Origin of the sequence: Mesorhizobium sp. M7A.F.Ca.CA.001.04.2.1 (assembly GCF_003998485.1) — a bacterium.
In the GTDB taxonomy this organism is placed as follows: Bacteria; Pseudomonadota; Alphaproteobacteria; order Rhizobiales; family Rhizobiaceae; genus Mesorhizobium; species Mesorhizobium ciceri.
In genome coordinates, this window is the sequence record NZ_RZQT01000043.1 from 1 (window position 1) to 44923 (window position 44923).

Sequence of the window (44923 nt, forward strand, 5' to 3'; positions counted from 1 at the left end):
TGCCGACGAATTCATGGCCCGTCACCATCGGCACCGGCACCGTCTTCTGCGCCCACTGGTCCCAATTGTAGATGTGCACGTCGGTGCCGCAGATCGCCGTCTTCTTGATCTTGATCAGCACGTCGTTGGGGCCGATTTCCAGCACCGGCACCTCTTCCATCCAGATGCCCGGTTCGGCCTTGGCCTTCACAAGCGCCTTCATCATGTTCGACATCAGGATTTCCCTATTCCGTGATTGCGCTTCTGGCGAGATAGCCTGCACAACGGGAAGGTAGGCCACTAACTCGTTTGAACGTCCGGAATGGTCAGCCCCGCCTGCTCAGCCTCGCGGCGCAAATTCTGCCGGGGCCGGGGGCCGATCTGCTGGATCACCAATCCGGCGGCCAGTGAGCCAAGGTCGCCGCAGGTCTGCAGGTCGCGGCCTTGCGTGTAGCCATGCAGGAAGCCGGCGGCATAGAGATCGCCGGCGCCTGTCGTGTCGACCAGTTCCTTGATGGCGGTCGCCTTGATGACCACGGTTTCGTCACCGCGCACGATGACCGAGCCTTTTTCAGAGCGGGTTACGGCGGCGATCCGGCAATCCTTGCGGATCTGCGCCAGCGCCTCGTCGAATGACGATGTCTGGTAGAGCGATTTGATCTCGTGGCTGTTGGCAAAGACGATGTCGACCGTGCCCGAGCGCATCAGGTCGAGGAACTCGTCGCGGTAGCGGTCGACGCAGAACGAATCCGACAATGTCATCGACACTTCGCGGCCTGCCGCATGCGCCAGCTTCGCCGTCTGGCGGATTGCCTCCTTGGCGCGCGGCGGGTCCCACAGATAGCCTTCGAAATAGGTGACCTTGGCGCCAGACGCCTTGTCGGCTTCGACATCCTCAGGGCCAAGCTCGACGCAGGCGCCGAGATAGGTGTTCATCGAGCGCTCGCCGTCGGGCGTGACGAAGATCATCGAGCGCGCCGTCGGCGGCTCACCCTTGAGCGGCGTGGTGCCGAAGGCGACGCCCTGCGCATGGATGTCGTGGGCGTAGATTTCGCCCAGCGCATCGTTGGAGACCTTGCCGAAGAAGGCGGCGCGGCCGCCAAAGCTGGCGACGCCGGCCGCCGTGTTGCCGGCACTGCCGCCGGAGGCTTCGATCGCCGGACCCATGCGGCTGTAGAGCAGTTCGGCGCGTTGTGTGTCGATGAGGTTCATCGCGCCCTTGATGATGCCGTTGGTCTCGAGGAATTCCTCGTCGCACTGGGCGATGATGTCGACAATGGCATTGCCGATGCAAAGCACGTCATAATCCGGCATCAAAATCTCCGCCAAAACCCGAGCCGGCTTCTTGCCACGCCGGCCGGGCGTGGTCTCGCGAGTTGAAATGGGTTGCCGCATGCGCTTGATCCAGCCGCCCTCACGCAGCTGCCTGTCCGGCTTCACGCAGCAAATCGTCAGCTTTGTCCGTCTTCTCCCAAGTGAACTCAGGCTCTTCACGCCCGAAGTGTCCGTATGTCGCCGTCTTGCGGTATATCGGCCGTAAGAGATCAAGCATCTTGATGATGCCTTTCGGTCGGAGATTGAAAACCTCGAGAACAAGGCGCTCGATCCTTTTTTCCTCGATCCTTGCGGTTCCGAAGGTATTGACCATGACAGAAACCGGACTAGCCACGCCGATCGCGTAGGCAAGCTGAACCTCGCAGACCTCCGCAAGGCCGCTGGCAACGATGTTCTTCGCGACATAGCGGGCGGCATAGGCCGCCGAGCGGTCAACCTTGGATGGGTCCTTGCCCGAAAAGGCACCGCCGCCGTGACGCCCGGTCCCACCGTAGGAATCGACGATGATCTTCCGTCCTGTGAGGCCGCAGTCGCCGGCAGGCCCACCGACCACGAACCGCCCTGTTGGGTTGACCAGAAATCTGATCCCCGAAGTATCCAGGTGGGCCGGCAGGACCGGTTTTATGATCTCCTCAATGACGCCTTCGCGGACCGTGGCTTGTGAGACCGCTTCGTCATGCTGCGTTGACAGGACTATGGTATCCAGCGCCACCGGGCGGAGCCCTTCGTAGCGTACCGACACTTGAGATTTCACGTCCGGACGCAGCCAGCCAAGCTGTCCCGCTTTCCGGACCTCGGCCTGTCTTTTCGTCAAATGGTGAGCGAGTTGGATCGGCAGGGGCATCAATGTATCCGTCTCGTTGCATGCGAATCCAAACATGATGCCCTGATCCCCTGCCCCTTGCCCGAGATCCTGCCCTCGTCCTTCATCAACGCCCTGGCTTATGTCGGGCGACTGCTCGGTGAGGGCCAGAACGACGGCGCAACGTCGACCATCAAAGCCAATCGCATCATCGTCGTAGCCAATATCGAGTATCGTATCGCGGGCGACTTGGCTGTAATCGATGTGGGCATGGCTGGTGATCTCGCCAGCCACAACGACCATCCCCGTCTTCACCAACACTTCACAGGCGACGCGCGCCTTCGGATCGGTGCGCAGGACCGCATCGAGAATGGCATCGGAGATGTTGTCTGCCATCTTGTCGGGGTGTCCCGCGCCGACGGATTCGGAAGAGAACACGAACTGCCTGGTCATAAAAATGCCCTCGCTTCAAGTGCTGGAGTTAGTGAGGAGTTTCTGGATTGGGGTGGCTTATCGGTCGCGGATGCCGGGAACATCGAACGCAGTGCAGAAGTCGGCAACGTCTCTTCGTACGCTCGCATGAACTTCCTGGTCATCGGGCTGGCGGCAGACCGAGTCGATGAAAGCGGCGATCTGCACCATCTCCGTTTCGCGCATGCCCATGGACGTCACCGCTGGTGTCCCTAAGCGGATGCCGCTTGTCAGCGCCGGATGCCGCCGGTCGCCCGGGACCATATTGAAATTCGCAATGATGCCTGCACGCGATAAGCGCTCCGCATAGGCTTTGCCTGACAGCGGCCGGTCCCGAAGATCAAGGATCAGCATGTGATTGTCAGTGCCCCCGGTGACGAGTTCATAACCTCGCTCCAGAAGCGCCTGGGCCAGAGCCTTGGCGTTGTGGACGATCTGCTGACCGTAGACACGAAAGGACGAGTTCGCTGCTTCCTGCAAAGCGACGGCAAGCGCGGCGATAGTATTCATATGCGGTCCGCCTTGCAGAAGAGGGAACACGGCGCGGTCTATACGTTTGGCCAGATTGTGTTTGCTCTTCGGATGATGGAGGGGCTGATAACGGTCTTCATTCCTTGATAAAATGAAGCCACCCCGGGGACCGCGGATCGACTTGTGAGAGGTGCTGGTGACCACATCGCAATGGGACACGGGGTTCGGATGCACTCCTGCGACAACCAGGCCGCAGATGTGGGCGATGTCAGCCACCAGATACGAGTTCACCTCCGAAGCAATTTCGGCCATTGCCGCGTAGTCAAAAATACGCGGATAAGCAGTTCCGCCGACCCAAATTAGCTTCGGGCGTTCCCGCTTGGCGGTCTCGCGCAAGTGGTCATAGTCAATTTGCTGTGTCTTTTCGTGCAGCCTGTACGGGACGCGCTGATAATCGCTGCCGGAAAAATTGACGGACCAACCGTGAGTCAGATGGCCGCCTTCGGGTAAAGGCAAGCCCATGACTTTGTCACGGGGGCTCAAAAGCGCGCGATAGACAGCCTGGTTGGCTGGCGAGCCTGAATAAGGCTGGACGTTGGCGTGTTCACTGCCAAATAGCGCTTTCAGGCGCTCGATCGCGAGGGTCTCAAGCTCATCGACGATCTCGTTTCCGGCGTAGTAGCGCGCACCGGGGTATCCCTCGGCATACTTGTTGGTGAAAATCGACCCGGTCGCTTCCAACACCGCCGAGGAGGCAAAGTTCTCGGAGGCGATCAGTTTGAGAGTTGTCCGCTCCTGACGCTCCTGTCTTAGAAGCAGTTCGTGAACGCGGGAGTCGACGGCGGCTAAGTGAGGCCGCCCGTAAGTGTCGGGCTGCGCGATGGCGCCGCCGGCGGAGTTATCCATGGTAGTCGCGCTCCATTTGGACTGATCTATTTCACGATCAAGCAGGCGGTCCCTTCAACCGCGCGTCTTGTATTGCTTCCAGGCGTTGTAGGTCTCTTTTATGATGGCCATCATCGTGGGGCAGGAGATCGACCACCAATTGAGCCAGCCCGCCATCCTTGCCTCCTGCTTGCATATGGTACGAAGACTGCGGACGTTGTTCGTTGCAGCAAAGAAAGTTGGCTCTGCCCAGCCGCCGAACGTGGCGTCGAACCTGCTCGCGAGGCAGACTGGTAATATCGGCCAGCTCGCCGACGGTTAGATCCGCATGCGCGCAAAGGCCCAGGATTCGAAGGCGATCAAGATGCGCTGCCGTCCTTAGGCGATTTACCAGTGTCAACATTGGTTGGCATCAACCCGGACGGGATGCAGCAAGCCGCTAGCCCTTCTATCCCCATCAATCCGCATGAGACCTCTCTCGTCATTTGCTGTAAATCCGCTGGTATGGATGCTAATGGAAGATGGATCACAGTCCTTTCTACGACTAAGACGCCAGATATTGGGGCTAATGTACCACCTGACAGGAGACTACACTCACGAACATTATGTGAATTTTTTTTAACGTTGCTGAGAATCAAGGGTGAGGTTTGGCGAATGTCTCGCCGTCGACTGTCGAATCCTGCCCGACGGGATTATGGGGTGCGTAGCCTGCTTGTCCTTTCCACATGACCAGCGACGATGGGGCGGAGGCGGCAGACATAGCTCTGGAGCATGCTGCGGTATCTTTGGCCTGAAGCCGAGGAAGGCGGACCGTGGCTTCCGCGCCGCTGCCGGGAGCCCGCGAACAGGCCAAGTGGATCAGCCGGGTGTTGCCGTCATAGAGCGTGAGACCCAAAGCTGGCCAGCCGCGCCCTGAGGCTGACGCACCGCTCAGCGTCCACCTTGCTCTCGAAGCCCATCGGCATAGCGCCGATAACGACTTGACCGCGTGCGTGTCGACGAGCGATCGGTGAGCGCAAGGATCGAGGGTGCAGTGCAGGATAATGCTGTTTTAAATCAGCGCTGTTTTCAGCCGACTGCCTTGAGCGTGGGCACAAGGATATAGGCCCAAGGCAGGAGATCATCGTCTGCTGTTCGGGAGGCCGCCCTGGGCGCGCGACAGCCGTTCCTTCGGCTGCGCCGCTCCGCCACCATCCGCGCCGTGCCTTCCGGAGACCATTCCCGCTGCCGGCCGGCGCCCGTGAAAACCTCGACCCGGCGCACCGGCTCGAGATGGCTGGGCTCAGCGTAACTCTGAAGTCGTCATATACCGAAGCCTTCACAGACTTCGGACATCCCCCTCACAGTCCGATCCAGATGGCGTCAGGAACACCGCTGCGTTGATGCGGATGAACCCCTGCTTGTGCCACAATGACCCTTATGTCAGCGCGCGAGCCAAAGCTTCCGCGCAAGGCGACGGCTAGGATAAGGCAATGCCGACGAAGGGCACATTGCTTGCCACACTCTGGAATGATGGCATGCTCGGAAGGCCTAGGCTTTGCTCAGGGCCGCCTGCAAGGCGCGCTTTGAGGTTATTCACATAGCCTTCTGCGTAGTCCTGCGCCGTCGAGACCGAAAGATCAATGCCTGCCGCCAAGGCCTCTTCCATCAGGTGCTTTACGAGCCCATTTCGAATGGCCAGCTTGACCTCGGGGCCTGCGATAAGGCCGATCGCCTGCGCGGCCATATTGAGGCCAGCTTCCTCCAGCGCTCGCTTCATATCGCCTCCGTTAATGGCCGTACGCAGGAGATTGGCTGCTTGCGACTCAGCCTCGAGAACCATCGAGGCAAGATCGGCTACTTGTCCGAGGCCCGGAATGAAGCTGAGCAGTCCCACCGCCGTTGCCGCCAAGTCGAGCACTTTCGTCTCGATTTTGAGCACGGAGTCGACGACGTGCATGACGGCCCCGCCGTTCTTTTTGGCTGACTTAATGTCAGGCTGGTCCATCAGGCCCATCTTCATGTCCGCGACGGCATTCTGCTCTTCTGCGGTTTGGGCGCCGTGGGTGATTGGCTGCTGAACGTTGCGGTTCGCAGACGACATGTTTGTGCAAAAATGGGCAAAGTCTTTTTTGCTGATATTGCCGGAATCAACCGTATGCCCGCCGCCAAAGTCGAAGAATTTATGATGGGTCTTATAGCCCGTGATCGAATTGTTCAGGAGGCCAAACAGAAGAGGATCTGAAAGGAGCTGAGAGGCTGCTTCCCGCACTTTCGGATCAAGGCTCTTGTCGTCTTTCATTTTCGCCAGTTTGTCGCGAGTCAGAACACCGCTTCCAAAGAACGTGTCCTGATGGTCCTTGATCATCTCGACCGTATTCAGCTCAGTTTGCGTGAGGCTCATCGACGATGAGGCGACTTGCAGGAAATCCTCTTTGTGCATCTTCCCTTTCGAGCCACCGCACAACTGGTTCCAAGCATCGGGGTGATCGAGGAAATATTGCGCCGCCGCAATGACCTGGGGCGGAAATTTGCCGTTTTTCGATTCGCCGCCGACCATTTTCTTGAACTCATCCAGACTCAGGTCCTTGGACAGATTTTCGGAGTACCGGTAAAACTCTCGCAAGGCATCGCTCAAGGTCATGACCGAAGGCTGCAAACCTCCGCTGCCGTCGGATGGTATGTAGTTCTGCTCGTAGCTTCGCGCTTGGGCTTCCTGAAATGCAGCAACTTGTGGGTGGTGGTTTGAAAATCCGGCCAAGTCCTTGGCGTTGATCTTGCCTCCACAGCGGCCGTCGCCCTGCGAGCCAATCGCATAAAAAAGTCCCGAATCCTGCTGCAGTCCCTGGATCGCCGCTTTCAGATCCGGTGGCGTAGAGGGATCATTGGCTTTGTCGGTCAACGACTTCCAAGTAAGCGGGCATTGGTCCTTGTGACGGTTGAGTACCGCAACAATCTGCAACTCAGCCGTGGTCAGCGACCCACCGTTCCACGTGATTCCGGGGCTCGGCCTGGGAGCCGGCTCGATCTTCGGAGTGACGCCGAGCAGATGTTGGGCTTCAGTCGCCTTGGAGCGTTGCGATTGGTCCTCCTTGAGAGCCGCCCTCATATTTGGCGGCAGCAGATCCAGTGGGTGTTGCTCCAAGCCATTCAATGTCAAGACATCCGGTGCCAGATGGCCCAAAGGGTCCTGCCGCAATTTATCCATTGTCGAATCAAGATTCGACGCTGGCAGATCCCCTTGCGCGAAAGAGCCGGGCTTGTCTGCCAGCACACAAGTGGACAGCATCGCTTCGAAGCACGATGCACTTTGCTGATGCTGGGTCGCAAAATGGGAAACTTTCAGGCCCGGCCAACCCCTTGCGGACTGTAGCGAATTTGAGCGGTAGAAAGTTGAAAGATTACTGGCCGACATTATGCATCCTCAGACGTGACGTTGAAATCCCCACAAGAGACCCCGACAGAAGATCCCTTGCGTTTCACAAAATTCGACAATTCCAAGCGTCGGCAGGTCACGAATGCGCCTGCCCTGCCTTCAATTGCTGTGTTCCGGGCCGGCTCCAAGGTTCGGTCCAACACAATGGCCGGAGTCACCGCGAGAGCTGCCGGGACTCATCATGAGCGGATTAGCTTTCGAGAAACTGACGAGTTTGCGAAGAGTTCACAAAGGGGTAGCCGCAGTCATGTTCTTCAGAGCTGCGGGAAATCCTCAATGTTCATTTCTTGCCCAGCTCAGGCTTCCCGCCAACGCTATCCTGTTGTGGGATGTCAGAAGAATAAGAAGCATCCGGTCGTCCGTCGCGAACGACCGTAGTGGAGGAGCCGCGAAACAAGATCAGCACTGATTCCTTTGGCGTTGCCGCTATGTGAGTCTGCGCCTGCGCCTGCGCCACCAAGCCGTTAAAGGTCTGCTCCACGAGTGCGACGAAGCGCGGTGGACCGGAAACGAAGACGAGGCCATTGCCTGGCACGGGTTTGACCACATAGCGCTCGTCGGAGATATCAAGCTTGTCGAGAGCCCCCTTGAACGCATCGAAGCGAATCGACGTCATCAAAAGCATTCGAGTTTGCGATTCTTGTGCAGCAGACACATAGAGCACAAGGCCGTCATAGTACCATTGTAGACCGTAAAGGTTCGTCAAGCGGTCGAGGAACGCGCGCGGTGGCAAATCAGGCATACGTCCGCGAATTCGCCCCTTCACCGCAGGACTGATGTTGACCCTGATATTCAGGTTGTTGCCGAATTCCTGCAACGCTGCAGCGAGCTCCTGATCCAGAACCGTGTATCTATAGGGTGTCGCCGGAAGGGACAGCGGGACTGCATGCGCCGGGTGAATCCCGGTGGACAGAAAAAACCCGGCACAAAGAAGTCTCAAAACATGCAGGGTGACGGGTTGGATAAGCGTTCTCGGCATGTCGCACTGATAAACCAAACGCTGAAATCATCACAAGTGACTAAATTGCCGAAGAGATTTTAGATTGTCGAAATGACGCCGCCGTTAGTCAGCTTGTTGTCAGCTTGCCCCCCTAGGAGTGTTGCGCCGACACCGGGTGATGAATGGGCGGGGCTCGCCCGGTCAGAGAGAGCAACCGAGTCCTTACATGATGATGCCTGTCACGTCGATCTCTGCCACTCTAACGGCTGGCCTCCCCAGGGTCGGATCACCGTCGATTGTCGAGCAGGCCCAGTTTGAGCGCGCCTTAGGGCATGCAGCCGACTCGCTGAAAAACGATGCCGCCGCGGGGCCAGCGAGTGCGGCGCCAGTTGCTGCGGCGATGGATGTTCAGCGCGCGGCTGCGCCGACGAGCGGCATGGGCGATCGCGTGTTGCAGACGATTTCCTCCCTATATCCACACAACACTGTTTCCTTCCCCGCGCTCGACCATGACATAGCCCTTTCGAAGGGCGCTCTACCGGGACCGGCGCAGAAGCTTCCCGTTCCAGGTGAGGCGGGAACCGGAATCTCGGGCATTCCCCAACAAGGGCAAGACTTCGAAACGATGATGGCTGGTCTTCGGGATGTTTACAACGGCGTCACCCAGGTGGCGCTTATCTCCAAAGGCGTCAGCGGCGTCACATCATCCGTGAATAAACTTTTGAAGGAAGGCTGAACCGCGCGCATGATTGGCTTGGCCGAGGGCGAAATCATGCGTGGCCTGTCAGGGTGGCGGTCGGTTAGACTTGTCATGCTGCCAGTTCTCGTCGCCCTCACTGCTTGCAAAGCCGACCTCTACACGCAATTGCAAGAGCGTGAGGCAAATGAAATGCTCGCACTTCTTGAAGACAACGGGGTCGCCGCGATCCGGGTGGTCGCCAAGGATGGAACCAGCACGATCCAGGTTGACGAAAAGCTGCTCGCCTTCTCAATCAACCTTCTGAACGCCAAGGGGCTGCCGCGCCAATCCTTCAAGAACCTCGGTGAGATATTCCAAGGATCAGGCCTGATTGCCTCGCCGACCGAAGAGCGTGCCCGTTACGTGTATGCCCTGAGCGAAGAGTTGTCGCGGACGATCAGCGATATCGATGGCGTTTTTTCTGTACGTGTTCACGTCGTGCTGCCGCATAACGACCTTGTGCGAGCCGGTGCCACGCCATCCTCGGCCTCGGTGTTTATCAGGCACGACGCAAAAACAAATGTCGCGGCTCTGCTGCCAAAGATAAAGATGCTTGTAGCCGACAGCATCGAAGGCCTGTCCTACGATAAGGTGGAAGTGGTTTTGGTGCCGGTAGAACGGTCCGCACACGAGCAACGGCCCGATCCGACTGCTGTTTTGCCACAAGCATCACTACCTCTTCCTGCGCCACTTCTGGCGACCGTAACAGGTTTTGCCGCAGCCGTATTCGCCGTGGCCTGTTATCTCTTGATCGGCGTTGTTACGCGTCGGCGCAAGCAATCAACCGGCGTTTCCAAGGTCGAGGGGCGCCGGGATGCTTCTGCTGTCGAGGCCATTCGCAAAAGAATGCCTGCAATTGGACGTGGGTGACATCTCATTGCCAATGCCTATACAGACCGCCCGACCTGATGGTCCGCACTTTCCGGGCGCGAGCGAGCTTGCGGCTTCGGCCCATCCAACCCGTCTTGCGGCGCGTCTTGATCCAGCGTTATCGGCCGAAACGTTAGTGAAGTTGCAGAAGTGTTCCAGACTGCATCCAAGGCTGGCAGAATTGCTGGGCAACGATGACGTGGATCTGAACCACATCGGCTGCAGGCCGGACCTTCTACGCGGGCATGATCCATATCGAGCGGCCCTTCTTGCTGGTAGTATCTGGCATGCCCGTTCGCTGGTCGCGTTTGTCTCTCAGCCTGAGCTTGCCATCCTTGTTAAACGCATCGGCGTGGATGCACACGCATTCGGAATCCGACACCTGCTGCATGCTGTTGACAAAAGACTGATCTCGGACCCAGAAAAACTCGCTCAGCAAATCGAATACGATGGACACGCATGTCTTGGAGCTTGGCTCCAGGACAGTTCAGCGACCGAGCGTAACCGCGTGCTTCTTCGATTGCCCGAGGGGACTGCCGCGGAGACTCCAGCACATGAGCATTGGACCGCCGCCGGCCAATTGCTTTCACTTGTAGTAGCTCATTTTGAGACAGAGACCCCGGTGAAATGACAGTCGAACTTTCCGAGGGGCCAATAGCGCCGCAGATGCGTCCAGTCGGACCACTGATACCCGCGAGCGAGCTCGAAACCTGGCACAGCGCCGCGCAAGCCCTTGCCGCGGCAGAACGGCATCGGCAGCGCGTTCGAAACTGGGCACGCGCGGTTTACCAGCGGGCGTGGGCGCGCGGCCACATGGAGGGCTCGAATGCAGGCACCGAGGAGATGGCAGGGTTGATTGCGGAGACAATCTCCGAAATCGCGCGACGAAAGGCGGCTCTGGAGCAGGAATTGCCGCAGCTCGTGATGGAAATATTGAGCGATCTTATCGGCGCTTTCGATCCGGGCGAGCTATTGGTGAGGGCTGTTCGTCACGCCATAGAGTGTCAATACAGCGGCGCCGACGTTTGCCTTCATGTTTCTCCCATGCAAGTCGACATGCTTGCACGAGAGTTTGCTCGATGCGACGGCCAGGATGGTCGACCAAGGGTGCGGATCGAGCCCGACCCGACATTGTCGCCGCAACGCTGCGTGCTGTGGAGCGAGTACGGCAATGTTGACCTTGGACTTGACGCCCAGATGCGCGCGCTGCGCCTTGGTTTCGGGACGCTCTGTGAGAAAGGCGAGCTATGAGAAAGCCCGTCCCAGAACATAACGCTGACGCCGACACTCGAGCTCTCGTTCCAGCAATCTCGTCTTTGAGGGCTGCGGCCAAGCGAATTGACACGCGTGCGGTGCGCGGTCGGATCACGCGGGCTATCGGCACACTGGTTCATGCCGTCTTGCCAGACACTCGTATTGGGGAACTTTGCCTCCTAGAGGACCCGCGAACCGGGCTGTCGCTCGAGGCCGAGGTGATCGGCCTGTCGGGTGATGGTGTATTGCTGACACCGATCGGGGACTTGGTGGGCCTATCCAGCCGCGCAGAGGTCGTGGCCACTGGCCGAATGCGTGAGGTGCCCGTCGGCGGCGATTTGCTCGGTCGCGTGATCGACAGTCGTTGCCGCCCATTGGACGGCAAAGGCGAAATCAAGACCGTCGAAACTCGGCCCCTGCATGGCAGAGCCCCCAATCCGATGACGAGGCGCATGATTGAGCGGCCATTCCCGCTTGGGGTCCGTGTCCTCGATGGTCTGCTGACGTGCGGCGAGGGCCAGCGGATCGGGATTTATGGCGAGCCAGGTGGTGGCAAGTCGACGCTGTTGTCACAGATCGTAAAGGGTGCCGCCGCTGACGTCGTCATAGTGGCGCTCATAGGCGAACGTGGACGGGAAGTTCGTGAATTCATCGAAAGGAATCTTGGTGAAGAGGGCCTTCTCCGTACGGTCGTCGTGGTTGAAACATCCGACCGCTCGGCGGTAGAGCGTGCGCAATGCGCTCCAATGGCGACTGCGCTCGCGGAATATTTCCGCGATCAAGGCCTACGCGTTGCTCTCATGCTGGATTCGCTGACGCGCTTCTGCCGCGCTATGCGCGAAATAGGCCTTGCTGCGGGTGAGCCGCCGACGCGACGGGGCTTTCCTCCTTCCGTTTTTGGCATGCTGCCAGGCCTGCTCGAGCGCGCCGGCATGGGTGAGCGGGGCTCAATCACGGCCTTCTATACGGTGCTTGTAGAGGGTGATGGCACGGGTGATCCAATCGCCGAGGAATCGCGTGGTATTCTCGATGGCCATGTCATCCTCTCACGCGCTATTGCGGCGCGATCGCATTTCCCCGCTATTGATGTGCTGCAGAGTCGCAGCCGCGTCATGGATGCAGTCGTTTCGGGGACACATCGCAAGGCAGCATCCATTTTCCGCGAGCTCCTGTCGCGCTATGCCGAGACCGAGTTCTTGATCAATGTTGGCGAATACAAGCCAGGTGGAGATCCCCTGACTGACCGGGCTGTCGCGTCAATCGACGAACTGAGGGAGTTTCTGCGCCAGAGCGAAGATGACGCGTCAGATTTCGAGGAGACGGTCGCATGGATGTCGCGTCTGACCGCGTAAACTGGATTCAGTCTTCGAGGTTACGGCTTCTGAAGGAAATGCAAGAGCGTCGTGCCCTTGGCGAGCTGTCCAAGAAGGAAGCCCAGCGCGATGTGGCCGCCTCAGCCGTACAAAATGCCTCTAGGGAGCTTGCAATGATACAGCAACATTGTTCAAGAAAAGAAGCAGCGCTCTATCAGCATCTGATGTCACTCGACAACTTGTCTAGCGCAGCGCTCGACCGTCACCGCCTTCACACTGAACAACTTGCCGCTGAGATCAATTCCAGACGGCAGATGCTTGATGATACCCAAATCGCTCAAGAGGAGGCTGAGATGGCGGCGTCCAGGACGAGGGAGCTATGGGTCATATGTTCGGCGGCAAGGGACAAATGGCAACAAATCGAGGACGACGTGCGGCGCGCCGTCGAGACTCATTCGGAGGCCGCAGCCGAGATCGAGGCCGACGATGAGATACTGCTGAAATATGCGAGGGGGTCGCTTGCCTAAATGCCGCGCAACCGGATCCGACGGTCGCAAGAGGTCGTCCGAATGACACGACCGTGCAGTCTTTGATAGGCGCTGCGGTCACACCCGCCATGTTCGAACCAGTTCTGAAACTGTCCCACACGGTTGTCTCGTGGCTCAATGATACAGCAGCGCCGCGCACGCCGTTTCAAAGCCGGATCAACGAGGTGCCGCTATCGGTGCGAACGGCAGGGCTTGTCTGGCAGCAGGAACCTGCTGCCATTCCGATGCTTGACTGCGTCTGGAGAGTGGGAGCCGAAACGGTCATCTTGTCACTGTCGCGCCCGCTCGTAGAGGAGTTCATCACGACAGTGCAGAACGGCTTGGCCTTCCCTTCCGAGCCAACTGCTTCGCTAATTCTCGAACTCGCTCTGGAGCCGCTTGTCACTCGACTGGAGGAGACGACGCGTCTGAACGTGCAACTCGTGCGGGTATGCGAAGCCACGATGCTGGCTCCTCATCTTGAACTCGACATCATTTTCGGCGCGGTCAAGGGCAAGGGCCGTCTATTCCTGTTCACGCCACTTGACGGCTTAGTACCGCCTGCGTTTCGCGCGCTAGGCGAACTGCTTGCCCAGTTGCCGCGGCAGCTGGGCGGGCTGCCTCCAGAGCTCCCGCTCATTGTTGCAGGAGAGGTCGGCACGCTTCGCCTTCCTGCGGCGCTTCTTCGAAGCGCATGTGTCGGTGATGCATTGTTGCCCGATATTGCGCCGTTCGGCCGCGGCCAGATCACCCTAGCTGTCGGCCAGTTGTGCGCCGAGGCGGATCTTGACGGCGATGAATTAATCTTGCGGGGGCCTTTCCGCCCGCGACCGTGTCCTTTGGAGAGTGCGCATATGACACAACCCGGATCGCAACTGGAGCTTACTAAGGATCTCGACGATGTCGAGATCGTGCTTGTCTTTGAATGCGGCCGCTGGCCTATTTCTCTTGGGGAATTAAGAAGTGCCGGCGAAGGGCATATTTTTGAACTTGGATGGCCGATCGACGGCCCGGTCGACATAGTGGCCAATGGTCAGCGTATCGGGCGTGGCGACATTGTCCGCATCGGAGAAGAGCTGGGCATCAGGCTCCGTGGCGGGTTTGCATGCAATGAGTGAAGCTCAGCCGACAATCCTGGCGCTTCTTGCGGTTACCGCCGGACTCGGTCTGCTGGTTTTAGCAGTTGCCACGACAACGGCCTTTGTAAAGGTATCAATTGTTCTTTTCCTCGTCCGCAATGCGCTCGGGACCCAGACCATACCACCCAATGTGGTGCTGTACGCCGCGGCGATGATCCTCACTATGTTCGTTAGTGCGCCCGTTGCTGAGCAGACCTATGACCGCATGTCGGATCCCAAGCTCCACTATCAGACATTCGACGACTGGGTAAGCGCCGCTAAAGCCGGAAGTGAGCCCTTGCGCGAGCATCTCAAGAAATTCACAAATGAAGAGCAGCGGCGATTTTTCCTATCTTCGACAGAAAAGGTCTGGCCAGAGGAAATGCACGCTGCAGCCACGCCTGATGACTTTGCAATACTTGTACCATCTTTCTTGCTATCAGAATTGACGCGCGGATTTGAGATAGGATTTCTACTTTATCTGCCTTTTATTGTTATAGATCTGATAGTGACAACTATCTTGATGGCAATGGGTATGTCGATGGTCTCACCAACTGTTATATCTGTCCCGTTCAAGATCTTCTTGTTTGTTGCCATTGATGGTTGGTCAAAATTGATGCATGGGCTTGTGCTGAGTTATACGTTACCGGGAGGCTGATCATCACTGAATCCAGCATCATTACTCTTATGAGCCAATCACTGGTGGTTTTCATGATCTGGATTCTACCGCCGCTCATTGCATCAGTGGTTGTCGGCCTCGTCATCGGCATCCTCCAGGCGGCGACGCAGATCCAGGATGAAAGCTTGCCGCTCACCGTGAAGCTTCTGGTCGTTGTCGCGGTGATTGGGCTGTTTGCTCCTGTGCTAAGCGCCCCGCTCATAGAGCTAGCCGATCAGATCTTCACCGAGTTTCCCGCAATGACACTTAGCTACTAGTCCGCCCCATGGACGCGCCATCGGCCGATATTCAAATTCTGATCCAGACGGCTCTCGAACTCGTCGTTGCGGCAGGTCTTGGGGCAGCCCGCGCGATGGGCATCATGCTGATCTTTCCCGTATTCACACGCTCGCAGATCAGTGGGCTGATCCGGGGCTGTTTGGCTGTTGGCTTCGCACTACCATGCCTGGCACACGTCAGCGGCGGATTGCCGGCGCTGGATCCTGATACGCGCCTGATCCAGCTAACCCTGCTCGGATTCAAGGAAGTTTTTGTCGGTGTACTCCTTGGCACTTTTCTTGGCATTCCGCTTTGGGGCCTTCAGGCTGCCGGGGAGCTTATCGACAACCAACGCGGCATCAGCAGCCCGACCGCTTCGGCCGATCCCGCGACGAACAGTCAGGCTTCCGCGATGGGCGTTTTTCTGGGGATCACTGCGATTGCCATATTCGTCGGATCAGGAGGCCTGGAAACTTTGATCAGTGTCCTGTACCGCAGCTACTTGATCTGGCCGGTGTATCAGTTTCACCCGACACTGAGTGGGCCAGGAGCAATGGAGTTGTTGGGGCTTCTCGACAGCATAATGCGCACGGCATTATTGGTATCGGGGCCTGTCGTGTTCTTCCTGATACTGATTGATATATCGATGATGCTGCTGCGTCGCTTTGCCCCGCAATTTAAGGCGAGCCAACTGTCTCCGGCAATCAAGAACATTGTCTTTCCAGTTCTCATGGTCACCTACGCTGCCTATCTGGTGGAGAGCATGAAACTGGAGGTCACACGTGCCAACGGCGTGCTGGAGTGGTTCGACAAATTGCTGCCATGAGCGACACAAGTGAAGAGAAGACACACGCCGCCAGCCCGAAGAAGTTAAGTGAAGCGCGCAAAAAAGGACAGCTGCCACGTAGCTCCGATTTCGTCCGCGCGGTCGGGACTTGCGCTGGGCTCGGCTACCTTTGGCTAAGAGGCAGCGTGATCGAGGACAAATGCCGGGAAGCGCTCCTATTAGCCACCAAGTTGCAGAGCCTACCTTTCGATACCGCGGTGCCGCAGGCATTGGTTGTGCTCGTCCAACTCACAGTCGCGGCTGTTGGCCCGCTGCTTGGAACCCTTGTCGCCGCGGTGATTTTGGCCAGCCTGCTAGCCAATGGTGGATTTGTCTTCTCTCTGGAGCCGATGAAGCTCAGCTTTAAGAAAATTGACCCCTTTGAAGGGCTGAAGCGCTTGGGGTCTGCTCGTTCCATGGTCGAAGTCTGCAAGACCATGTTCAAGGTATTGGTTCTCAGCGCAACCTTTTCCATTGTCCTTCTCGGGATGTGGAAGACAATGGTCCCTCTGCCGATCTGCGGCATGGGCTGTGTTGGCCTCATCTTTATGGAGACAAAATTGCTGATGGGAATTGGCGCCGGCGCACTGCTGGTCGGCGGACTGATCGATCTTCTGCTCCAGCGCGCGTTGTATCTGCGCGAAATGCGCATGACCAATACCGAAGTGACGCGCGAGTCGAAGGATCAGCAAGGAGCGCCAGAGTTGAAAGGTGAACAGCGTCGCATCCGCGAGGAGGCGGCCGACGAGCCTGCGCTTGGCGTGCATCGCGCCACGCTGGTCTTAACAGGAAGGGCGGTCCTGATCGGTCTGCGTTACGTTCGCGGTGAAACCGGGGTGCCGTTCTTAGTTTGCCGTGCCGAAGGTGAGCGCGTTTCACATGTGTTGAGCGAGGCGCGGGCACTACGCCTGACGATCGTCCATGACCATGTCTTAGCGCGTCAGCTGATAGGCACTACAAAACTCGGCCACGCGGTTCCTATGCAATATTTCCAGCCTGTCGCGAAAGCATTCTTTGCCGCAGGCTTGGCCTAGTCATTGGAAGTCCACGACTGCCCAGTTCAAAACTGACCTGGCTCCATGCTAGTGGCAAATGTCGGCTGGCCATCCGTGCCCCAGTGTCTCTGTCAGGCCAACCGCGCAACCGCGGGCCTGGGGCAATCACTCCCCTCGGATCTGCCACCCAGCAACTACGGCAAGTCCTCCGGGCATGACCTTGCAGCCTCTGCTGGCCGGTGCGTGGCGCAGTCCGAGGTTTTGAGGCCGGCAGTGCGGATTTGATTGGTGCAGCCGTTGGAATGCCCTCGTCAGCTAGTCGTCAACTAAGCGCCCTATGTTGAACAGCCGTGCTAACTTGAGCTCGGTTGCGAAACATAGGAGTACGAATCGTCATGTATGGTCGAATTGGTGGCTCATCCGATAGTTACCGCGCGCATAATGCCGGCGAGCAATCGGATGCAGGAAGCGAAGGGTTCGCGGACACATTTGCCCGAATGCACTTATCCGGATCGGAAGGTAGCGGCGCCTCATCATCGGCGGCTCCCCAAGCATACTCCCTCAATTCCCGACCTCCTGTGGTGGAGATCAACAGGACTTCCTTCAGGAGACAGGTGAGGCAATTTCATGGTGATGAAATCACGCACATCGCCGACAATCCTCAAGAGTATTCGGAGTTCGTATCGTCACGAGCCAGGCGCACCGCGGACGTTGCTCAGCAATATGGCATCCGTCGAGATACGGAGCATGCGCGATATTTCAGTTACCAATTGGGAGACCGGAGTGCCGGACTGCTGAGAATGGAAGGCGGATTCAGCATGAACGAGTTCGAATCGGAAAGTTGGCGGGAACAATTTCCTGGTCGAACTGAGGTCACTTCCATAGTGGATCTTCAAGTCGCCCATCCGCTCGTCGAAAATGCGGGCGATATTCTGCTGGAGCATCAACTTCGGATAGACGGCGACCGACCGTTGCTGAATTGGCGTGCGGCTAATCCGGAAGCACAAGCGCGCGCGCAGACGATGGGGTTTGTTGAAGTGGATCATGGCGACCTGGTGCTTGACCCTACGCAGCATCCCGACAAATGGACGAAGAACAGTGCCGGTGAGTGGCAGCGTGCAGGCAAACCTCCACTCTATCTCCACAAAACCGAGGATAGCGACAGCAGCGATAGCGGGTCCGACGACGATTTCATGTGATTTGTCGACCCGCCGCCGAGCCTTGCAACTGGTGACGGTTGCAAGGCTGTTGGCAGTGAATGCTAATTGTCCGGCGACAGCCCCGCCTTAGCGCCAGCGCCGCCGAGCAATCCAGCCCATCTCCCAGACAATAAACTGCGGATGCGCATCGTGGGTGCTTGCGAGCGGATTGTATTCGGGCCGGAACTCCGCCTCTTGGAACCGAGCTCTCCCGAATCCAATTTTCTCCACCACACCGTTGGGTCGTTGCGATGCGCCGATCCCGATCGGATCGGCTATGCCTGCTCCGCGCTCGCAGGAAGACCTTCCGCCTCGATCTTGGCGGCGCGATCTCGGCGATAAGTTGGATGGGAGGCAAGATACGCCGCCACGTCAACAGCCGGTAACGCGACATCGCAAATCGGCCCTGACGGTAGCCGATCGACTCCAATCGCCGGACCGCAACTCGCGCAGCGGCATTCGCGGTTTGGCCAGGAGAAATGCTCGCTGACTCACAGCGTGGCCGGCCGCATTCTGAGTGCCCTGTCATGCAGCCTGCGCCGACGGGAGCTCGGCACGCGAATGGCGTGGTTGGCGGCCAAGCCCTGAGGTCAACAAGGACTTACAGAAAGCGGGGGTGAGTTTGCCGCGATGAATTATGACCTTCTCGCGACCGGACCTAGCATCGGCTTCCTCTCGCTCTCGATTGTAGCCGCGCTGTTCGTTGGATTTAACGTGGCAAGCGGTGAATTCGGAATCAGCCAGCCCTTCCAAGTTTCTGGCCATGACGGGGCGACTCGTGTGGATGTGCACCCACATCGGGCTCGGCATCGCACCATTGACCAGCATCTTGGGCTGCAGCTTCATCTCAAACAGCTTTCCTGGCTCGCCACGCAGCGCGACCGGTGCCTCCGGCGGCATCAATTCGTCGGCATTGCACAAATGTTCCAGGTATTTTTGCGCCGGAAATGCGTAGGTCTTCATGCAATCAGTCGTAATGCCGGCTTTTCCTTCATTCAATGCGTTGGCCTGTCCCAGCACCATGTTCAGCAACCCTTTGAGCTGGTCTGTGCGTTCGTGCACTTTGGGTAGCTGGGTGGAGGTGAGTAGCAGGCGTACATTACGCCCCTGCAACCCGGCGAGACAGGTTTGCATCTCAATGGCCTGGGCTCGCAGGTACTGGGCCACATCGTCCACGACCTTACCGGCCTCCTCAGGCTTCATCTGGCGCACTTGGGAGACGACGCTTTGCTGACCGGCCAGATCGAACTGCAAAAGTTCGTCCAATCGTTTGAGCCGCTCCGTCAATACCTCCATTGACAACGCGGCGCCCCCGATTGTCGAGCCTGCCCCCGACGAACTCGCAGCCACCTCTTGCGCTCTCACCTGTGTACTCGCAACTTGATCCGAGCGCGCGAGAACCTTGGCTGCTGGCACTGTGCCGGCGTTCGCAGCGACTGGTGTTGATGGCTGCCCGGCGGCAGAAGTCCCGGCGCGAGCTGCCGACTTATGCTTTGACTTCCCTTTCCTTCGCGCTGTAGTGCCTTCTGACACTGCAGCCGTACCAGCAGTGTCAGCCGGTATCGCAGCGCCTGCCCTGGCCGGCATCGCAGCGCCCGCCTGGGCCTGTGGCGCCATGATGGCTGACGGCGGAGACTGCAGGTTCAACAAGTGCATGGCATCGTGCGCAGTGATCCATGCATCGTCCACGATCCGTTCGAACAGTTTCAATGGGAGGCCGGCATCTGGGTAGGTATGGCTTAGCTTGGTATGCACCTCGTGCAACGCCAATCCAAAATCCGAAAGCCGCTCCATGATTTTTTCTACAACCGCGCAATCATGAGCGTTGAGTGTTTTGCCATCATCCATTATGCCCTTCGCCAAAGAGAGGGCGCGAAGAGCTTCTTGAGCGGCGCTTGCCATCAGCTGCACCACTCCATTTCGACCGACGAGGAGTTCCTTCAAATCTGGCTCGAACCTGCTCGCCCGCAGTTCAATCTTGGCCCGCGCAAGACCGATCCGCTCACGGACCAGCCAGATCCTGACACTCAGTACCGAGCCGGCACGCAGCCGCAGTGCGCACCGCTCGGCTTCCCGCATCACGGGCGTTCCACTGGATAGGCTAGCGGTGGCAGCGCAGGCGGATCGCTGCCGTTCGGAGCGCCATGCCTTTTTTTCCCACCACTTAATTGCCGCCGTATGGTGGTTCTCCACATTTAAAATCAACAGCTCCTGCCGGTCCGCCTGGGAGTAGGAGTAGAGTTTATCGACCATACCTGCCGCTTTCTTGGTCTTTTTGTCCAATTTCGTGATCGTCGACAGGCCAAGTTTGTCTACTTCATTCGCGGCGTCGCACACGATCTGGCAACATCTACGCACCTTGTCGTCTGGCATAATTGTCTGCGCCTCAGCCGCAGGCAGGCTAGCGCGGTACTCCAGAATTGCTGAGGCTGCATCGACGACCCGACTGATCAGCTCCACCGCCTCCTCGGGGACGTCGGTTTTCCTGGCCGCAGCCTCGCAATCAGTCAGTTGTTGAACAAGACTGTTCATTCTGAGCTGTGTCGGACTGATATCTTCATTTGACGATGAGCTGGTGCCTTCCACCTGCGCGGTTGATAGTTGGCTACCGACCGGCGCCATGGCTTCGCCCTCAGACATGGAGGGAGAACCGCGCCGCCTTGCGGCTGCGCCACGTGGCGCTACGGTTCCGCGTGGTGGCGCAGCGGCTCCACGTCGCGGTGTGTTCAGGATTTGATCTTCGCCAATCGAGGCGCCTGGCAGACTTTCGCGGGCATCGCCTGGACCGCGCGCAACTGGAAGGGAGGAGGGCCTCCTATCGGCGTCCCCAGAGCGCATCTGCTCCACAACGGAATCGAATGACTGTCCACCTTCTCCCGCAGCAAGACTTGATTGCGAAAGGGAACTGCTCGCCCGCCCCGCGCGGCTGGCTCCAGTTTCAGCCTGCGATTTCCGTGGTCGGCCAATGCCCTTCATATTGCGTCTCCGTAGTAGGCGAGAATGTGCTGCTATTGTGCTGGCGGCTGACGAGACCAGCGGCATCTTTCGGTTAACGTCACGGTCAGCCAGACCCGCGACGGCGTAATGTTCCCGCCAAAGTGCTTCTCAGTAGCAGGCCAAGATTGGCCCGAGCTCACAGGACTTTCGCAACGTTGCCATCGATGTCCTGAGATTATCAGCGCTTCAGTCCGCCGATTTCCAGGAACAGCGAATGAAATCAGACCAACTCGGCTAGCTCCCCTTCCTAGACACGTGCCTGACGATTTTATTGATGCGTCACTCCTCTCGTTCGCCACCGACAAAGTCACACATTTGCTTCAGAGAAGCGTGTGCGTTGCGTATCACGCGGACCATTTCGATCTATAGTTACAAAAAGTGTCGAGACGGGACCTTTGGATCCGAAGGTCAGGCACGGCCGGCCTAGATAGACCGCTTGGCTGACGATTAGCTGACGATGGGAGTTCTCACGAACAGGGCAAGAAAATCCGACCGCTTCAAGCTTTCGATATGGTGAGAAGAGGATCCGCACCGGCCTCCCAAAGCCGGCAGACCATCCCATGTTCGTACGGTCGCCGACCTTCTCGAAGCCAATGAGCTCACCGCGCCGGGCCGTGATGTGCAGGCGAGAGAATGGTGATGCAAAGACCGAGTTCCTGCTCGTTGCGTGCGCCCGTGGAGCCAGCAAGAATACGGTCATTGCGGTCATGCAGCACGTGGACCGTGTCTCCTGTTCGACACCACAGCATCGAGGATGCAAACGAGCTGCTGCGGCTGCCATTCGGTCGCGGCATGCGTGGACGGCGGGATTGGCCGAACAGCCGAGATCGTGGTCGACTGTTCGATGCGAGAGCAACATCCTGCAGAGCATACGTTTTTGCGCTGGCCGGTTTTTGTCAAAAGCCGTCAGGTTCTCGAAAGCTCCCGCCCTTAGCTTGATCGAGGCTAACCTTTAACACGTCGCCGCCAATGGCAAATGCCGGAGTACCTGATGATAGCAGCAATTGGGAGTGGAGTTGGCAACCTCGGGACTTCCTTGATCCGAAAGGGCCATGGGGATTCGAAATCCGAGCATTCTGGTGATGGCAAGCCGGCTGATGGCAATGATGGCAAGCCAGCTGGTGGGAATGATGGCAAGGCAGCTGGCGGGAACGATCGGGCGGATAACCGGACCGTTTCAAATGATCAACTTCAAGACAACTCACAGTCTGCAGCACAAAGTGAAGCCTTCCAAAGTATCCTGCGATCGTTCGCGTTCCAATTCGCGAACGATGCGATGGCTGAGGCCGATGAAGCTTTGGATGACACAGAAGATGCCTGACGCGGGAAATCCGGCGTGAGGTCATACAGGCCGTTATTGACGGCACAACTCCAACAGAAAAAGGAATGATCATGGCTGCAGTTGATAATAATAAAAAATCAGGCAATACCAATACCAGTAGCGCCGGCAATACCGATAAAACTAACAGTGGCACTCCCGGCAATACAAGCGGAGCTGATGCTACTGCTTTTCAGGCGCAAGTGCAGGAACTAACCAATGTTAGCTTGGAGGCGACGAAAAGGAGTGTCCAGTTGCGCACTCTAACGACCAATCTCCAGACCATCAAGAAGGCCGCCGACGAACGCGTTTCGTAATGTCGGAAGCGGGTTTTAGACTGCCCCCTAGCGCGTCTCCTTATTGACGCGACGTAGTCCCGAAATGAGCCGCATGGCAATTGCCATGCGGCTTCTATCCTGTTTGAGAGATGCTCTGTGGATGACGCCGTTTCCCTCCGTTTCGAAGTGCGTTCGGGGCACTATTGCGGTCTGACCGGCAAGACGGATCTTCAAAAGTGTTTAATCGGCAGCGGCTTCGATGCCGATTTGGTCTTTGTCGAGCAGGGACTGGCACCGCATCACCTTCGTGTAACTCTTCTTGGCAAGTCGATCGAACTGGAGGCGCTTGCACCCGGACTCAGTATCGAGGGCAACCGGAATATCGCCGCAGGCCAGTCCGTTGTTGTGCCCCTTCCTGTCGTCCTGCTCGTAGGCGAGATGTCCATTGCTTTGTCCGTGCAGGATGCAGAGCCGCCTGGTTCGACCGGCATACCGCGCCTACCGATCGGTGTGCTCGCCATGGTCATAATCAGCTCACTCGGGATCGGCGCGCTTTCAGGCACGATCTCCTATCTTGGCAATGCAAGTGGATCGAGCCCCAATTCACTTCGGGCTGAAGTCGCGTCCAGAACGATCAGTCACCGCGCTGACAATGAACTTACGGAGGCAGCGGCCCAAGAGCTGCAGGAGGAAGTCGATCGAGCGGGTCTTCTCGACGTCAAGATTGGGTCGGCAAAGGGTGTTGTGACCGCCGAAGGCACCGTCACGTCTGAATCGGTCATCAGCTGGCAGAAGCTTCAGCAATCGTTCGATCGTCGCACCAAGGGTACTCTAACACTGGTGAACGGAGTGCTCATCAAAGAGGAGAAGGCGCCATCCGCAATCGCGGTCGAAGCTGTGTGGCATGGGGTCCAACCATATATTGTCATCGACAGCGAGAAGTATTTTGTCGGCGCCATTTTGGCTGATGGATGGGTGGTCGAACGTATTGAGGACAGCCGTGTGCTGCTGAGCAGGAATGGCCGCATTGCTGCTCTCCAATATTGAAAGCTCGCAGGCCCCATCAAGCAGCACTCTATGGCCAGCCAAACATCCTGTCGCGCTCGGTGCTGACAAGCTGGCTGCGTTGGAAACATTTGCTGCCCAGCCATTTCGCGCCTGCTTGTGGCTCTCATGCAGGGTCACGCGCTGGCCAAGGCTGAGGCGCCTTCGGAGTTCGAAAGCCACGTTTCATGGCGTAACAGCAGAGTAAGTCTCAACCGATTGCAAAGGTGTCTCGATGGCCAACGTCCTGCGTGACTTCATCAAGCGTGCGCCGGCCAGCCCGGATTTAATGGTTGCGTTGATGCTGCTTCTGGCTGTCGCGATGATGGTCATGCCTATCCCGGTCGTGGTGGTCGACGCCCTGATAGGATTCAATATGGGGTTGGCCATACTGCTGATGATGGTTGCCCTGTATGTCAGTACTCCACTTGATTTTTCCTCTTTGCCCGGCGTTATTTTGATTTCCACTGTATTCCGTCTCGCGCTCACGGTCGCAACGACGCGACTGATCCTGGCCGAGGGGGAGGCCGGCAGCATTATTCATACTTTTGGCGATTTCGTCATTTCAGGCAATATCGTGGTGGGTTTCGTCATATTTCTGGTCGTCACCATGGTGCAATTCATGGTCCTCGCGAAGGGTGCCGAACGGGTGGCAGAAGTGGCGGCGCGTTTCACGCTGGATGCTCTGCCGGGCAAGCAAATGGCGGTCGACGCAGAGCTACGCAACGGCCACATCGATGCCAACGAATCCCGCCGGCGGCGCGCCGAATTGGAGAAGGAAAGCCAACTCTATGGCGCGATGGACGGCGCGATGAAATTTGTGAAGGGCGATTCCATCGCCGGGCTGGTGGTTATCTGCATCAACATGCTGGGTGGAATTTCGATCGGCCTGCTCTCCAAGGGCATGTCCTTCGGCGAGGTACTGCATCACTACACTCTGCTGACGATAGGCGATGCATTGATATCGCAGATTCCGGCCCTTCTGCTCTCCATTACTGCGGCGACCATCGTCACCCGTGTGACTGGGACGGCGAGGATCAACCTCGGTACAGAAATGGTCAGTCAGCTCACGGCCAGCACTCGAGCCTTGCGACTGGCGGCCGGCGTCCTGGTTGTAATGGGGTTCGTTCCTGGGTTTCCCCTCCCCGTCTTTCTGATGCTGGCCGCAGTGTTCGCTGCGGTAAGCATTGTCAAGGCTGATGTGCTGGGCGCCGGCACTGCCGATGCGAAAGGTGGAACTGCAGCGGAGCCTAAGCAAGCCGCGCCTGCGAAGGAATTCCCGATCGCATTTTTTCTAGCGCCAGATCTTATGCAGGCGGTCGATCAAGCCGAATTGCAAAAACATATTGGGCGCGTTTCGCTCCTGGTCACAGCCGATCTGGGCATTATCGTTCCTCGCATCCCTGTCTTGGTTGACGAGCAGCTGCCTGAATCGCAATTCCGAATTGATGTCGAGGGCGTGCCAGTCGAACAGGACGCCTTAGATCCAAACCAGATGGCGCTCCGAGCCGATGTAGCGCACGTCGACTCGAGCGGTGTCCCCCTTAGACGTGAGCCGAAAACGGACACACTCCCGGTTGAACATACCCCTGCAAAGGCCCTTACGGGCGCCGGCACGGAGCATAGGGCTCCCGGCGAACTCCTCGCCTTGCGCGTCCATGCAGCGTTGACCCGCTACGCACCGCGATTGGTGGGCATCCAAGAGACCCGACATTTCCTGGGCCGAATGGAGCAGGAATATTCTGAGCTTGTGAAAGAGGTGCTACGCACGACGCCGATTCCTCGGATTGCCGATGTTCTGCGCCGCCTCCTGGAGGAAGGTATCCCAATCCGCCACACCCGTCTCGTGTTGGAGGCATTGGCCGAATGGAGCGAGCGTGAGCAGAACGTTGCCCTGCTGACGGAATATGTCCGTTCTGGTTTGAAGCGACAGATCTGCCACCGCCATGCCAACACGGAGGGCATCGTGTCCGCCCTGGTCGTCGAGCGCGAGAGCGAGGATGTGATGCGTGGCGCGGTTCGAGATTCGGATGCAGGCCCCTATCTCGCACTGGAGGATCGGCAAAGCGAAGCGATGCTATCACAGATACGTCAGGTCCTTTCGAACGCAGAACCGGGTCAAACCCGCCCTATTCTGTTGACGTCGATGGATGTCCGACGTTTCGTCCGCGGCTTTCTGACGCGAAACGGGGTTGATCTCGCCGTGCTGTCTTATCAAGACCTCGCCTCCGACTTTACAATTCGCCCCGCAGGATCCGTCACACTCCCGCACGGATCGAACAGCGGATTGTTAGAGTAGTCCCACCTTTCCTAACTGAACGCCACGCGCCTCCCCGATAACTGAGAGATAACATGAATAGTAATACAGTTTCTCCATCGCCTATGTTTCTGCGCCGGAACTCACTTCTTTTTGCCGTACTCGCCATTCTGCCTTTGGGCGGTTGCGCCAGCTGGCAAAAGCCGGCTCTTTCCGTGCAGGAGACATCTTCCCCCGAGTTGCTCAGCGCCGATCAAATCGATCCGGCTATGCGCGAACGCATTTTGCGCGAAGTTGGTCAGGATGTTCAAGAGCGGGCTTTGCGGGATGAGGTGAAGCAGCACCCGGACAATGTTGATGCGGCGATACGACTTACAAATGCCTTGGTGGGCCAGAAGCGCCCGCACGAAGCGGTTGAGGTGCTCGACAGCGTCTTGGTTGCAGCCCCAGGAAACGTACGTGCATTGAATGCGAAGGGCGTGATTTTGGACATTGAGGGGCGGCATGACGCGGCACAGGCCCTGTATCGGCGAGCTCTCGAAAACGAGCCAGGCAATCAGATGGTGCAGCATAACTTCAATCTGTCGCTTGCCTTTAACGGCAAGTCCAAACAACCAAGGTTAGCACGATCGCAATAGGTGGGCACAGTGCATGCGCAGCCTGTTCCCCGGCTCGAACACGCGCTCGGCTCCCATCATAGATGGCCCCCTGAAGAGAGCCATATCTATGCAAAACAGTTGCTCCAGATCTGGCCGGCAGAGATCGGCAGGAGAGCCGGATGACATCACGCGGCCACCCGCAAGGCCACCCGCCTCGCTTCGTTGCCAGAGCGCCCTCTCCCTCGCCGGTCACCGTCTCGCAATGCGGCGACCTGGCTTAAGGCGGTCGACCGAGCGCCCGATGCAGTAGCCATGAATACGTAACGCAGCGATGGACCCGCCGGATCGTGTCGCGCTTGTGCTGGCCGTCCCTGCCATTACAGCACGGTGATTGTAGCTGGATCCTATTCTAGAGGCATCGATGGTGTGGATGCCTTCGATCCAAACAATCGATTTGTTGAATTCGTCCGCCTGAGGAAATTAGCTGCGGCGATCCGACTTCCGACGCCTGCAGGCGCAAAACCAACAGCGTGAGCGCTGCGGGTCCGGAGGCAGGCTGCAAAGTGCAATCACCAGCGCTGATAAGCGGCAAGTGAAGAATGTATCGCTCGGGCGACTCCTGTGTTGTGCACGGTTGCCCCGCGAGGTGAACTGTAGCAGCTTGGCAGCTCAGCGTTCACGAAAGGAGAAAAGATTTGGGGCCAAGCAAAGACCGGCTTTTTTGATTGTCTTGCTGTATCGCTATGGTGGGGCGGGCGCGACCGCTCCCATAATTCAATACGCTGCCTTTAGCGATGGACGATGACGGGATGCGTCGCCGAGACTTCAATGGTGGAGGAGCAGCGCACCCGTCGATCCATTTGCTTTCAGCGGCAACCGCCACTATGAAGCGACACTTCGCCCAACTGTGTTTCAAGCTGCCCGGAGAAGTTTATGACAGAAGAACCCCACAAGACCGACATCCTCATCGAGCTCACTGCCGATGTTGTATCAGCCTACGTCTCCAACAACCCCGTCCCGGCGGGGGAGCTTCCTGCCCTGATCGCCCAAGTGCACGGGGCTCTAAACGGCACGGCTGGACTCATACCGGCAGAAGAGCCTGTGCCTGTAAAAAAACCTGCTGTCCCGATCAAAAAGTCGATCGAACCGGACTACATCATTAGCCTTGAAGACGGCAAGAAATTCAAATCGCTAAAGCGCCATCTGGCGACGCACTATGGTCTGACCCCAGACGAATATCGCGCCAAATGGGGTCTGCCGTCGGATTATCCCATGGTGGCGCCGAATTACGCCGCTGCGCGCTCCGCCTTGGCCAAGACCATGGGACTCGGCCGCAAACCGAAAGAGCCGGAAGCCCCAGCCACGGCGCCGGCGAAACGGACCCGCAAGAAGGTCGCAGCCTAAATCCGTATCAACAGTCGTTCGGACGCGCAGCAGCCGTTGGCCCAATCTGCGCGGAATCAAAGGGCGGGGATGAGCCCCGCCTTTCCCGTCCAAGAGCCTCATTTCCAGAGTAATTCATGATGGCTCCAGCAATCCCTGCCGCGGCATTAACTTGCATGCTCCGGCCCGGGTTTCGAGCCGTCAATGCGTTCCGGCGATGACGAACCTTGCCAAGGCTTTCCCGGACCGTTAGCCAGCCTTGCTGAGGCTGCCTGCAGAGGACTTTCCCGTGCGGCGATCCTGTTCCACCTCGTAGTTGATCTTCTGGCCCTCATTAAGGGTCGACAGGCCCGCTCGTTCAACAGCGGAAATGTGGACAAAGACATCCTGACCGCCGTTGTCAGGCTGAATAAAACCAAAACCCTTCGTGCTGTTGAACCACTTCACCGTTCCAGTCGCCATATCCATTCCTTTGTAATAAGTCGCAACTTAGGCAGGCCATTCACGCCAGCCTGATTTGTACACGAGACTTTAGGCGCATCAAAATCGGAAAATTGCAAGGCCCACTCGATCGCCTGATCTCCAGCAGCAACTGCAACATATGCGAGGCGCGTGCCAGACGAGGCGTATGCCAGACGTTTCGTCGTGCGCTGTCGCTCGAACGTTGACAGAAACAATGACACACCTTGCAAACTCGGCACATCTTGTGGACGTGCTCGGGTCGCTTCTCGACTGCGATACCCGCTCCTGACCGGGTATCGTCGGCCAAAATGAGGGTTTTTGTCATGTGCCGCCAGACCGAAAGATCAGGCGCGCAGCGACCTGCACATTCAAACCGGAACCCGCGAACCTCGATTAGCTTCTGCCTGCTCCGAAGGGCGGTAGCCTGCTCTGAGGCGGGCCACTGTCGGGTTGAAAACCAACTGTCGGGTTCGGAACCCCAGATTGTCGGCAAGGTACGCGCCGCCCACTGGTTGGCCAAAGGGCACTGGCTCCTGATCCTGCCGCCATGCTCGCCCGATCTCAACCCGATCAAGACAGGTCTGCTCAAAACTCAAGGCGCGGCTGCGGAAGAAGGCGGCCAAAACTTTCGACGCTCTCTGCGGAACTCTCGGCGATATCTGCCAGCTGCTGGAGCCAAATCAAAAACCATTAATTGCGACAGGTGATTTTATGACATTCATTGCGAAGAGGCCAGAATGAACAGCGGAAGAGAGTAGCAGCTCTCTGGTCGCGGCGAGGTGGATCGTCGACACGATCGGCACCTGGCCCGTGCGGGGATCGCACCGCAGCCAGCACCAGAGCCAGACCTTGACCGCTTGCCTTGCTCAGGCGCCACAACAACGAGTGGCTGGAAGCAGATCCACGTGAACTCAGCGATATCGATCAGACGATGCTTACCCTCATGAAAGCCGATCCCGACGCTGTCCAGCGCCGCGAAATCCTGACCAGCATATGGCGCATCGGATGCCACCGCCTGCACACTCACCATCGACATGCCGGAACTCGGAACCAAAGGCCGCAAGCCTCGCCGGCCTCCGCAAAATGGAGCGGCCGCGCCTGGGCGGCCGGGCCAATGTTCGCCAGGCCCTCTACATGCCCGGCCCTTCGCCCTGCGCTTCAACCCCGACCTCAAGGCAAAATACCAGGCGCTAAAGGCGGCAGGCAAACCCGCAAAGGTCATCATCTTGTTGCGAAAGCTCCTCATCCTAGCAAACGCTCTCCTCAAGGCGCAGCGAAAATGGCCCCTAAAACCCTTGACCGAAACGGATACCTTAGCCTTTCAGGTGAGGCGGGCCGAGATAGACCAACCGCGGGTTTAACTTCGCGAGTTTAAGCTGATTATGCCGATGCAACTCTAGCGCCTGCGCGACCGTTTTAGCTTCCATCAACAAGGCGGCAGGGTGGGAGGAAGTACCCTCCCCTGCCGCGAACAAGCTTTGGACAAAGCCCCACCTTGTCCGTAATGTGATCGGGAGGCCGGGGCGCGGCGGTGCTCAGCGGATGTGACGCGCGAGATCTGCGACCCTACCCATCAGCACTTCCATCGGTCCTCGCTGGAAGACGCGCAGCCAAAGCACCGCAAAAGTGCTGATAACCACAACGAAGCCAAAGAGCGTGGACAGGCTCTCGTCTTTGAAAATGTTTATCTTCATAAGATAGGCTATTCCCGCAATGTGCAGCACATAGGCCGTCAAAGACATCGAGCCGACTGCGATTATTGGCCAGACCAGCTTTCGCAGACGCGGGAGCGCATCCACAGCGAGCATGCAAGCCGCCAAGATGATCATTGCGCAACCGGTGCTGCCCACGATCGAAAGCGTCGTTTCGCTATGAGGTGCGGCTATCCATGACGACTTGACTATAAATGACGACTTGGAAGGCTCAAAAGCGCCGTCAACGTCAGACCACCACAAGGAGGTTTCAGTCAAAGCGCGGGAACTCAGCGCGAGCAAGGATCCCCCATGGCCCAACACGGCCAGCGCGACCCCCGCCAGACCAAGGCGCCAATGCGCTGCTAGCGTATTAAGATTAAGGCGCGCGATGGCCATGCCAGCGATGAGGAAAGGAACCCAGGTCACCGCGGGATAGTAGCCGTTGACCATGAGGTTGAAGACCGGGTCGAGGAGGTTGGGGGCAACCGACAGAAGGGAGGAACGGACTTGCGGGAGAACTAATGCCGTAGCGGCAGCGATCAAGCCCAGCTGATATGCGCTGAGCCGATGGAGCGGCAATACCAACAAGAAGCAAATTCCGTAGTATTCTAGGATGACTTCGACCTGGGTACCGAGGCAGCCCAGGATTGAGCCAAGCGCGAGCAAAACAAGGGCACGAATTGCGACTCTGGCGATGGCCTGTCTACCGGCTATCCCCGACTTCGGCGCCTTGCGACCTGTAATCAGGAGGATTGAAAAACCGGCCAATACGGCAAACAGGGCCGACGGCCGCCCATGGGTTAGTTCCATCAGAAACCCGACTAGTCCTCCTTCGCCGGGGTCGGGACCGAGATGGGCGGCATACATCCCGAAGACAGCCAGGCCCCGAGCGAGGTCGATGCCGACCAGCCGATCTACTACCGACCCATTCCTAGCGTCGGCAACCGGTGCCTTCATTACCATGGTAGATTCCCTTGCTGGGTGTGTGGATCGCGGGAGCCGCGATAGGAGAGCCGGTCGGCTGCTGCCGTCGCCTCGTGAAAGGGTTCAAAACATCGCGCCATCTGGCGCATCGAGCCGGCGACAGAGCTGTTCAGCCATTAGCCTGGGGTAAGAACAACAGATCGGCTCACAAAGCCTGTGTCACGGACCTGAAAAGTGGTGTCGCGGAACCGTCGTTTTTTGCATGATGGCTAAGCCGAGAGATCCACTGCACCGACGAGAGACTCAGCGACGTTAGATATCCGATCAGTACGCCGCGGCTCCGCCGGTGACGATCACCCCGGGTGTCAAGGCCAGGGCGTAAACCTGCCATAATCTGTGGTAGTGCGCCCGCGACCAATCCGTTCGACAAAGCTCGGCGCATGGTCGAGCCAATCATATTCTTCCATGTGGCTGTTGCCTGAAAAACCGAAGACGCCGTTCGCTGGTCCAGCTGTTCCAGACCTCGGCCTGCGTCGGTCATTAGAACCGGCGCGCCTGTTTCCCAAATCAATTTGCTGATGCAGCCGCCGGGGGTCACATTGAGCAAAAGTGCCGAGGTCAGGACGGGTTTCATAGGGGCTCTTCGTTTGGCTTTGTTAACGACCCCTTTCTTGCAAGTTGTAGCTGACAGCAGCCTGAAAGCTCCCCAAATAATTCGCTGCCGCCGGTTCAGCCTATTGTCAGCTTCGACCAATAAGATGGGAGCCTTGCCCTCATACCGGAGCTCGGCAGCATGATGCGAATACTGCTCACTGAAGACGATAAGGACCTTGGAAGTGCTATGCACGATCATTTGGTGGCTGGTGGCCACGCGGTCGACTGGGCCAAGAACCTGTCCGAAGCGCGCGATTATGCAGCTGTGGTCGGCTACGACCTTATTTTGCTCGACGTTCACCTGCCGGACGGCAATGGGATCGACTATCTGCGGGAGCTGATCAAGGAACTTGAATCGGCACCGGTCATCATTCTGACAGCCTGCGATCGGATTTCGCATCGCATCGAGGGCTTCAACGCTGGAGCCGACGACTATTTGGTCAAGCCGTTCGATCTGGGGGAACTCTCAGCGCGTATCCATGCAGTGGCACGTCGCCATGGGCATTTTCCGGAGCCGCAATTTTCGGTTGGGACGCTTTCCATACAGGCAGCCGAGCGACGCCTCTTCCGCGACGGGCAGGAGGTCTACCTGACTTGACGCGGATGGGCGGTGCTCGACTACCGTCTGCCCCAGCCCTGCACGGTCGTTTCAAAAGGGAAGATCGTGGACGCGCTTTTCGGCAGACGGCGCTGATTCATACTCTAAAAGAAAATTCGGCTTCCAGTTGCCTTGGCCATGACTGCCCTTCCCGAGAGATGGGTGACAGTTCATTCCGGATAGATGGGTTACACTTTCGGCCCTTTGCAAGGAGAGCAAGGTGCCTTGGAAGGAGTGTAACGTCATGGAAGAGCGGCTGAAGTTCGTCGCCCGGCTGCTGGACGGCGAGAAGATGGCGGTGCTTTGCCGGGAGTTCGATATCTCGCGCAAGACCGGCTACAAGATCCTCACGCGCTACAACGACAGCGGCCTGGAGGGGCTGACGGACCGATCGCGGCGGCCCTATCGCCACGCCAATCAGCTTCCGTTTCAAATCGAGAAGCTGATTGTGCGCCTCAAGCAAGACAAGCCGACATGGGGTGCGCCGAAGATACGCGAGCGGCTGGCCCGGCTGTATCCGGATGTGCACCGGCCCGCGATCTCGACCGTGCATGCCGTGCTCGACCGCCGGCATGGTCGAGCGCCGCAAGCGCAGGCGCAACAGGGCGACGGGGACACCACTTTCAAACGGCTGTCGCCCTAACGATCTTTGGTGTGCCGACTACAAGGGCGAGTTCGGCAGAGAACACGGCCGGGACAGGGGATCACAAACACTTGACCGTTCCAGACCCTGGCAGTGGCGCATCGATTGACCGTTGGCTCTGTTCGTGGGCACCGAAAATAGGGCCTTCTTGGTCCTCGGCAGAGAATATGGCCCGGACGGGGGATAACAAACACTTGACCGTTCCAGACTCTGGCAGTGGCGCATCGATTGACCGTCGACTCTGTTCGCGAGCGCCGAAAATACGGACGACCCCTATGGTCAAAGTGCACTTCTGACCTGCTAGGCACTGTTCGATAACTGGAGGCACCCGCTACGGTGCCCTCGTATTTAAGACACCTGTCAGTTTCAAGCCTGGACATTGACGCGTGGCGCGGCTGCCATTCGTTGACCGCCACGTCGAATTGCCCGCCAACCAGTGTACAGCCGCCGGTGGTCACATTGAGCAAAAGTGCCGAGATCAGGAGGGGTTTCATAGGGGCTCTTCGTTTGGCTTTGTTAACGACCCCTTTCTTGCAATTGTAGCTGACAGCAGCCTGAAAGCCCCCAGATATTCGCTGGCGCCGGTTCAGCCTACTGTCAGCTTCGATCAATAAGGCAGGAGCCTTGCCCTCATACCGGAGCTCGGCAGCCTGATGCGAATACTGCTCATTGAAGACGACGACGACCTTAGAAGTGCTGTGCACGATCATTTGGTGGCTGGTGGCCACGCGGTCGACTGGGCCGAGGGCCTGTCCGGAGCGCGCGGTCATGCAGCTGTGGCCGGCTACGACGTTATTTTGCTCGACGTTCACCTGCCGGACGGCAATGGCATCGACTATCTGCGGGAGCTGATCAAGGGGCTTGATACAACGCCGGTCATCATTCTGACAGCCCGCGATCGGATTTCGCATCGCATCGAGGGGCTCAACGCTGGCGCCGACGACTATTTGGTCAAGCCGTTCGATCTGGGGGAACTCTCGGCACGCATCCGTGCAGTGGCACGTCGCCAAGGGCATTTTCCGGAGCCGCAATTTTCGGTTGGGACGCTTTCCATACAGGCAGCCGAGCGACGCCTCTTCCGCGACGGGCAGGAGGTCCACCTGTCTGGACGCGAATGGGCGGTGCTCGACTGCCTTCTACGCCGGCCCGGTTCGGTCGTTTCAAAGGGGAGGATCGAGCACGCGCTTTATTCATTCAATTCGGAGTTCGAGAGCAACACAGTGGAGGTTTATGTCAGCCGGCTCCGCAAGAAGATCGGCGGGGATAGAATAGCAACCGTGCGTGGCTCCGGATACAGGCTCGTGGTCACATGACGAACTCGAACAGCATGACGAGAAAGCTGCTATCGTGGTTAGGCGGGGCAACGCTCCTGGTTTGGATCGCCGCCCCAACCATGGCTGCGTTCATTTTTTGCAATAATGTAAACGAAAGTTCGGATGACTTGCTCCAGGGGAGCGCAAAGTACAGACAACCAGAGCTGATCAAGGTCTTGAATGGAAAACACGTTGATCAATACAATAACAACTTTCCCACTTACGAAAAGTACTTTACCTATCGTGAGCAGGTTATTAATAAGTACGGGATAGTGCTTATTTCTGAACCGGAAGAGGGTCAGCAGCCCTTCCCTGATGCTCCCCTGAGTAACGGCTTTTGGGGAAACGCTGATTACCGCGTCTACACAGAGGAGATCCAAGACGGCGTGTATCATCAGTTGGCCGAACCGCTTCATGGCCGCCGTACCACAATCGCGAAGGGCGCACTTTTTGTCTTCCTTCCGACACTCGTGCTCCTGCCCTTTAGCTTAGCTGTTTGGTGGATCGTGATCCGGCGCTCGCTGCGGCCAATCGAGGTACTGCGACAGCAGATCGGATCGCGCGACGGCGGCAATCTGTCACCAATGGACTTGGGCGATTTCCCGGCAGAGTTGGCTCCAATCGCGGCATCCGTCAATCGGCTTCTCGATCGTCTGCGGGCGGCTCTCGAGGCCGAACGCGAGTTCGCCGCAAACAGTGCGCATGAACTGCGCACGCCGATCGCAGGTTCAATCGCTCAGATGCAGAGATTAGTGGCCGAGCTTCCCAATGGGTCGGCCAAAATGCGTGCGCGCGGAATCGAGCAAGCGCTGTCGAGCCTTGGCCGCCTTGTCGAAAAAGTGCTTCAGCTCGCTCAAGCCGAATCGGGGGTTGGCATGGCGGATCACGCGATCGATCTTGTCCGATCGGTTCGGCTGGAAATCGACGACCTGAGGAAAAAGCCGCAATATGCCGGACGCCTGCATCTTAACGTCGACGGCTGCCCCACTTTGATGCGCAAAGTGGATGTCGATGCGTTTGGGATCCTCCTTCGTAACCTGATCGAGAATGCGCTGATACATGGACTGCCCACTGTTCCGACAACAGTTTCCGTCCAAACTGATGGAACCATCGCTATTGCAAACGCCGGACCGGTGGTGCCCCTCCCCGACCTCGAAGGGCTTACAAAGCGATTTAGTCGTGGTGCTACTCCTGCTGCGGGCTCAGGCCTTGGTCTACATATCGCTAACATGGTTATCCAGCGGATCGGTGGCAGTCTAGAGCTTGCGTCGCCCGCCCGCGGTCGCAATGATGGTTTCGAGGCGATCATACGAATTCCTCAATGACACCGGTGAATTCGACGACAGTTGGACACAGGGCGGATTGCTGGCAAGGCTGCTGACAGGGCGAACTGTACGGCAGTATGTATACGGCGTAGAAATCGTACTTCACACAACGCATTTCGGCCGCGGCAATCAATGCCGCTATCATCGTCTGAGCAGTTCGATCGAAGCGACACGACATGATCGGCAAAATCGAAGGCTCCGCCTCACCGCTCGCTCGATTTCGCCCGGGGAGAAAAAAGGCCATCCGAGAAAGTGCAAGCCGCCGCGCAAAGGCGACGTGTCCAATTGTCTGGGTGCCCCTGTGCGCCGGCCCGATCGGGTTGGCGGGGTCCAGTAAGGACCCGGACCAACCATTCCATTTAGACGACCGGCAGGTTTTAATCGGCGTCCGGATCGCCGTCCCAAAATGCCCCAAGTATACGGCTAGAAAGGCTGCCAACGATCGAGCTTTGGTCGGAGGCGTGCTTGTCAGCGTCTTGGGTGCTTGACCGGCCTTTGCAATGGCCATCGCCATCGCAAGTATCGTGCGTGGCCAGTGAGACCGCAATTTCATCAGCCTGGAGCCGACCGTATCGGTGCTTTTTTATGATTTAGGGATTTTTCGTTTTCCTCTTGGATCATCACGGGTTTGGAGAGGATCTGGTGTTAAGTGCCATTCGGAGCGCCGGCGAACCGCCCGAAATTAATGTGGTCGAGTGATGAAGCCTCCCGAATGCGTTAAACGAGACCCTTTATGGCGGCCCTGGCTGACAACAGTCTGAAAGCTGCAAGCGGCATGCGAAAATGGGGCGATCCTGAATGACGACAGATGCTATCAACATGAAAGAGGCTCGCCCTGAAAGCTGAGCACGCTTTATGCTCAGGCTGCTGACAAGGCCAAAGCAGCGTAAGTGCGTAGTGAAATCCAAGGTCCACATGGGTCGTCGCGCGTCCCATGCGCCTGGGAAGGCGCCGGCCCGGCCAAGCTTTCCCAGCTCGTCCGCATGATGCTTCGCTGAGCGTCAATGGACGTTGGCGCGAGACCAAGGCGTCGTGCGTTGCAATCCGGACGGTCCAGGGTATCAGGAGTTTCACGGCCTCGGCCCGCTTGGCTGGCCACAGTTGAAGCTCCAACGTACCGGCTGGCACCGGGAAATTGGGCTCTGCGCTGCCTCAACGCTGATGGCACGGTCAATGCTTGCTTACCGATGGGGCCGCCCATGCCGTGATGCTGTCGGTCGACGTTCGCAAACCAGACCCTCGCGAGACCCAGCGAAGGGGCTCGCCGGTACGACGAGGGACCTTACCTCTTTATGCGCGGCATCATTATCGAGGATGACATGTTGCCTTACACGTCGTCCCTCGCGCTCGGGTCTTTGTGGGGCGGATGAAGTCCTGATCGCGGTGGCACTGCTGCATGTTTGCGTAAGACCCATCCAGTCACGATCGCGCTGTCCTTCGATGTCGCGGTGCTGATAGGCGGGCAGATCGGTGTGCGCGGCGCCCGCCAAAGGATCGTCGTCACGCCGGAGGAGGCGAGCGTCATAGCCGGCGCGCCGGCGAAAGGCGCTTTCTGTCGGATGCCCGACAATGTCGGATATCGCAAGTATCAAGGTTGGATCAAACCTTGCGAATCGGGGCTTTCTTACTTGGCACGGGGCATGCTCAGGTATCCGCAAACACCCAATGGATAACGAGCAGACTTCCCATGGCCTCACCATGCCGAAAGCTTCCCGGACGCATCCAAAGATGAGGCTCGCGTCAGGCCCAGCAACACGCTGACGGCTCATGTGGCTCGGCGTCGCGTGCCGATCCACTTTCTCCCAATAGGCGTTCGGGAGACATAGATCCTTCAAAATGAGGAACAGATCACTTTGCCAGGAACGCAGCCCATAACCCCACTCTCCCTACCAGAACTACCAAGCAAGCCCCGCACTCATGGGCTTCGCAGGACGTCCGTTGCGTCCGAGTTGGTCGGCGCGGGGCCGGCTCCGATCCCCGTCGCATGGGAGGACGGCAAGGCGAGGGATTTCGTGCTCGACAACGGCATGGAGGTGGTCGTCATTCCCAACCACCGGGCGCCGATCGTCACCCACATGGTGTGGTACAAGATCGGCAGCGCCGACGAGCCGCCGGGCAAATCCGGCATCGCCCATTTCTTCGAGCATCTGATGTTCAAGGCGACGACCAACCATGCGGGCGGCGAATTCGACCGCGCAGTGTTCGAGATCGGCGGCTCCAACAACGCCTTCACCTCCTCCGACTACACCGCCTTCTATCAGACAGTGGCGCCGTCGGCGCTCGAGCTGATGATGAGCTTCGAGGCCGACCGAATGCGAAACCTCATCCTGACCGACGATGTCGTCAAGACCGAGCGCGATGTGGTCATCGAGGAGCGCCGCTCAAGCACCGACACCAACCCGCAGGACGTTCTCCATGAGGAGATCGACGCGACGCTGTGGCAGAACCACCCCTATCGCATCCCGATCATCGGCTGGATGCAGGAGATCGAGCAGCTGAACCGCGTCGACGCCACCGTCTTCTATGAAAAGTACTACTGGCCCAACAACTCCGTGCTGATCGTGGCCGGCGATGTCGAACCGGACACGGTGCGGGCGCTGGCCGAAAAGACCTATGGCAAGGTGGCGCGCGGACCTGACCTGCCGCCGCGCATCCGGCCGGTTGAGCCCGAGCAGAACACCAGGCGCACCGTCACGCTCTCAGACGCCCGCGTCAGCGTGCCCAGTTTTCCGACGCAGTGGGTGGTGCCGTCCTACCACACCGCCAAGCCGGGCGAGGCCGAAGCGCTCGACCTGCTGGCCGAAATTCTCGGCGGCGGTAACCGCGGCCGGCTCTACCAGGCGCTCGCTGTCCAGCAAGGTATCGCTTCCAGCGCCCGCGTCTATTTCCAGGGCACTATGCTCGACGACACCAAGTTCGCCATCTATGGCGCACCGCGCGGCGATGCCAAGCTGGCTGATCTCGAAGCGGCGGCCGCTGCCGAAGTTGCCCGCATTGCCGAGGATGGTGTCAGCAACGAGGAACTAGGCAAGGCCAAGGACCACTATTTGCTCAATATGATCTTTGCGGAAGACAACCTGGACTGGCTCGCCAGCATCTACGGCTCGACGCTGGCCACCGGCGGTACCGTGAAGGATGTCGAGGAACGGCCGAATCGCATCCGCAAGGTTACCCCCGAGCAAATCAAAGCAGTTGCCGCCCGCTATCTCGCGTTCGACCGTTCGACCACGGGCTATCTCTTGCCCAAGACGGAGAATCAAGAGATGACGCTCGGCGCTCGGCCCCATGCTGCGATGAACATCCAGGAGGTGAAGTCCGAAAAGGGCATCATCGCCTGGCTGGTGGAGGACCACACAGTGGAAATCGTCAACATCGGCTTTGCCTTCAAGGGCGGCACCAAGCAGGACCCGGTCGGGAAGGAGGGGATGGCCAAACTGATGGCCGGCCTGTTCATCGAAGGCGCTGGCCATTACGACAGCGGTGCCTTCCAGGTGAAGCTCGACCATGCCGGCGCCGAAATGAGTTTGGACGCGCAAAGCGACGACATCTACGGATCGATGTGCATGCTTTCCAAAAAGCAGGACGCGGCGTTCGGCCTGCTTCGGCTCGCGCTGAACGCGCCGCGCTTCGACCAGGGGCCGATCGATCGCGTCCGCGCCGAGATTGTCTCCCGCATCGTCGGCAGCGAGCGAGACCCTAACGCCATCGCTCAGCGCAAATGGCTGCGCGCGATCTATGGCGCGCATCCTTGTTCAAGGCCGGGAGAAGGCACAAAAGAGAGCCTCCCCGGCATCACGCCGTCCGACCTCCGCGCCTTCCACCAGGCCATTTTCGCTCGCGACGGGCTCCATATTGCCGTGGTGGGTGACATTGACGCGAACACGTTGAGGGAAAGGCTTGACCAGCTGTTTGGTGATTTGCCTGAGCAACAAACCCTCGTCCCCGTCTACGATGTCGCGCCGAAACTCGGTCAACTGGTGGAGGAGAACTACGACCTGCCGCAGACTTCGCTGACGTTGGCCTGGCCTGGCGTGAAGCCTAGCGCGCCGGATTTCTACGCGGCCGTGCTGCTGAACGACATCCTTGGCGGCTCATACTTGACTTCCCGCCTTTACGAGGAGGTACGTCAAAAACGCGGCCTTGCCTATCACGTCAGCTCTGAACTAACCCTTGACTCGCTTCTGGTTACGACAGAGACACGCTCGGACTGCGCTGCCCAAACACTGAGCATCGTGCGAGATGTGGTAAAGCAGATGGCGCAGCGGAAATGGGCAAGCCGCTTGCCGAAGCCATTTCAGAGGTATCGCATGCGGCGGCGTATCTGCAATGGTATGCCGAGGAGGCCAATCGCGTCTATGGGGAGACGATCTCGGCACCCTCGACAGACCGCCGAATGCTAGTGATCAAGCAGCCCATCGGCGTTGTTGGCACGATCACGCCATGGAATTTCCCGGCCTCCATGGTGGCGCGCAAAATCTCGCCGGCCTTGGCTGCGGGCTGCACAATCGTGCTCAAGCCCGCTGAACAGACGCCGCTTGTGGCTGGCGCAATGTTCGCCCTCGCCCATCAGGCCGGCCTTCCCGATGGCGTGGTCAACCTGATCTATGCGTCCGAAGGTGATCGCGTGGGCCGTGAACTCTGCACCAATTCCAAGATTCGAAAGATCAGCTTCACCGGTTCGACCGAGGTCGGACGGCTGCTGATGCGTCAGTGCTCTGACCAGATCAAGAAGGTCAGCCTTGAACTCGGCGGCAATGCACCTTTCATCATCTTCGATGATGCCGACATTGACGGTGCTGTTGACGGTGCGGTCCAGGCGAAGTTCCGCAATGCCGGCCAGACCTGCGTTTCCGCGAACCGCATTTACGTCCAATCGAGCGTTCACGATGAGTTCGTCAAGAAATTCGTGGAAAGAATCCGGCACTTGTCGGTTGGCGACGGATTCGATGCCGGAGTGGACATCGGACCGCTCATCGACAAGCATGCTCTGGCCAAGATCGAGTCTCACATCGCAGATGCCATTGCGAAAGGCGGCACAATACGATGCGGGGGCCAGCGTATCGGCAAGAATGGCACGTTTTTCGAACCCACGGTCCTCACCGAGATTTCCAGCGTCATGGCAGTCGCGCAAGAGGAGACATTCGGGCCGCTCGCGCCGATCATTCGCTTCAACGATGCGGATCAGGTCGTGCGCGAGGCCAATGACACGATCTACGGCCTCGCCGCATACTTCTATGCCTCAAACCTGAAGCGGGTCTGGCGTGTGGCAGAGGCTCTGGAATATGGCATGGTTGGCATCAACACGGGACGCATGTCCTCGGAGGCGGCACCGTTTGGCGGGATCAAACAATCCGGCATCGGGCGGGAGGGTTCCCGTCATGGCCTCGAGGACTATCTGGAAATGAAATATCTTTGCATGGGCGGGATTTGAAACCTGCTGCACTGTCTCTCCGCCCCACCGGGGGCGGCCTGCGGTCAATGCCGCCACCTAATTGGAAGTTCCAAACGCCGTTGACCTGAAACACGGATGCCCGGCAGGAGACTGAGCTCGCTGCCGGGCCGGACATGCCTTGGGAGGGCATAAGTCAGCGCTCCTAGGGCCGATGGGCCACTCAGTTCGTGCGCCTTTTGCCGATTGCGTTGCATGTGCCGTGCCAAGCAAAAAAGCATTGAAAAACCGCCGATGGATCAGCTTTTGCCCTGTTGCGCATTCTACATTGTGGGATATGCGACAATGCCCAAGCGGTTGAATCGTCGTGTTGCAGAACCCCAGACGGGTCATGACTGCTATTCTTAGGACAGTGCGCAGCAAGCCGCTACTCGCTGCACTCCAGGCACACCATTTCCATAATCAAGCGGTGGGTGCTATGTTGACCGAGCTGTCGACCAGGGAACGGTGTGAGGCCTCAGATCCCTCCATATTGTTGCACCCGCCGGTCCAACAGGACTGCAGGTCCGGCCTCAAAGGATCTTGGCTGCTATGGCGACATTGCGGTGCACGCCGCTTTCCGACCAATGATGTGCGTCCAGGTCGAGGCCGGCCCTAATGAACCACCGCCTTGGCACCCTCGCCCATCTCATTTCGGCATCGACAAGCTAGACCAGAGCGCACTTGCAAGGCGCCATGCAGTCCTGTCGGCGGGCGAACTGTTGGTGACGGGTACAGCTGCGAGCGAACGTTCATCCACCGACGCACAGCGCGGACTGTCGCTTTTCAAATTAGGAAATCTCTGTAGCCACCATTCATGAGCGCGCGGCCACGCGAGACGGCCCGACGGATGCGGTCGCGCAGATGATCGCGAGGATCCGCCCAGTCGGCATGGACGCGCCGTTGACCGATGAGAACTTCGGCGAGCTCGCGATGAGGTGCTCCGGCGAGCGAACCGTCGAGCGCACGAAGAACGAAGGACAAACGAACGCCGCGCTTTTCCGGCGCAAACAAGCGGGGGGGCAACTGTTGCCCTAGACTGAGAGCATTGAGGCACTCCAGTCCCCTCAGTCGATGCTTTAAAAGCACCGCGGGCCAGATGGCTTGCGTATGCAGGCAAACAGGGTGGAGGATATTCGCGCCCGAGACGGCGAGCTGCAGCGCGTGGTCCGCATTGCGAAGAAGAACATGCTGGCTCTTGTCGGGCGCCAGCAGGACGATTGCACGACAGGGCAATGCCGAGAGTTCGAACGGCGGTGTCGGCGACGAGGCAGGCAACCGTTCCGCAATGACCGGCAGCACATGGACGCACCAGAGCGGACACCAGAATACGACCGAAGCGCGGCCACAAGACTCCGCGAAACAGAACACCCCAGCGTGACAGGTCGCCGGCCGACGCGACCATATCGAGAAAGGATTGGAGAGACCAAGTCTTGCAATGCTGGCGCGCAGCGGTCAGATCGCGCTGGAACGCTGGATTGCGGCGTAAGAACTCCCAAGCCCACTCCCGCAGCGTCAGGCCAGCGGTGTAGTCGTATGATCTTTCATCCCGCCAATCGGCCTGATCCGCGCCAGTCAGGAGATTCATGACTGACATCCCCTGCCCGCGCCTGCGTGCGTCGAAACATTATGCCACTTCGCAAAGCATCGGCGAAGGCAGCAGACGTCGAAGACCCCGTTTCGTTGAAGCGTCAGCCATCGCCACTGTCGGCGACAGAAGATGTGCCCAAATTGCCACCAGACCGTCGAACGGGCACAGCGACGGCCAGCGCGACCTGGAATTGATTCCGTAACGGTCATCGGCTCCTGCGTCGCGATCCAGACGTCCCTTGAAGGCGCAGTAGCGCGGCAGTGGGTCGCACGCTGCTTGTCGGCAAGTTGTCGTAGCGGCGGCGCCATAGGCACGGTCATCGGAAGGGTCTCCTGCGGCAAGTTTTCGCCATTGGAGGCCAATCTCCCCGCTAGGGCAGCCTGTGCAGTTGCACAGGTGAAGCGGATCAATCAGGGGGAGCCATGGCGGAAACTGGATGATGACGGCTTGAGGAGAGCGGCGTATCGAGGCGGGTGATGAAGCCTGCCAGTACCTCTCAAGGAGAGTGATACGCCATGAACGAGACTATCAACACATTGTTCGCCTTCGTCAGCCCGACGAAATCGGTGATACCCTGACGGATGTACTTGGCAGCGGCGCGCGCAAATTGCTTGCGCAGGCGATCGAGATGGAAGCCGAGGCGTATGCTAAGGCGGTCGACTGCCTGACGAAAGATCAGAATGCGTCGCTGGCGTTCTACGATTTCCCCGCCGAACACTGGGATCATCTGCGAACGTCCAATCCCATCGAAAGCGTCTTTGCGACCGTTCGCCACCGCACGGTGCGTACCAAGGGCTCGCTATCCTGGAAAATCGCCCAGCTGATGGTCTTCAAGCTGGTCATGGCCGCGGCCAGGAGGTGGCGACGATTGAAAGGACAAAATCAGTTGCCGAAACTCATCGCAGGTGCCAGGTTCTTGGACGGAATCGAGGTCATCGAAAACGAAGCCGCAGAGCGCCGCTTGATCAGCCTCGTCACCCAAATTCCAGCATAGCTCCTCGGAACTGCCAGCCTTCCTTGCCGAATCAGGCGCAGATTAGCGCTGACGATACCGAGGACGGCGACGGCGATCACCTCCAGGCCGCCAAGTAGCGACCCTCAAAACACCGCCCTGGACCCGGCTGCCCCATCGGGCCTTTTCTGTTTCTGGACAAGGAGCAAACATATGTCCGCAAGCGACATTTACGAGAATGCACCACTCGGGAGCCTGATCAACTATGGTGATCGCCCCCAAACCGCTCGCCCGACAGGACCGTCTCATGAACGCCCTTCCCGCACGAGCCGCCGGCATTACGGCTGGCTTCCTCGATCAGACCGCGTCCGACCGGACCAGCCGCGCCACCCCGATTCTGCATGCCGCCGACCAGATCACGCCCTTCCTCGAACGGGGTCGGCCGATCGGCGCAAATGCAAGGGAGCGGGCTTTGCAAAGACCGGCAAGGCAGAATGGGATTTCTGGGAACTGGTCGAGGCCAGCCTGAACCGGTATCTTGTGCCTGCCCTCGGGAGTCGCTCTGTCTACCATGTGACCGACACCGACATTGCTAACATCACCGAGAAGATCGTCGCCGGGGGTCACCCGCAAGCGGCTAACACAGCCTTCTGTTATATGCTGCATTTTTCAACTGGTGTCGCAAACCGCCGCAACGGCTCGTCGCGGTTTCCCCCCGAGGGATTGGAAAATCCGGTATCCGGCCCCGATCGTCAAGCGCAAGCGAGTGGTGAACGATGCCGAACTGGCGGCTATATGGACGGGCTGTGAGCCCGAACCGGGCGATAGCGGCTATTCGTTCGGCTCCATCGTCAAGCTGCTCATGCTGACCGGACAGAGGCGTACGGAAGTTGCCGCGATGCGTTGGTCTGAACTCAACCTTGAAGCCGGAACATGGGAACTATCGGGTGACCGCCCGAAGAACGAAGAGCCTACGCTTATTCCGCTGTCCACACTGGCGGTGTCGGTCCCCCAGTCGGTACCGAAGACCAATGACACGTTTGTTTTCCCTGCGAGGGGCAACGAAAGAAGCCACTTTCAGGCTACGCGAAGGGCAAGAAGGCTCTAGACGGCAAGGTCAATATTGACGGGGTGGCTTTGGAGAACTGGACCCTTCACGAATCTGCGCAGGACGCTCGCGACAAATCTCGGCAGGCGGCAGGTATTGCCATACGTCATCGAGCACATACTGAATCACAAGGCGGCGTCCCTGACAGACATAGGCGAAATCTACGATCTCTATAGCAACGTCAAGGAGAAGCGCGAGGTGTTGCAGATGTGGTCAAATCACATCGAATGGCTGATCAAGCAGGCTGCGGATGACGCTCTGGCGGCGTAGCTGCTGGCA

At 58.4% G+C, this 44923-nt stretch carries 35 protein-coding genes and 5 pseudogenes; 30 read left to right on the plus strand and 10 right to left on the minus strand.

Features of this window, described 5'->3' with window-relative positions:
* The 4 genes from EN955_RS15845 to glyA form a co-directional block, all read right to left on the minus strand.
* Nucleotides 1–214 (minus strand): alcohol dehydrogenase catalytic domain-containing protein (locus tag EN955_RS15845; protein ID WP_164765289.1); only part of this gene is annotated, 214 nt, incomplete at its 3' end.
* A gap of 65 nt (nt 215–279) precedes the next feature.
* Complete coding sequence (locus EN955_RS15850; RefSeq protein ID WP_126063919.1) at nt 280–1293, minus strand: adenosine kinase; 1014 nt, start codon at nt 1291–1293, stop codon at nt 280–282.
* A gap of 100 nt (nt 1294–1393) precedes the next feature.
* The gene (gene metK / locus EN955_RS15855) at nt 1394–2569 is read right to left on the minus strand and encodes a methionine adenosyltransferase (RefSeq protein ID WP_024505363.1); all 1176 of its coding nucleotides are present in this window, start codon (nt 2567–2569) and stop codon (nt 1394–1396) included.
* Nucleotides 2570–2626: 57 nt separating this feature from the next.
* On the minus strand, nt 2627–3964 hold the full coding sequence (gene glyA, locus EN955_RS15860; RefSeq protein WP_024505364.1) for a serine hydroxymethyltransferase: 1338 nt from the start codon (nt 3962–3964) through the stop codon (nt 2627–2629).
* Nucleotides 3965–4064: 100 nt separating this feature from the next.
* Here glyA and EN955_RS34800 point away from each other — a divergent pair, with 100 nt between their 5' ends.
* On the plus strand, nt 4065–4265 hold the full coding sequence (locus tag EN955_RS34800; protein WP_024505365.1) for a hypothetical protein: 201 nt from the start codon (nt 4065–4067) through the stop codon (nt 4263–4265).
* 1137 nt (nt 4266–5402) lie between these two features.
* Here the strand turns inward: EN955_RS34800 and EN955_RS15875 are convergent.
* Together EN955_RS15875 and EN955_RS15880 are read right to left on the minus strand one after the other, a co-directional pair.
* Nucleotides 5403–7337 carry an HrpF/NolX family T3SS translocon protein gene (locus EN955_RS15875; RefSeq protein ID WP_024505366.1) on the minus strand — a complete coding sequence of 645 codons (1935 nt, stop codon included), beginning with the start codon at nt 7335–7337 and terminating at the stop codon, nt 5403–5405.
* A gap of 301 nt (nt 7338–7638) precedes the next feature.
* On the minus strand, nt 7639–8337 hold the full coding sequence (locus EN955_RS15880; RefSeq protein ID WP_024505367.1) for a secretin N-terminal domain-containing protein: 699 nt from the start codon (nt 8335–8337) through the stop codon (nt 7639–7641).
* A gap of 187 nt (nt 8338–8524) precedes the next feature.
* Between EN955_RS15880 and EN955_RS15885 the strand changes: the two genes are divergently transcribed.
* From EN955_RS15885 to EN955_RS15940, 12 genes are all read left to right on the plus strand, one after another.
* The gene (locus EN955_RS15885) at nt 8525–9034 is read left to right on the plus strand and encodes a nodulation protein NolB (RefSeq protein WP_024505368.1); all 510 of its coding nucleotides are present in this window, start codon (nt 8525–8527) and stop codon (nt 9032–9034) included.
* 9 nt (nt 9035–9043) lie between these two features.
* A complete protein-coding gene (gene sctJ, locus EN955_RS15890; protein ID WP_024505369.1) occupies nt 9044–9907 on the plus strand; it encodes a type III secretion inner membrane ring lipoprotein SctJ in 864 nt (287 codons plus the stop codon).
* Complete coding sequence (locus tag EN955_RS15895) at nt 9852–10538, plus strand: nodulation protein NolU (protein WP_269470858.1); 687 nt, start codon at nt 9852–9854, stop codon at nt 10536–10538. Before sctJ ends, EN955_RS15895 begins: the two co-directional genes overlap by 56 nt.
* Complete coding sequence (gene sctL / locus EN955_RS15900) at nt 10535–11158, plus strand: type III secretion system stator protein SctL (protein WP_024505371.1); 624 nt, start codon at nt 10535–10537, stop codon at nt 11156–11158. Before EN955_RS15895 ends, sctL begins: the two co-directional genes overlap by 4 nt.
* Complete coding sequence (gene sctN, locus EN955_RS15905; protein ID WP_024505372.1) at nt 11155–12513, plus strand: type III secretion system ATPase SctN; 1359 nt, start codon at nt 11155–11157, stop codon at nt 12511–12513. The genes sctL and sctN overlap by 4 nt, the downstream gene beginning before the upstream one ends.
* The gene (locus EN955_RS15910; RefSeq protein ID WP_032899688.1) at nt 12489–13001 is read left to right on the plus strand and encodes a hypothetical protein; all 513 of its coding nucleotides are present in this window, start codon (nt 12489–12491) and stop codon (nt 12999–13001) included. The genes sctN and EN955_RS15910 overlap by 25 nt, the downstream gene beginning before the upstream one ends.
* Before the next feature lie 89 nt (nt 13002–13090).
* Entirely contained in the window at nt 13091–14119 is a 1029-nt protein-coding gene (gene sctQ / locus EN955_RS15915) for a type III secretion system cytoplasmic ring protein SctQ (RefSeq protein WP_095769044.1), read from the plus strand.
* Nucleotides 14112–14777, plus strand: coding sequence for a type III secretion system export apparatus subunit SctR (sctR, locus tag EN955_RS15920; protein WP_024505374.1), 666 nt, complete (start codon nt 14112–14114; stop codon nt 14775–14777). The genes sctQ and sctR overlap by 8 nt, the downstream gene beginning before the upstream one ends.
* Nucleotides 14778–14779: 2 nt before the next feature.
* Nucleotides 14780–15055 (plus strand): EscS/YscS/HrcS family type III secretion system export apparatus protein, encoded by a 276-nt coding sequence (locus EN955_RS15925; protein ID WP_024505375.1) that lies wholly within the window; start codon nt 14780–14782, stop codon nt 15053–15055.
* Nucleotides 15056–15063: 8 nt separating this feature from the next.
* Nucleotides 15064–15882 carry a type III secretion system export apparatus subunit SctT gene (gene sctT, locus EN955_RS15930; protein ID WP_024505376.1) on the plus strand — a complete coding sequence of 273 codons (819 nt, stop codon included), beginning with the start codon at nt 15064–15066 and terminating at the stop codon, nt 15880–15882.
* Entirely contained in the window at nt 15879–16916 is a 1038-nt protein-coding gene (locus tag EN955_RS15935; protein ID WP_024505377.1) for an EscU/YscU/HrcU family type III secretion system export apparatus switch protein, read from the plus strand. Before sctT ends, EN955_RS15935 begins: the two co-directional genes overlap by 4 nt.
* Nucleotides 16917–17272: 356 nt before the next feature.
* A complete protein-coding gene (locus EN955_RS15940; RefSeq protein WP_024505378.1) occupies nt 17273–18076 on the plus strand; it encodes a hypothetical protein in 804 nt (267 codons plus the stop codon).
* 525 nt (nt 18077–18601) lie between these two features.
* On the opposite strand, the gene EN955_RS15945 is transcribed toward EN955_RS15940, so the two are convergent.
* Nucleotides 18602–20716 carry a hypothetical protein gene (locus tag EN955_RS15945; protein WP_032899689.1) on the minus strand — a complete coding sequence of 705 codons (2115 nt, stop codon included), beginning with the start codon at nt 20714–20716 and terminating at the stop codon, nt 18602–18604.
* Nucleotides 20717–22064: 1348 nt separating this feature from the next.
* Between EN955_RS15945 and EN955_RS15950 the strand changes: the two genes are divergently transcribed.
* The 6 genes from EN955_RS15950 (at nt 22065) to EN955_RS15975 (ending at nt 27973) form a co-directional block, all read left to right on the plus strand.
* Entirely contained in the window at nt 22065–22394 is a 330-nt protein-coding gene (locus EN955_RS15950) for a hypothetical protein (RefSeq protein WP_081714433.1), read from the plus strand.
* Nucleotides 22395–22465: 71 nt separating this feature from the next.
* Nucleotides 22466–22708 carry a nodulation protein NopA gene (locus EN955_RS35395; RefSeq protein WP_224570034.1) on the plus strand — a complete coding sequence of 81 codons (243 nt, stop codon included), beginning with the start codon at nt 22466–22468 and terminating at the stop codon, nt 22706–22708.
* A gap of 117 nt (nt 22709–22825) precedes the next feature.
* Entirely contained in the window at nt 22826–23716 is an 891-nt protein-coding gene (locus EN955_RS15960; RefSeq protein ID WP_024505382.1) for a hypothetical protein, read from the plus strand.
* 232 nt (nt 23717–23948) lie between these two features.
* Nucleotides 23949–26012 (plus strand): type III secretion system export apparatus subunit SctV, encoded by a 2064-nt coding sequence (sctV, locus tag EN955_RS15965; protein ID WP_024505383.1) that lies wholly within the window; start codon nt 23949–23951, stop codon nt 26010–26012.
* Between the two features lie 53 nt (nt 26013–26065).
* On the plus strand, nt 26066–26608 hold the full coding sequence (locus EN955_RS15970; protein WP_081714429.1) for a tetratricopeptide repeat protein: 543 nt from the start codon (nt 26066–26068) through the stop codon (nt 26606–26608).
* 894 nt (nt 26609–27502) lie between these two features.
* The gene (locus EN955_RS15975; protein WP_024505385.1) at nt 27503–27973 is read left to right on the plus strand and encodes a MucR family transcriptional regulator; all 471 of its coding nucleotides are present in this window, start codon (nt 27503–27505) and stop codon (nt 27971–27973) included.
* Nucleotides 27974–28201: 228 nt separating this feature from the next.
* Here the strand turns inward: EN955_RS15975 and EN955_RS15980 are convergent, their stop codons facing one another.
* The gene (locus EN955_RS15980; protein ID WP_008874821.1) at nt 28202–28414 is read right to left on the minus strand and encodes a cold-shock protein; all 213 of its coding nucleotides are present in this window, start codon (nt 28412–28414) and stop codon (nt 28202–28204) included.
* A gap of 524 nt (nt 28415–28938) precedes the next feature.
* Between EN955_RS15980 and EN955_RS35400 the strand changes: the two are divergent.
* Nucleotides 28939–29155, plus strand: a pseudogene (locus tag EN955_RS35400) (transposase); the annotation flags it as partial.
* A gap of 794 nt (nt 29156–29949) precedes the next feature.
* On the opposite strand, the gene EN955_RS15985 reads toward EN955_RS35400, so the two are convergent.
* Nucleotides 29950–31071, minus strand: a complete 1122-nt coding sequence (locus tag EN955_RS15985; RefSeq protein ID WP_024505387.1) for a DUF418 domain-containing protein — start codon at nt 31069–31071, stop codon at nt 29950–29952.
* Between the two features lie 754 nt (nt 31072–31825).
* On the opposite strand from EN955_RS15985, the gene EN955_RS15990 reads away from it, so the two are divergent.
* From EN955_RS15990 to EN955_RS16020, 7 genes and pseudogenes are all read left to right on the plus strand, one after another.
* Complete coding sequence (locus EN955_RS15990; protein ID WP_224570033.1) at nt 31826–32284, plus strand: response regulator transcription factor; 459 nt, start codon at nt 31826–31828, stop codon at nt 32282–32284.
* Between the two features lie 244 nt (nt 32285–32528).
* Nucleotides 32529–32961: pseudogene (locus EN955_RS15995) on the plus strand (helix-turn-helix domain-containing protein); the annotation flags it as partial.
* 619 nt (nt 32962–33580) lie between these two features.
* Nucleotides 33581–34240 (plus strand): response regulator transcription factor, encoded by a 660-nt coding sequence (locus tag EN955_RS16000; RefSeq protein WP_024505389.1) that lies wholly within the window; start codon nt 33581–33583, stop codon nt 34238–34240.
* 14 nt (nt 34241–34254) lie between these two features.
* Nucleotides 34255–35565 (plus strand): HAMP domain-containing sensor histidine kinase, encoded by a 1311-nt coding sequence (locus tag EN955_RS16005; protein WP_164895698.1) that lies wholly within the window; start codon nt 34255–34257, stop codon nt 35563–35565.
* 1949 nt (nt 35566–37514) lie between these two features.
* Nucleotides 37515–38819 (plus strand): annotated as a pseudogene (locus tag EN955_RS16010) (peptidase M16); the annotation flags it as partial.
* A gap of 309 nt (nt 38820–39128) precedes the next feature.
* Nucleotides 39129–39770: pseudogene (locus EN955_RS35405) on the plus strand (pitrilysin family protein); the annotation flags it as partial.
* Nucleotides 39771–39826: 56 nt separating this feature from the next.
* Nucleotides 39827–40996: pseudogene (locus EN955_RS16020) on the plus strand (NAD-dependent succinate-semialdehyde dehydrogenase); the annotation flags it as partial.
* A gap of 783 nt (nt 40997–41779) precedes the next feature.
* Here the strand turns inward: EN955_RS16020 and EN955_RS16025 are convergent.
* Nucleotides 41780–42295, minus strand: coding sequence for a DUF2285 domain-containing protein (locus tag EN955_RS16025; RefSeq protein WP_224570032.1), 516 nt, complete (start codon nt 42293–42295; stop codon nt 41780–41782).
* Between the two features lie 794 nt (nt 42296–43089).
* Here EN955_RS16025 and EN955_RS16030 point away from each other — a divergent pair.
* The 3 genes from EN955_RS16030 to EN955_RS34810 all read left to right on the plus strand — a co-directional run bounded on the left by EN955_RS16030 (nt 43090) and on the right by EN955_RS34810 (nt 44914).
* Complete coding sequence (locus EN955_RS16030) at nt 43090–43578, plus strand: transposase (RefSeq protein WP_024505394.1); 489 nt, start codon at nt 43090–43092, stop codon at nt 43576–43578.
* 171 nt (nt 43579–43749) lie between these two features.
* Nucleotides 43750–44346 (plus strand): hypothetical protein, encoded by a 597-nt coding sequence (locus EN955_RS34805; protein WP_164769883.1) that lies wholly within the window; start codon nt 43750–43752, stop codon nt 44344–44346.
* A gap of 394 nt (nt 44347–44740) precedes the next feature.
* Nucleotides 44741–44914 carry a hypothetical protein gene (locus tag EN955_RS34810; RefSeq protein WP_155924992.1) on the plus strand — a complete coding sequence of 58 codons (174 nt, stop codon included), beginning with the start codon at nt 44741–44743 and terminating at the stop codon, nt 44912–44914.
* Nucleotides 44915–44923 lie beyond the last annotated feature (9 nt).

Coding starts and splice junctions, on each gene's coding strand:
- EN955_RS34805 (WP_164769883.1), top strand. CDS start 43,750: ATGTCCGCAAGCGACATTTACGAGAATGCACCACTCGGGAGCCTGATC.
- sctV (WP_024505383.1), top strand. CDS start 23,949: ATGGCCAACGTCCTGCGTGACTTCATCAAGCGTGCGCCGGCCAGCCCG.
- EN955_RS15895 (WP_269470858.1), top strand. CDS start 9,852: ATGCTTCTGCTGTCGAGGCCATTCGCAAAAGAATGCCTGCAATTGGAC.
- sctR (WP_024505374.1), top strand. CDS start 14,112: ATGAGTGAAGCTCAGCCGACAATCCTGGCGCTTCTTGCGGTTACCGCC.
- EN955_RS15935 (WP_024505377.1), top strand. CDS start 15,879: ATGAGCGACACAAGTGAAGAGAAGACACACGCCGCCAGCCCGAAGAAG.
- EN955_RS15940 (WP_024505378.1), top strand. CDS start 17,273: ATGTATGGTCGAATTGGTGGCTCATCCGATAGTTACCGCGCGCATAAT.
- EN955_RS34800 (WP_024505365.1), top strand. CDS start 4,065: ATGATGGCCATCATCGTGGGGCAGGAGATCGACCACCAATTGAGCCAG.
- EN955_RS15980 (WP_008874821.1), bottom strand. CDS start 28,414: ATGGCGACTGGAACGGTGAAGTGGTTCAACAGCACGAAGGGTTTTGGT.
- EN955_RS35395 (WP_224570034.1), top strand. CDS start 22,466: ATGGCTGCAGTTGATAATAATAAAAAATCAGGCAATACCAATACCAGT.
- EN955_RS15970 (WP_081714429.1), top strand. CDS start 26,066: ATGAATAGTAATACAGTTTCTCCATCGCCTATGTTTCTGCGCCGGAAC.
- glyA (WP_024505364.1), bottom strand. CDS start 3,964: ATGGATAACTCCGCCGGCGGCGCCATCGCGCAGCCCGACACTTACGGG.
- EN955_RS15850 (WP_126063919.1), bottom strand. CDS start 1,293: ATGCCGGATTATGACGTGCTTTGCATCGGCAATGCCATTGTCGACATC.
- sctJ (WP_024505369.1), top strand. CDS start 9,044: ATGATTGGCTTGGCCGAGGGCGAAATCATGCGTGGCCTGTCAGGGTGG.
- EN955_RS15885 (WP_024505368.1), top strand. CDS start 8,525: ATGATGATGCCTGTCACGTCGATCTCTGCCACTCTAACGGCTGGCCTC.
- EN955_RS15985 (WP_024505387.1), bottom strand. CDS start 31,071: ATGGTAATGAAGGCACCGGTTGCCGACGCTAGGAATGGGTCGGTAGTA.
- sctN (WP_024505372.1), top strand. CDS start 11,155: ATGAGAAAGCCCGTCCCAGAACATAACGCTGACGCCGACACTCGAGCT.
- EN955_RS15950 (WP_081714433.1), top strand. CDS start 22,065: ATGATAGCAGCAATTGGGAGTGGAGTTGGCAACCTCGGGACTTCCTTG.
- EN955_RS15945 (WP_032899689.1), bottom strand. CDS start 20,716: ATGTCTGAGGGCGAAGCCATGGCGCCGGTCGGTAGCCAACTATCAACC.
- sctQ (WP_095769044.1), top strand. CDS start 13,091: ATGTTCGAACCAGTTCTGAAACTGTCCCACACGGTTGTCTCGTGGCTC.
- EN955_RS16005 (WP_164895698.1), top strand. CDS start 34,255: ATGACGAGAAAGCTGCTATCGTGGTTAGGCGGGGCAACGCTCCTGGTT.
- EN955_RS15880 (WP_024505367.1), bottom strand. CDS start 8,337: ATGCCGAGAACGCTTATCCAACCCGTCACCCTGCATGTTTTGAGACTT.
- metK (WP_024505363.1), bottom strand. CDS start 2,569: ATGACCAGGCAGTTCGTGTTCTCTTCCGAATCCGTCGGCGCGGGACAC.
- sctT (WP_024505376.1), top strand. CDS start 15,064: ATGGACGCGCCATCGGCCGATATTCAAATTCTGATCCAGACGGCTCTC.
- EN955_RS15875 (WP_024505366.1), bottom strand. CDS start 7,337: ATGTCGGCCAGTAATCTTTCAACTTTCTACCGCTCAAATTCGCTACAG.
- EN955_RS15975 (WP_024505385.1), top strand. CDS start 27,503: ATGACAGAAGAACCCCACAAGACCGACATCCTCATCGAGCTCACTGCC.
- EN955_RS15910 (WP_032899688.1), top strand. CDS start 12,489: ATGGATGTCGCGTCTGACCGCGTAAACTGGATTCAGTCTTCGAGGTTA.
- EN955_RS16000 (WP_024505389.1), top strand. CDS start 33,581: ATGCGAATACTGCTCATTGAAGACGACGACGACCTTAGAAGTGCTGTG.
- sctL (WP_024505371.1), top strand. CDS start 10,535: ATGACAGTCGAACTTTCCGAGGGGCCAATAGCGCCGCAGATGCGTCCA.
- EN955_RS15990 (WP_224570033.1), top strand. CDS start 31,826: ATGATGCGAATACTGCTCACTGAAGACGATAAGGACCTTGGAAGTGCT.